The 57,671-nt window shown below is 73.1% G+C and carries 31 protein-coding genes, 3 pseudogenes and 2 riboswitches (1 of these 36 running past the window's edge); of the genes and pseudogenes, 8 read left to right on the forward strand and 26 right to left on the reverse strand.

From position 1 onward, the window contains the following. Positions 1-503, reverse strand: a pseudogene (locus FREUN1FDRAFT_RS41420) (IS5 family transposase); the annotation flags it as partial. A gap of 123 nt (positions 504-626) precedes the next feature. Continuing rightward, positions 627-845, reverse strand: a complete 219-nt coding sequence (locus FREUN1FDRAFT_RS13050) for a VOC family protein (RefSeq protein ID WP_006540523.1) — start codon at positions 843-845, stop codon at positions 627-629. Between the two features lie 523 nt (positions 846-1,368). On the opposite strand from FREUN1FDRAFT_RS13050, the gene FREUN1FDRAFT_RS13055 reads away from it, so the two are divergent. After that, a complete protein-coding gene (locus tag FREUN1FDRAFT_RS13055) occupies positions 1,369-1,797 on the forward strand; it encodes a DUF485 domain-containing protein (protein WP_006540524.1) in 429 nt (142 codons plus the stop codon). Next, complete coding sequence (locus FREUN1FDRAFT_RS13060) at positions 1,794-3,476, forward strand: cation acetate symporter (RefSeq protein WP_006540525.1); 1,683 nt, start codon at positions 1,794-1,796, stop codon at positions 3,474-3,476. The genes FREUN1FDRAFT_RS13055 and FREUN1FDRAFT_RS13060 overlap by 4 nt, the downstream gene beginning before the upstream one ends. Positions 3,477-3,602: 126 nt before the next feature. On the opposite strand, the gene FREUN1FDRAFT_RS13065 is transcribed toward FREUN1FDRAFT_RS13060, so the two are convergent. From FREUN1FDRAFT_RS13065 to FREUN1FDRAFT_RS39755, 3 genes are all read right to left on the reverse strand, one after another. Then, on the reverse strand, positions 3,603-4,976 hold the full coding sequence (locus tag FREUN1FDRAFT_RS13065; RefSeq protein ID WP_006540526.1) for a hypothetical protein: 1,374 nt from the start codon (positions 4,974-4,976) through the stop codon (positions 3,603-3,605). Between the two features lie 111 nt (positions 4,977-5,087). Further along, positions 5,088-5,930 (reverse strand): bifunctional 2-polyprenyl-6-hydroxyphenol methylase/3-demethylubiquinol 3-O-methyltransferase UbiG, encoded by an 843-nt coding sequence (locus FREUN1FDRAFT_RS13070; RefSeq protein WP_006540527.1) that lies wholly within the window; start codon positions 5,928-5,930, stop codon positions 5,088-5,090. Then, the gene (locus FREUN1FDRAFT_RS39755) at positions 5,923-6,642 is read right to left on the reverse strand and encodes a TetR/AcrR family transcriptional regulator (protein ID WP_006540528.1); all 720 of its coding nucleotides are present in this window, start codon (positions 6,640-6,642) and stop codon (positions 5,923-5,925) included. Before FREUN1FDRAFT_RS39755 ends, FREUN1FDRAFT_RS13070 begins: the two co-directional genes overlap by 8 nt. Positions 6,643-6,806: 164 nt before the next feature. On the opposite strand from FREUN1FDRAFT_RS39755, the gene FREUN1FDRAFT_RS13080 reads away from it, so the two are divergent. After that, the gene (locus tag FREUN1FDRAFT_RS13080; protein WP_006540529.1) at positions 6,807-8,153 is read left to right on the forward strand and encodes a GDSL-type esterase/lipase family protein; all 1,347 of its coding nucleotides are present in this window, start codon (positions 6,807-6,809) and stop codon (positions 8,151-8,153) included. A 47-nt stretch (positions 8,154-8,200) separates the two neighbouring features. Here FREUN1FDRAFT_RS13080 and FREUN1FDRAFT_RS13085 read toward each other — a convergent pair whose 3' ends face one another. The 4 genes from FREUN1FDRAFT_RS13085 to FREUN1FDRAFT_RS13100 all read right to left on the reverse strand — a co-directional run bounded on the left by FREUN1FDRAFT_RS13085 (position 8,201) and on the right by FREUN1FDRAFT_RS13100 (position 14,337). Continuing rightward, positions 8,201-9,361, reverse strand: coding sequence for an epoxide hydrolase family protein (locus FREUN1FDRAFT_RS13085; RefSeq protein WP_006540530.1), 1,161 nt, complete (start codon positions 9,359-9,361; stop codon positions 8,201-8,203). A 191-nt stretch (positions 9,362-9,552) separates the two neighbouring features. Continuing rightward, complete coding sequence (locus tag FREUN1FDRAFT_RS13090; protein ID WP_006540531.1) at positions 9,553-11,250, reverse strand: FAD-binding dehydrogenase; 1,698 nt, start codon at positions 11,248-11,250, stop codon at positions 9,553-9,555. 154 nt (positions 11,251-11,404) lie between these two features. Continuing rightward, a complete protein-coding gene (locus FREUN1FDRAFT_RS13095) occupies positions 11,405-12,931 on the reverse strand; it encodes a hypothetical protein (RefSeq protein WP_035951455.1) in 1,527 nt (508 codons plus the stop codon). A gap of 968 nt (positions 12,932-13,899) precedes the next feature. Then, a complete protein-coding gene (locus FREUN1FDRAFT_RS13100) occupies positions 13,900-14,337 on the reverse strand; it encodes a hypothetical protein (RefSeq protein WP_006540533.1) in 438 nt (145 codons plus the stop codon). Positions 14,338-14,571: 234 nt separating this feature from the next. Between FREUN1FDRAFT_RS13100 and FREUN1FDRAFT_RS13105 the strand changes: the two genes are divergently transcribed. From FREUN1FDRAFT_RS13105 to FREUN1FDRAFT_RS41425, 3 genes and pseudogenes are all read left to right on the forward strand, one after another. After that, complete coding sequence (locus FREUN1FDRAFT_RS13105; protein ID WP_006540534.1) at positions 14,572-16,080, forward strand: MmgE/PrpD family protein; 1,509 nt, start codon at positions 14,572-14,574, stop codon at positions 16,078-16,080. A gap of 45 nt (positions 16,081-16,125) precedes the next feature. Beyond that, the gene (gene prpB, locus FREUN1FDRAFT_RS13110; protein ID WP_006540535.1) at positions 16,126-17,019 is read left to right on the forward strand and encodes a methylisocitrate lyase; all 894 of its coding nucleotides are present in this window, start codon (positions 16,126-16,128) and stop codon (positions 17,017-17,019) included. 14 nt (positions 17,020-17,033) lie between these two features. Further along, positions 17,034-17,345 (forward strand): annotated as a pseudogene (locus tag FREUN1FDRAFT_RS41425) (ATP-binding cassette domain-containing protein); the annotation flags it as partial. Positions 17,346-17,377: 32 nt separating this feature from the next. On the opposite strand, the gene FREUN1FDRAFT_RS13115 reads toward FREUN1FDRAFT_RS41425, so the two are convergent. After that, the gene (locus tag FREUN1FDRAFT_RS13115; RefSeq protein ID WP_006540537.1) at positions 17,378-18,091 is read right to left on the reverse strand and encodes an EthD domain-containing protein; all 714 of its coding nucleotides are present in this window, start codon (positions 18,089-18,091) and stop codon (positions 17,378-17,380) included. A 442-nt stretch (positions 18,092-18,533) separates the two neighbouring features. Between FREUN1FDRAFT_RS13115 and cobF the strand changes: the two genes are divergently transcribed. Continuing rightward, positions 18,534-19,265, forward strand: coding sequence for a precorrin-6A synthase (deacetylating) (gene cobF, locus FREUN1FDRAFT_RS13120; protein ID WP_006540538.1), 732 nt, complete (start codon positions 18,534-18,536; stop codon positions 19,263-19,265). On the opposite strand, the gene cobJ is transcribed toward cobF, so the two are convergent. The 8 genes and pseudogenes from cobJ to FREUN1FDRAFT_RS13160 all read right to left on the reverse strand — a co-directional run bounded on the left by cobJ (position 19,231) and on the right by FREUN1FDRAFT_RS13160 (position 32,821). Next, positions 19,231-21,051, reverse strand: a complete 1,821-nt coding sequence (gene cobJ, locus FREUN1FDRAFT_RS13125; protein ID WP_006540539.1) for a precorrin-3B C(17)-methyltransferase — start codon at positions 21,049-21,051, stop codon at positions 19,231-19,233. The genes cobF and cobJ overlap by 35 nt on opposite strands. After that, positions 21,048-21,695, reverse strand: a complete 648-nt coding sequence (locus tag FREUN1FDRAFT_RS13130; RefSeq protein WP_006540540.1) for a precorrin-8X methylmutase — start codon at positions 21,693-21,695, stop codon at positions 21,048-21,050. Before FREUN1FDRAFT_RS13130 ends, cobJ begins: the two co-directional genes overlap by 4 nt. Next, complete coding sequence (locus tag FREUN1FDRAFT_RS13135) at positions 21,695-23,155, reverse strand: nitrite reductase (RefSeq protein WP_006540541.1); 1,461 nt, start codon at positions 23,153-23,155, stop codon at positions 21,695-21,697. Before FREUN1FDRAFT_RS13135 ends, FREUN1FDRAFT_RS13130 begins: the two co-directional genes overlap by 1 nt. Then, positions 23,156-26,920 carry a cobaltochelatase subunit CobN gene (cobN, locus tag FREUN1FDRAFT_RS13140; RefSeq protein ID WP_006540542.1) on the reverse strand — a complete coding sequence of 1,255 codons (3,765 nt, stop codon included), beginning with the start codon at positions 26,918-26,920 and terminating at the stop codon, positions 23,156-23,158. Continuing rightward, positions 26,917-28,494, reverse strand: coding sequence for a cobyric acid synthase (locus FREUN1FDRAFT_RS13145; RefSeq protein WP_006540543.1), 1,578 nt, complete (start codon positions 28,492-28,494; stop codon positions 26,917-26,919). Before FREUN1FDRAFT_RS13145 ends, cobN begins: the two co-directional genes overlap by 4 nt. After that, positions 28,491-29,978, reverse strand: a complete 1,488-nt coding sequence (locus FREUN1FDRAFT_RS13150) for a cobyrinate a,c-diamide synthase (protein WP_006540544.1) — start codon at positions 29,976-29,978, stop codon at positions 28,491-28,493. The genes FREUN1FDRAFT_RS13145 and FREUN1FDRAFT_RS13150 overlap by 4 nt, the downstream gene beginning before the upstream one ends. Positions 29,979-29,985: 7 nt before the next feature. Further along, a complete protein-coding gene (gene cobO, locus FREUN1FDRAFT_RS13155; protein ID WP_006540545.1) occupies positions 29,986-30,600 on the reverse strand; it encodes a cob(I)yrinic acid a,c-diamide adenosyltransferase in 615 nt (204 codons plus the stop codon). Further along, positions 30,600-32,821 (reverse strand): annotated as a pseudogene (locus FREUN1FDRAFT_RS13160) (VWA domain-containing protein). The gene cobO and the pseudogene FREUN1FDRAFT_RS13160 overlap by 1 nt, the downstream one beginning before the upstream one ends. Positions 32,822-32,934: 113 nt before the next feature. Beyond that, positions 32,935-33,025, reverse strand: a riboswitch (cobalamin riboswitch). A gap of 47 nt (positions 33,026-33,072) precedes the next feature. On the opposite strand from FREUN1FDRAFT_RS13160, the gene FREUN1FDRAFT_RS13165 reads away from it, so the two are divergent. Continuing rightward, positions 33,073-34,470: a bifunctional cobalt-precorrin-7 (C(5))-methyltransferase/cobalt-precorrin-6B (C(15))-methyltransferase gene (locus tag FREUN1FDRAFT_RS13165; protein WP_006540548.1), complete on the forward strand. Its 1,398-nt coding sequence runs from the start codon at positions 33,073-33,075 to the stop codon at positions 34,468-34,470. Positions 34,471-34,670: 200 nt separating this feature from the next. Here FREUN1FDRAFT_RS13165 and FREUN1FDRAFT_RS13170 read toward each other — a convergent pair whose 3' ends face one another. From FREUN1FDRAFT_RS13170 to FREUN1FDRAFT_RS13205, 8 genes are all read right to left on the reverse strand, one after another. Further along, a complete protein-coding gene (locus tag FREUN1FDRAFT_RS13170; RefSeq protein WP_006540549.1) occupies positions 34,671-35,609 on the reverse strand; it encodes a precorrin-6A/cobalt-precorrin-6A reductase in 939 nt (312 codons plus the stop codon). After that, on the reverse strand, positions 35,597-36,349 hold the full coding sequence (cobM, locus tag FREUN1FDRAFT_RS13175) for a precorrin-4 C(11)-methyltransferase (RefSeq protein ID WP_035951458.1): 753 nt from the start codon (positions 36,347-36,349) through the stop codon (positions 35,597-35,599). Before cobM ends, FREUN1FDRAFT_RS13170 begins: the two co-directional genes overlap by 13 nt. 128 nt (positions 36,350-36,477) lie before the next feature. Further along, positions 36,478-36,610: riboswitch (cobalamin riboswitch) on the reverse strand. Between the two features lie 173 nt (positions 36,611-36,783). After that, entirely contained in the window at positions 36,784-37,626 is an 843-nt protein-coding gene (locus tag FREUN1FDRAFT_RS13180; protein ID WP_006540551.1) for a class I SAM-dependent methyltransferase, read from the reverse strand. 122 nt (positions 37,627-37,748) lie between these two features. Beyond that, positions 37,749-38,186, reverse strand: coding sequence for a TIGR03618 family F420-dependent PPOX class oxidoreductase (locus FREUN1FDRAFT_RS13185; RefSeq protein WP_006540552.1), 438 nt, complete (start codon positions 38,184-38,186; stop codon positions 37,749-37,751). Positions 38,187-38,288: 102 nt separating this feature from the next. Beyond that, entirely contained in the window at positions 38,289-38,555 is a 267-nt protein-coding gene (locus FREUN1FDRAFT_RS13190) for an SDR family oxidoreductase (RefSeq protein WP_304412145.1), read from the reverse strand. Positions 38,556-38,575: 20 nt separating this feature from the next. Then, positions 38,576-39,058 (reverse strand): aspartate 1-decarboxylase, encoded by a 483-nt coding sequence (gene panD / locus FREUN1FDRAFT_RS13195; RefSeq protein WP_006540554.1) that lies wholly within the window; start codon positions 39,056-39,058, stop codon positions 38,576-38,578. A 113-nt stretch (positions 39,059-39,171) separates the two neighbouring features. Beyond that, positions 39,172-40,881 carry an amino acid adenylation domain-containing protein gene (locus FREUN1FDRAFT_RS13200; RefSeq protein ID WP_157474725.1) on the reverse strand — a complete coding sequence of 570 codons (1,710 nt, stop codon included), beginning with the start codon at positions 40,879-40,881 and terminating at the stop codon, positions 39,172-39,174. A gap of 443 nt (positions 40,882-41,324) precedes the next feature. After that, positions 41,325-57,671 carry the 3' portion of a non-ribosomal peptide synthetase gene (locus tag FREUN1FDRAFT_RS13205; RefSeq protein ID WP_006540556.1) on the reverse strand. The gene runs 3,612 nt beyond the window's last position, so 16,347 of the gene's 19,959 nt are visible here — the last part of the coding sequence; its start codon lies off the right edge, out of view — the gene reads right to left on this strand; it ends in the stop codon at positions 41,325-41,327.

The following is a 57,671-nucleotide window of genomic DNA, read 5'->3' on the forward strand; positions in this document are numbered from 1 at the left end:
GATCCCCGTGACCAGCGGGATCAGGGCGTGGCCGTCGTGAAGGTTGGCACCGGAGACGCCGACGACCAACGGAAGACCCGCCGCGTCGGTGAGGACGTGCAGTTTCGAGCCGGCTTTGCCGCGGTCGACCGGGCTCGGACCCGTCAGCGTGCCCCACTTTTTGCTCGCACGCTCGCGGAGTCCACGATCGCCGAGGTCCAGTCCACGCTTCCGGCGCCGCCGTGCCGGTCGAGCACCGCCCGATGTATCCGGGGCCATAACCCCGCCCGGGTCCAGACCTGGAACCGGCGGTGCGCCGTAGGCGCGGACACCCCGAACGACGGCGGGAGATGCCGCCACGCACAGCCCGACGTCAGCACGTACACCACCGCCGTGAACACCGCCCGCTCGTCCACCGGAGCCGTCCCCCCACCCTGCGGACGCGGGGTGAAGGAGGGCAACAGAGGTTCCACGAGCTCCCAGAGCTCGTCCGGTACCAGCCGCAGGGCAAGGCGGTCGCTCACGCCTCAGATCATGCAAGAAGATCCACTACACCCACGTGAGACACGCTCTAAGCTTTGCATCGGTTTCTCTTCTCCTTCTGCGATAGAAGCGCTTTTGTAGCGGAGAAGCCGTGAAGGCCCGGTTCAGGAAGCGCTCTCGACGACTTCGAGGGCGTTGCCGTCCGGGTCACGGAAGACCGCGAGGCGTATGCCGGGCCCGACCTCGACAGGGCCGTGCAGGAGGCGCCCGCCACCAGCCAGCACACGTTCCGTGATTTTTCCGAGGTCGTCGACGTGCAGGGTGAGGTACTGGATACCGGTCGCGCCAATGAAGAGGGCGGGCGGCTCGGTGACCGTTCTCACGACGAGGCAGACATTCTTGTTATCTGTCAGACGACAGACAAGTCAATCTTTGACAGGCGGCTGACAAGCTCGTAACTGCACGGATCACGGTGGAGGCCAGCGGGGCGAGGCGAACCCAGGCGGAACGCTCGCGGCCTCGGAGGAGGCGGTCCGCCGGACGCACCAGCGCATCGACGGGCTCTCGAAGCTTGAGGTGCTGCGGGCGAGTATCGAGACCTACCCCCAGCTCTTCACCACAGCGGACTCGCCGGAAGAACGCGCGATCGTCGTCCTGTGGGGCTGGAGGGCACACCGGGCCCGCGCCCGAGGACGCCACGTAGAGGCATCCTCTGCGCCGTTCGTCGTCGGAAAGCGACCGTTCGTCGACGGTGTGCCGACCGTCGAACGCCTCACGGGCGCCGCCTGTCGCAGCGCCCGGCGTGGTGCCTTCACGGGCAGGTGCGCGGCCGTGACAGTCGTCCGGAGGCGACGGGTAGATCACCCGTCGTCAACCGGGGGACGGACCGCACCGAGAGGAGAGACCGTGAGTACGACGCAGCTCGCGCCGGGCGATGACGGCGCGACGACCAGTGGGGCGTTAGGAGCTGGGACCGGGCCGGTATCCGCGCCCACCTACGCGGAGATCCAGCGCAGCGCCGAGTTCGCCGACCTTCGGCGCCGGTTCCGCCGGTTCGTCTTCCCGCTGACCGCGCTCTTCCTGGTGTGGTACTTCCTTTACGTTCTGCTCGCCGCGTTCGCGCCCGGGTTCATGGGTCACGAGCTGTTCGGGAACATCAACATCGGGCTGCTGTTCGGGCTCGGCCAGTTCGTCTCGACGTTCGCGATCACGATGATCTACGCCCGCTGGGCGGGGCGGACGTTCGACCCCGCCGCCGAGGCGCTGCGCGCCCGGTTCGAGGCCGGGCAGCCGACGGCGACGGGGCAGCTGGCGGAGACGGGGCAGCTGGCATGAGCGCGCTCAGTGCGGCCACGGCCGGCACCGGCGTCTCGCCGGGGTCGGCGCTGCTCGCCGCCGACACCGTCGGCAAGCCGGCCGTCAACATCACGATCTTCGCCCTGTTCGTCGTGATCACCCTGGTGATCGTCATCAGGGTGTCGCGCGGCAACCGGACCGCCGCCGACTTCTACGCCGGCGGCCGGGCCTTCTCCGGGCGGCAGAACGGCATCGCCATCTCCGGTGACTATCTTTCGGCGGCGTCGTTCCTCGGTATCGCCGGGGCCATCGCGCTGCAGGGCTACGACGGCTTCCTCTACTCGATCGGCTTCCTCGTCGCCTGGCTGGTGGCACTGCTGCTGGTCGCGGAGCTGCTTCGCAACACCGGCCGCTACACGATGGCGGACGTCCTGAGCTTCCGGCTGCGGCAGGGACCGATCCGGACGGCGGCGGCGGCCTCCACCCTGGCGGTGAGCTTCTTCTACCTGCTCGCGCAGATGGCCGGTGCCGGCGGCCTGGTCAACCTGCTGCTGGGCGTCTCGGGTGAGACCGGCCAGAACGTGACGATCGCCGTCGTCGGCGTCCTGATGATCGTGTACGTGCTCGTCGGCGGGATGAAGGGGACGACCTACGTCCAGATCATCAAGGCGGTGCTGCTGGTCGTCGGCGCCGCGGTGATGACCTTCTGGGTGCTCGGCAAGGCCGGGTTCGACCTGTCGTCGCTGCTCGGCGACGCGGTGGCGGCGAGCCCCAAGGGCGACGCGGTGCTCGACCCGGGTGTCAAGTACGGCATCTCGAACCTCACCAAGATCGACTTTGTGTCGCTCTCGCTGGCGCTGGTGCTCGGCACCGCGGGCCTGCCGCACGTGCTGATGCGCTTCTACACCGTGCCATCGTCCCTGGAGGCCCGGCGCAGCGTCGTCTGGGCGATCTGGATCATCGGCTGCTTCTACCTGTTCACCCTGGTCCTCGGCTACGGCGCGATGTACCTGGTCGGGGCGGACAAAATCAACGCCGCCCCGGGCAAGGCGAACTCGGCGGCGCCGCTGCTCGCCTTCGAGCTGGGCGGGACGTTCCTGCTCGGCATCATCGCGGCGGTCGCGTTCGCGACGATCCTCGCGGTCGTCGCCGGTCTGACGATAACCGCGAGCGCGTCGTTCGCGCACGACGTCTACAACAACGTCATCAAGAAGGGTGCCGCCAACCCGGAGTCGGAGGTGAAGGTCGCCCGGATCACCGCCGTCGTCATCGGCGTCGTCGCGATCGTCGGTGGCATCTTCGCCAAGGACCAGAACATCGCCTTCCTGGTGGCGCTGGCATTCGCGGTCGCGGCGTCGGCGAACCTGCCGACGATCCTCTACTCGCTGTTCTGGAAGGGCTTCACCACCCGCGGGGCACTGTGGAGCATTTACGGCGGCCTGACCTCGGCGATCGTGCTGATCGCGTTCTCCCCGGTCGTCTCCGGCAAGGTGGACGCGACCGGTGCCAGCGCATCCATGATCAAGGACACGTCGGTCGACTTCTCCTGGTTCCCGCTGGAGAACCCCGGCCTGGTGTCGATCCCGCTGGCGTTCCTGCTCGGCTGGCTCGGCTCGGTGACCTCCCGCGAACCACTCAACGCGGAGAAGTTCGCCGAGATGGAGGTCCGGTCGCTGACCGGCGCCGGCGCGGAGAAGGCGACGGCCGCGGCCCACTGATCCGGTCGAACCGGTCGGGCTGGCCGGCCCGACCGGTGGCCCTGGGGCCTCTGGTGCTCCACGGTGGTGACCAGACCACCAGCGGTCCCGGGTGCCCGGGTCGCCCGGGCTGGGGCCCTGCCGGACTCAGCCCAGCTTCGGCAGGTAGTGCTTCGCGAACACCTCGACGACGCCGACCCACCTGTCGAAGCTCAGGTCGTCCCACACCGGGACCTCGATGTCGGCCATGAGGTCCCGGTACTCGAAGACCGCGAGTCCCGCACCCGTCGCCTCGTCGCGATCCATCGGGAACGCGCCCATGCCGTAGTAGGCCGTCTTGTCCTCCTGCGGCTGCGGGAACCGATCGAGATACTGGCGTTCCCGGCCACGGAAACCGGGCGGCGGGGAGGCGACGTCCTTCGGAAGCCCGTCGCGTCGGGCGTCACCGAACCGTACCGAGTCCCACCACTGCGCGATCGTCGGCCCGTGCTCCAACAGCGTCCAGGTAACCGGGCGGCGAACAAGCTTCGCCGCCGGCTCCCATTCGGGGCGCTCGACCGCGTCGAGGTCCAGCCGGGCCCGCACGTCGGTGGCGGCGGGATCGGTGCGGTAGGGCAACGGGAACAGGCGTACCTGGTTGATGTCGCCCTTGTCCGCGGGCCAGATCACCTCGGTCGCGGGCCGGGCCAGAATCACGCGCTCGGGCTCCGACAGGGACAGGTACATCGAGTGGAAGTCGGTGCGATGCAGGACCCCGAACATGCTCTTCGGTGAGTCCGAGTTGACCATGACCCGGGACGTCAGCGGCCTGTCCGGCAACTTACCGACTCGCTGGTTGACGGCCCGGACTGACTCGTTGTCACTGAAGTCGAAATACGCCATGCTCTCGGTGGGGTCCGCTCTCCCCCCATGCGGATCGACGAAGAAGCCCGCCTCCTCCGTGGTCGCCCGGAGCAGGAAGAGATGGCAGGCGGTCAGAAAGCCGCGCAGACTCGGGAAGGCCTTCGCGGCCTGGTAGCCGGGCAGCTCACCGAAGGGTTTCATCCTGTCGGCTTCCCGCTTCACCTGGTCCTTCCGCCTACTCCGCGCCCAGACCGTGGACAGCAGGGCCTCGAATCCGGCGAGTGGCACACCCGCCGTCCCCTGCGCCTGTGCGTGGAAGCTGTCGTCGTAAAATCTGATCGCGCAGTCCTTCAGCCACACACCGCCCGCTGTTTCACGGCCCTGCCTGAAGATCACTGCGCCTGTCCCGCGCCGGGATTCCTCCTGCAGTGCCCGGGCGAGATCAACGGCGGCCTGTGTCGCCGTGACCGCCTCCTTGAGGGTGGCCCGCGCCGGCGTGACGAACTCCAGGTCGGCGCTGGCCCCCGGGCGACGGGACTCGTCACCTTCCAGCGTGGTCCCGGTGGTCGTGTGCTGCCAGGCCGTCTCCCGCTCCCTTATACCGGGCGCCTCGGCAATCGGCAGCCCTTTGGGAATCGCCTCGAACGCGTTCGACGTCTGAAACTCGAATCCAAACAAGAATGGCCCCCTCGACCTCGGGCCTTCGGCCCGTCCCCGAGGTCACACCATAGATGTGCAGGCAGCCAGGATTCATGACATTGCGGGACCTGGGCTTCTCAGTCGGCGTGGTTACCCGGGTGCCCAGCCCCAGGCGATGGCCGTGGCGAAGCCGACGTCGAAGAAGGACGGGTCGGCGAGCCGGTCGAGCGCCTCGTCCAGCGCCGCGTCGGAGGCGAGCCGAAGGTCACGGATGCGGGGACGCAGCCGGTTCAGTGTGAGGGTCCAGCAGCGCGCCGAGGCGTTGCCACCACCGGTCGTCGGCAGATGGACGCTCATTCCGACGTCGACGAGGCCCCGGCTGCGCAGCGGCTCCGGGAATCCACGCGCCCAGGTGGAATCGGTGCCGATGGTTTTCGCGAGCACCTGCTCGATTCCGAGCATGGCCTCGCGGAACGCCGGGTTCGGTGACGACTCGACGGGAAACCCGGCGAGCGACTCCAGTACGAGGACTCCGCCGGGCTTCAGCCAGGTGCGAAGACGGTCGAGAACCGCCTCCCGCTCGCGGAGATGCTCCAGCACGAACCTGGCGTGGACGAGATCGAACGGCCGGCCGCCCGGCAACGGATCCCGGGTGATGTCGTGCCGAAGGACGGTGAGCTGCGGTGCGGCCAGCTCCGCCAGATGCCTGGTATCGATGTCGGTCGCGACGACCTCGCCCTCGACGGTCCCATCTCCGACGACCTCGCCCGCGGCGGACAGGCCTGCGACGCGGTCGGCGAGCCACGCGGCGATCGATCCGCCGCCGGCACCCACCTCCAGGCATCGCCAGCCGGCGGCGACGCGGAGCTCGTCGAGAACGCGCGTCGTCGTCGGGTCACAGACGTCCGCCATGGCCGCGAGCCGGCTGCGTTCGGCCTCGTCCGGGCCGCCGAGCACGTCATCGGCGTAACGGAGAATCCGCTGACTATCCATTCGGTTCTGTGTTCCCCTGCGTGAACAATCCGTCAAGCATGACCGTGACCAGCTTCCGCATGGCGGCGGCATGCAGCTCATCGTCGCGCTGCTCGTCGTCACGCTGCCCGTCGTCACGCTGCCCGTCGTCACGCTGCCCGTCGTCACGGGACGCGCTGGTCGTGTCGGCTGCTCCGCCGGTGATGGCAGCGATGTGGGGGGCCTGAGCACTGGCGGTGGCCGCGAGGTCGAGCGAGATGAGAATGAGCGCGAGGTCGGCTACGGTGACGTCCGGACGGACCTCTCCGTCATGCTGTGCCCGGTGCAGGGCCGGGGTGAGGATACCGATCCACCGGTCGAAGTAGCGTCGCTGGTCGGGTTCCGGGAGCTCACGCATGAGCGCGACCAGCGGGCGCATGGATGTCATCGTGGTCGCCGCCCAGTGCAGCAGGTCCCGGAAGGAACGGCCTTCCTCCGCCGCCTCGTCGACGGCATGGCGCAATGCCTCGAAGTACTCCTCCGCCACCGCCACCGCCATCGCCCACCGGTCCGGGAAGTAGCGGTAGACAGTCGCCCGGCCGAGGCCCGCCCGCTGCGCGATCTCCTGGAGTGGCACCAGCCGCGGCGAGTTGTCGGTGAATGCCTCGTCCGCCGCCTGAAGTATGGCCGTTCGGTTCCGCCGGGCATCCGTGCGCCGCGGCGCGGATAAGGGGCGGTGGCCTCGCTGCGACATGACGGCATGGTACTCGCGGTGAGACCCAAGGTCTCTTTCTGTTCTCGACCGAGCACCCTACGATCCGAATGCCACGCACCATCCAGGGCTGCCGGAGTTTTCCGTCAGAAAAAGTGTGGCCGGCGCGAAATCCTCGCGCGGAGGATATGGAGGATGTGCGGTTCATGAGGGAACGCCGGCCGACCGCCGCGGCGCGCGGCGCGGTCGCCGCGGCGCTCGCCGGGCTCGCCGCGCTCGCGGCCACCGTTCTCACCGGTCCCGAGATGGCCGCGGTCGCCGCGGTGGGTACGGACTGCCCGGGAACCCACTGGGTGGCCAGCTGGGCCGGCAGCCCCACCGACTCGCTCGTGCCGGTCGACGCCACCGGGGCGCGTTCCCCCTCGGCGCTGACGGATCAGACAGCACGCATGGTGGTGACTCCCCACCTGGGCGGGTCCAGTCTTCGGATCCATCTGTCGAACCGTTTCAGCTCGTCACCCGTGACGTTCGGGCGGGTCACGGTCGGGGTGCAGACCAGCGGCGCGGCGGCGGCGGGCATCGTGCCGGTGACGTTCGGGACCGCGCCGTCCGTTACGGTTCCCGCCGGCCAGGATGTGACAAGCGACCCGGTCGCGCTCACCTTCTCCGCGTTCACGCCGATCGCGGTGAGCAGCTATGTCCCTGGTGTGGTGAACGGTCCCACGAAGCACTGGAACGCCAACGCGACGTCCTACTATTCGGCGGCGCGCAGCGGTGACCTCAGCGCACAGTCCGGCGGCGCCGGTTTCACCGCGACGACGGGTGCCTGGCTGTTCGTCAACGGGGTGGACGTCATGGCACCCGCGGACGTCCGTTCCGTCGTCGCGTTCGGCGACTCGATCACCGATGGTTTTGTCGGCGCGGCCGCCCTCACTGTTCCCGCGGATGCGTCCGTGGCCGACACGAACGGCCGCTACCCGGACGTGCTCCAGCGCCGCCTGAACGACGCCGGGCTCGGGCTCTCCGTCGTCAACGCCGGCATCAGCGGGAACCAGCTGCTCACCGACGGGCGGCCGTTCCACGCCGGGCCCAGCGGTCTGGCCCGTTTCGGCATCGACGCCCTGGCGCAGGCCGGCGTCGACGGCGTCCTGTTGTTGGAAGGCACCAATGATCTGGGAATGTCCAGCTCTACCCCCGAGCAGATCATCGCCGGCTTCCTCCAGCTGATCGAGCGGACCCACGCGGCCGGCGCGAAAATCTGGCTCGGCACGCTTCTACCGGCGTCCGACGCGCTCGTCGACGGCACCGCCCTCGCGCCGAACAGCGAGGACTACCGCCAGCGGGTCAACTCCTGGATCCGTGGCCAGACCCGGGCCGACGGTGTGGTCGACTTCGACGCGGCACTACGTGACCCCGCGAATCCCACGGTCCTGCGGGCGGAATACGCCTCGGTCGACAACCTCCACCCCAGCCCCGCGGGTTACCGGGCCATGGCGAACGCCGTGGACCTCGCCCTGCTCGACACCACCACCACCGGCGGCTGCCGGCAATAGCGCCCGCAGCGCCTGCGGCATTCTCGGCGTGTTCCGCCGCGCCGTACCTATCTGAGTGGCCGGAAGAACTTCCGAAGGTCGGAGACCAGCAGATCGGGCTGTTCCAACGCGGCGAAATGCCCGCCACGGTCGAACTCGCTCCACTGCCGGAGGTCGTGGTCCGCCTCGACCCACCGACGCCGGCCCAGCAGGATCTCGGCCGGGAAACTGGCTACACCCAGCGGCACCTCCCGGGTCGCAGGGGGAAGTACGGCCAGCGACGACATCGACTCGTAGTACATCCGGGCGGCGCTGCCGGCGGTGCCGGTGAACCAGTAGATGCTGACATCGGTGAGCAGCTCGTCCGGGGTGATCGCGTCCTGCCACCGACCGTCGTGGTCGCTCCAGGCCCAGAACTTCTCTGCGATCCAGGCCAGCAGCCCGACGGGCGAGTCCAGCAGGGCGTAGGCCAGGGTCTGCGGGCGGCTCGACTGGATGGCGAGATAGCCCTGGCCCGCAGCGAGATAGTCCTCGCTGCGGGCCCGCTGGCGGGTCTCGTTGGGGGTCAGATCGGCCAGGTCGTCGGGCCCGCCGGGCGGGAACGCCGGCAGCATGTTGACGTGCATGCCGACGACGCGCTTCGGGGCGAGGGCACCGAGATGCCGCGTCACCATGGATCCCCAGTCCCCGCCCTGGGCACCGTAACGGTCGTAGCCGAGGCCGACCATGAGCTCGTCGAAGGCCGCCGCCGTCCGCCGGACGTCCCAGCCGGCCTCCCGCGTCGGTCCGGAGAAGCCGTAGCCGGGCAGGGACGGAACCACCACGTGGAACGCGTCGGCCGCATCGCCGGCGGACCCTGTGCCCGTCGGGTCCACCAGCGGCTCGATGACCTTTCCGAACTCGCTCACGGAACCGGGCCAGCCGTGCGTGAGCACCAGCGGCAGGGCCTCGGCGTGCGGTGACCGAATGTGCAGGAAGTGCAGCTTCTGGCCGTCGATCACTGTGGTGAACTGGGGGAAGCGGTTGAGCTCCCGCTCGTGGCGGCGCCAGTCGTACTCGGTCGCCCAGTAGTGGGCGAGCTCCCGTACCGCACCGAGATCCGCGCCGTACGTCGAGCCGGCACCGGGAATCTCGTCCGGCCAGCGGGTCGCGAGGATGCGCCGCCGCAGCTCGTCCAGCTCGTGCTGTGGCACCTCGATCGTGAACGGCTCGACAGCGACGTTTCGCATCAAATATCCATATCAGGTGTGACGGGTCGGCGGCGAGCCGTACCGGGGCCATCGGAGCGGCATCTCGGAGCCGGCCGTGGCCCAGGAGGGGCGGCGGCGGCCGGCCGGCAGCTCGACGAGTCGGTAGGAGGCGTACGCGAAGCCGGCGCGGAAGGTCCGACCTCCACGCCCGCCGGGCCCGACCTCGCGAACTATCCGTTTCGATCTCGGTGGGACCGGCCGACTTCGCCGCGGCCGAGGGCTCGGCCGGCGGCGCGTCCGGAGAAGATGCAGCCACCGAGAAACGTGCCTTCCAGGGCGTTGTAGCCGTGCACGCCCCCGCCGCCGAAGCCGGCGACCTCACCGGCGGCGTACAGGCCGGGCACGGGGGTGCCGTCGGCGGCGAGGACCTGGGAGTCCAGGTTGGTCTGGAGGCCGCCGAGCGTCTTGCGGGACAGGATGTTCAGCCGGACGCCGATCAGCGGGCCGTGCGCGGGGTCGAGGATCCGGTGGGGTTTCGCGACGCGGAGGAACCGGTCGAGGCGGGGGCGCCGCCCGTTGTGGATCGCCATGATCTGGACGTCCTTGCTGAACGGGTTGTCGACCTCCCGGTCGCGGGCGACGATCTGCCGCTCGATCTCGGCCGGGTCCAGCCGCGGCCCGCGGGCGAGATCGTTCATGGCGGCGACGAGCTCCGGCAGGCTGTCGGCGACGACGAAGTCCTCCCCGTGTCGTTTGAACGCCTCGACCGGCCCGGGCGCGCCCTTCGCGAGGCGGGAGCGGAGCAGGAACCCGATGTCGCGGCCGGTGATGTCGGGGTTCTGCTCGGAGCCGGAGAGGGCGAACTCCTTCTCGATGATGGACTGGGTCAGGACGAACCAGGAGTAGTCGTGACCGGTGGCGAGGATCTGCCTCATCGCCCCGATCGAGTCCGCGCCCGGCACGCCGGACATCCCGGTCAGCCGCCGGCCGGCCGCGTCGAACCACATCGACGAGGGCCCGGGCAGGATGCGGATGGCGTGATCCGCCCAGATGGGATCCCAGTTGTGGATGCCCTCGGTGTAGGCCCACATCCGGTCCCGGTTGACGACCCGCCCGCCGGCGCTCTCGGCGATGGCGAGCATGCGGCCGTCGACGTGGGCGGGAACGCCGGCGATCATGTGCGCGGGAGCCGCGCCGACCCGCTCGGTCGGCCAGTAGCGGCGCATGAGCTCGTGGTTGTGCCCGATGCCGCCGGAGGTCACCACCACCGCCGACGCCCGGTGCTCGAACTCCCCGACCTCGGCCCGGGACGACGCGACCCCACGGGCGGCGTCGTCGGGCTCCAGCACGCTGCCGCGGACCCCGACCACCGCGGGGCCGTCGAGGAGCAGGCCGTTGACCTGGTGGCGGAAGGCGAACCGGACCAGCCCCTTCTTCTCCGCCGTAAGAACCGGGTTGGCGAAGACCTCCACGACCCCCGGCCCGGTTCCCCAGGTGATGTGAAAACGCGGGACGGAGTTGCCGTGCCCGGTCGCCGAGCCGTCGCCGCGCTCGGCCCAGCCGACCATCGGCAGCGTGCGCAGGCCCAGGTCATGCAGGTACTGCCGCTTCGGGCCGGCCGCCCAGTCGACGTACGCCTGCGCCCAGCGCCGGCCCCACGCGTCCTCGTCGGCGAGGCGGTCGAAGGCGGCGGAACCGAGCCAGTCCTGCCAGGCGAGCTCGCGGCTGTCGCGGATGCCGATGCGCCGCTGCTCGGGGCTGTTCACGAAGAAGAGCCCACCGAGAGACCAGAACGCCTGCCCGCCGAGATTGTTACGGTTCTCCTGCTCGACCACCAGCACCCGTCTGCCGGCGCTCGTCAGCTCGTAGGTGGCGACCAGGCCCGCCAGGCCGGCGCCGACCACGATGACGTCAGGCTCGAAGCTCACGGGCGCCTCCTGCGGCACGGCCACGGACACGGATCACACGTGAACAGTCATTCTGGCCGGTCGCCGCTGCCGGCGCCGAGCCGCGGCGGCGATCGGACGCGGTGCCACCGGTTCCCGTCACGACCCTGGCTGCGCCTGCGCCCTCCGCACCTGCTCACAGCTCCGCACCCGGCGGTGCCGCGAAAGCGCCCGCGGCGGCCAAGGCCCGTATCGGTGTCGCGTCGCCGGTGTCCATGGCCTGATCGATCAGTTCGCGTAGATCGACGGTCCGGCCGTCGGGTGTGACAAGCACAGCTGTCGTCCACCGGCTCGCCGGCCTCCAGCCGGCATCGAGCAACTCCGCGCTGATCACCTGGCCGAGACAGCCGGCGAGGACCGTCCGAGCCACCGCATCCCGACCTGGCCGCGCAACGGTGCTGACCGACGAGTCGATGCGACGGGCGACGCGGCGCCAATCCGTGTCCTCCGCCGCGGCCCCGGCTTCCCGCTCCATGGACACGGATTCCAGGGCGTCGACCGCGGCGGCCACAGCTCCCGGCACAGTGTCGCGGCGCGTCGCTCTGCGAAGCGTCGCGCGCGCCTCGTCGATGGGCATGAGCACCTCGGCGGGTTCGTCCAGCACGCGGAGGGGACGAAGCACATCGTTGGCGGAGCGGGTGAACAGCTCCCGGGACGCCCACCGGTCAAGCTCTCCGGCCTGGTGGACGCGCACCGGATCGCCTCCGGAGGCCCCGAACGCGGGGACGGAATCTCCGCCCGACAGCCCAGCGGCTTCCCCGAGCGCGGCCAGTCGAGGCGACAGAGGAGGCCGCGGGCTCGTGAGCCACGGATCCGCAGCGTCGTCCGTCGCGATCGCCGCCCGGAGCTGGCGAACAACATGCGGATCCTCCAGGGCCTCCTCGAGCGCGTCGAAGAGGTCCCCCGGGAACCGCGACCGCGGGGCGAGAGCCGCGGCCCAGCGCCCGCTGAGATGATCGAAAGCCCCCGCCACCAGCGTCGCCCTGGTCAGGGCCCCGCCGAGCGCGGCGACACCCAGGGCCTCGGCGGCCCGCGCGTCAGCCGCCGCCTCCACCGGCCAGCGGTACTCCGAGGTCGCGCGCAGCAGGGCGGCGGCAGCCGCCCTGCGTGGTGGGATGCGGCTGGTGAGAGCCCGCACGACCCGGTCGCGCGAGGCGTCCAGCAGGTCGTGGCGCCGACCGGTCACCTGGTGCCGGGCGATCTCCCGGGCGACCACCGCTGTCAGCTGGGGCTCGGTCAGGCCGCGCACCAGCGGCCAGCCGAGGAACAGTGTCGGCGACCCTCTGCCGAAGCCACGGCGTACCCACACCACGGGGACCGGCGTGAGCCGGATCGCGAGCCGGGCCTCGAAGCCCATCTGGCCGGCGGCCCGGCGCACCAGGGCGGTGAGCTCGGGCTCGTCCTCGGTGCTCACCGCCCGGCCGGGCGGCCGCAGGAACCCGACAACCGGTACCAGTACTGCGAGCAGCACGCCGGCGGCAACCGCGATACCGAGAACTACGTCACGGATGGTGAGTGCCAGGACGATGAAGAGCAGGTCCAGCAGCACTTGGGCGATCGCGGAGAACAACCACAGGATGGCTGCCCAGCCAAGCATGGCCAGGGGCGCTTCCGCGTCACCGTCAGCTCGGGCGCGGGTTACCGGCGGCGGAACAGTGCTCATGAGAGAACCGGGCGGGGCATGGAATCCTCTTTCGGAAAGGTCAGACCGAACACGCCTGCACGGCGGTTGAGTCGCCGCCGGCACGAGAGGTGGGAACGCCCGGAACTCCGATGGGAGACGGACGTGAAGTCGAGGAATTCCATATGCCCCCGGGGAAGTCGGCACAACACGCAGCGGACAGCACAGAGCGCTTCGCCGACCAGACTTCCCGGCACACCGGGGGCGACTTTAGCCGACTACCGCCGAGCCGACAAGGCCGCGTGGCCAACAATGCCTCGGCCAGACACGACGTCGAGGGCGCACCCGCACGCACCCGGAGCCTCCCCGGCTCCCCGGCTCCGGCGGGCGAGAACCTGAGGATTTCGGTCGTGCTGACGACCAGGATCCTCAGGTTTTGCTCGACAGCAGCGGCAGCCCGAAGCCGCGGCTCGAAAGATCTGAGGATTTCGGTCGTCCCCGAGCGTGTCGCAGATTGGCGTCGATCAAGATTACTCGTTCGCGGGCGAGGGCTCATGCTCCCCGAACGCCACTGGACCTCCGAGTGCCCGGCGACGGTTTGGCGAGTCGCAAAAGTGAAGGATTTTTGTCGTTCCGACGACCAGAAGCCTCACTTCTTGCGGATTGCCAGGTGAATCCAAGCCCATTTTGCCCAGCTTGAGGTGAATTACTGGTGCTGCGCGGCGGTGCGGGATCCTCGATAGGTGGCCGTGCGGGCGGGGTTCGCCTTCCATCGGCGCGGCTCCGCCAAGCCCATGCTGGTGGCCCGGATCCGCCGCGTCTGGGATTCCGGCTACGGGCTCCCCCACAGCGGTGATCCTCAGGTCTTGCGCGGCAGCGGCAGCGGCAGCGGCAGCGGCAGCGCGAAGCTAAGGCGCTGGCCCGCAGGGACCGCCCACTGGACCGACTCGAATCCAGGTAACCCGCAGCCGCCCGCGGCTCACGGCCCCGGACATATTCCGGCTACCAGCTCACGGTCCGCCACTGAGCGTGTAGGCCGCGACCCGATCGTCGTCAGTCCGCAGATAGACCCCCATCGCGCAGGGAAGTGGCGGGTAGACGGCCGTCCGGGCCTGTTCTGACTGCGGGTTCGCGTAGATGGACCAGCCGAGAGCGCCGAACCCGTAGTGGCCGACTTTCCGGATGGCCCCGTTCTCAAACGCTTCCGCCTCGGTCCATGTGACCGGATCACCCGGGCCGAGGTACGTGCGGCCGCAGTAGGTCACCCGGTCTGGCAGGCTCGACGACCACGGCCAGACGTGGAAGCTCGCGCGACACCAGACAGCGAAGATCGCGGCGCTGACGAGCAACACCGCCAGGAGCGCCGAAAACAGGCCGATGACCAGACGGAGCGGAAGACGGCCTCGCGATAGACCGGAAGCGGAACGGGCAATAGTCCGTTCGGACACGAGGCGGCTCCCAGGCGATTCCTACCGAGAGATCAAGCCTACCTTCGCTCGCGATCATCTGCGGTACTACGGGCGTTATACCGGGCCGTGCTGGCTTCACGAGCTGGTGGAGAAGGAGACCTTCCCGACGCTGGAGAAGGCCTTGACCACTCGGGCTGCGATCCTCGTCTGGACCACACCCCCAGTGTCGATCACAGGCCGGGGGCTCGACGACCCGGAAGAAGGCAGCGGCGCATGATCGACCACCAGGTCCGGGTGTACCGCAGCGCGGAGCGGCTCGCGCCGCAGAAGCAGCTCGCGTGGAAGATCGCGGCGGTCGCCGCCGACCCGGTGGCGGTCGACGGCGACGTCGCCGAGATGGTGATCAACCGGGTCATCGACAACGCGGGGGTCGCCGCCGCCTCGCTCTCGCGCCGGTCGGTGGTCGCCGCCCGGGACCAGGCGCTGCGTCACGCGCCTGCCCACGGTCGGGACGGAGCCACCGTCTTCGGCCTGTCGGCGCGGGACCGGGTCTCCCCCGAGTGGGCGGCGTGGGCGAACGGTGTCGCGGTGCGCGAGCTGGACTTCCACGACACCTACCTGGCCGCGGACTACTCCCACCCCGGCGACAACATCCCGCCCGTCCTCGCGGTGGCCCAGCATCTCGGCCTCGACGGCCGGGCGCTCGTGCGCGGGATCGCCACCGGCTACGAGATCCAGGTCGCGCTCGTCCGGGGGATCTGCCTGCACGAGCACCGGATCGACCACATCGCCCATCTGGGCCCGTCGGCCGCGGCCGGCATCGGCGCCCTGCTCGACCTGCCGGCGGAGACGATCTACCAGGCGGTCGGGCAGGCGCTGCACACCACGACGACGACCCGGCAGTCCCGCAAGGGCACGATCTCGTCGTGGAAGGCGTACGCGCCCGCGTTCGCCGGCAAGCTGGCGGTGGAGGCCGTCGACCGGGCGATGCGCGGCGAGGGCGCCCCCGCGCCCGCCTACGAGGGTGAGGACGGCTTCGTCGCCTGGCTGCTCTCCGGCCCCGAGGCCCAGTACGTCGTCGCGCTGCCGTCGGCCGGCGAAGCCAAGCGCGCCATCCTGGAGACCTATACCAAGGAGCATTCGGCCGAGTACCAGAGCCAGGCGCTCATCGACCTCGCCCGCCGCCTCGGCCCGGCCATCGGCGACTTCTCGCGGGTCAGCGCGATTGTGCTGCACACCAGCCATCACACGCACCACGTGATCGGCTCGGGCGCGAACGACCCGCAGAAGTACGACCCGACGGCCACCCGGGAGACCCTGGACCACTCGATCCCCTACATCTTCGCCGTCGCCCTGCAGGACGGCGTCTGGCACCACGAACGTTCCTACTCCCCCGACCGGGCCACCCGGCCCGACACCGTCGAGCTGTGGCGGAAGATCACCACCGTGGAGGACGAGGAGTGGACCAGGCGCTACCACTCCCCTGACCCGGCCGAGAAGGCGTTCGGCGCCCGGGTCGTCGTCGAGCTGGTCGACGGGACGACGCTCACCGACGAGATCGCCGTCGCCGACGCGCACCCGCTCGGCGCCCGCCCGTTCGGCCGGGACGAATACATCGGCAAGTTCCGCCGCCTCGCCGAAGGAGTCCTCCCGGCCGCGGAGCAGGACCGGTTCCTCGACACCGCCGTCCGGCTGCCCGAGCTGCGGCCCGACGAGCTCGCCGGCCTCACCATCACCCCGCAGCCGCCGCTGACCGCGAGCGGCACCGAGGGAATCTTCTAGCGGCGGATCGCGGCGGTCCCATCAGGCAAGGGAGATCTTCGACCGATGCTGCACGCAAGAACGCCTGCCCATGCCCGCCGGATCGCGCTGCGCGAGGGTCTGCGCTCCGGGAGGCTGCTGCGCTTCCCCGGCGCGTTCAACCCGCTGAGCGCGGTGCTCATCACCGAGCTCGGCTTCGACGGCGTCTATGTCTCCGGCGCGGTGCTCTCCGCCGATCTCGCGCTGCCCGACATCGGCCTGACCACACTGACCGAGGTCGCCAGCCGGGCCGGGCAGATCGCCCGGGTCACCGACCTGCCCACCCTCGTCGACGCCGACACCGGCTTCGGTGAGCCGATGAACGTCGCCCGCACCGTCCAGACCCTGGAGGACGCCGGTCTCGCCGGCTGCCACCTGGAGGACCAGGTCAACCCGAAACGGTGTGGGCACCTCGACGGCAAGGCGGTCGTGCCCACCGCAGAGATGGTCCGGCGCATCGGCGCGGCCGTCGCCGCCCGCCGGGACGAGAACTTCGTCCTGTGCGCGCGGACCGACGCCCGGGCGATCGAGGGTCTCGACGGCGCGATCGAACGCGCCCGTGCCTACGTCGACGCCGGAGCTGACATGATCTTTCCGGAGGCGATGGCGGACGCGGCGGAGTTCGAAGCCGTCCGGCGAGCCGTCGACGTGCCGATCCTCGCCAACATGACCGAGTTCGGCAAAAGCGAGCTCCTCACCGCCGACACCCTGCACTCGGCCGGCGTGAACCTGGTCATCTACCCCGTCACCCTGCTGCGCCTGGCGATGGGCGCCGTCGAGGACGGCCTGCGCCGCCTGCTCGCCGACGGCACCCAGGCCGGCCTCGTCGACCGCATGCAGACCCGCGCCCGGCTCTACGAGCTGCTCGACTACCCCGCTTACAACACGTTCGACGCGAACCTCTTCAACTTCCGGATCTGACCGCCCGCGGGCAGCTGACCGTGCTGCTCGGCCCGAACGGTATCGGCAAGTCCACCCTGCTGCGCACCCTCGCCGGCCTGCAGCCGGCACTGGCCGGGCGGGCCCTGCTGGACGGATCGGACCTCAACCGCCTCAGCGGCGCCAAACGGGCCCGGAAGGTCAGCACCGTGCTCACCGACCGCGTCCAGGTCGGCCTGCTCACCGCCGCTGACCTGGTCGGCCTCGGCCGCCACCCGCACACCGGCCCCACCGGCCGGCTCGACGACGCCGACCGGGCCGTCGTCGACTGGGCCCTGGCCGCCGTCGGCGCGTCCCAGCTCGCCACCCGCGACGTCGACGAGCTCCGCCTCCGGAGCCGTCAGAGAACCTCCTCACGCACCGCGACGAAGCACGATTCCCGGACGAGGTCGTCCTCATTGCGGTCGAGGTTCTCGGCGAACCAGGCCATCCGCCGGCGGATGCCGTCGAGGTCGTCGAAGTAGACCTCGTTCACCGCGTCGTACGCCCAGTCGGCCTCGGCCTCGGCGCCGGTGCCGGTGCCGGTGCCGGCGGTCAGCAGGGGATGGTTCTGGATGTAGGCGAGCCCGCGGACCTCGGCCGGAATCGGCACCGTGCCGACGACGCCGGCGCGGCTGCGCCACCGGTCGAAGAACTGCGCCAGGGTCAGGTCCGCGGCGCGGCGGGCGAGCGCCATCTGCTTGAGACCGATGCCGCCGTCGCGGAGCTGGCGCCGGAGCCATTCGTCGCCGCGCATCACATGCTCGTGTGCCACCACGACGCCGGCGGACTCCAGCTCCACCGCCTCGCCCAGAAGATCGTGCGCAGCCGTGCCGTCGGGCGAGGCCGACCAGGCCTCGAACCGCCGCAGGTGCTCCTCGTCGGTGAACCACTGCAGCCCGATGCCGTCATGCGGTGCCTCGGGGCTGACCTCGGGCAGCACGGTGCCTGCCGCCAGGCGCAGCGGCCGGGCGGGCGGCGGGGCAGTCGCCGCGGCGCCGACGGCGGCACGCCAGGCGGTGGCGAACCGGTCCGGCGCGCACGCCCGGGTGACCAACAGGATCCGTTTGATCACGTGTTCTCCCTGTCTTCCCGCATGGTCGCGCCTACCCGTCGCCGGTATCTTCAGCCAGGCAGTGGCGGGACGTCCGCCGAAACCGCGAACCGGCGGCCCGAGCCGCTGAGGATCGTGGGCGCCAGAACGACGAACGGCCTCAACTCCTGAGGCTCGTCCCGTCGGAGTCTGGGATCCATCCGCGTTGGTGTAGCGCGAGCTTCACCTCGGCGGCCGCGTGCTGGGGATCCTGGCTGAGCATCTGAGGGCCTTCGTCGCTCCAACGACCGAAATCCTCACATCTTGCTCAGCAGCAACAGTAGCGGCGGCAGCGTGGCCGCGGGGGCGGCCGCAGGTGCGCCCTCGGCGCTATCGTCGCCAGGTGTCGATTGGTTCTGGCCCAGGTGGGCGCGCTCCCGATGTCCCGGCCGCGGTGCCCCGGCGGTCGGTGCTGCTGATCGGAATGGGCGTCGGCGACCCGGAGTCGCTCACCTACGAGGCCGGCCGGGCGCTGGCCGGCGTTGACGTCCTGTTCACGGTCGACAAGGGTGCCGCGAAGGCCGATCTCAACGCGCTGCGGGGCGAGATCTGCGCCCGGTATGCGCGTCCGGGCCTGCGTCTCGTCGAGCTGACCGAGCCGGAACGCGACCGGGCGCCCGCCGACTACGCGGCGGAGGTGCGCCGCTGGCATGCCGCCCGCGCCGACGTGTGGGCGCGGGCGCTGCTGGCGGAGCTCGCCGACGGCGACCGGGGCGCGTTCCTGGTGTGGGGCGACCCGGCGCTCTACGACAGCTCGCTGCGGATCCTCGAGGACGTCCGCTCACGCGGGCTGGTGGACGTCGACGTGACGGTGATCCCCGGCATCTCCAGTGTGCAGGCGCTGGCCGCCCGGCACCGGATCGCACTGAACAGCATCGGCGGGGCGATCCACCTCACCACCGGCCGGCGGCTCACCGCGGACGTGGTGGGCCAGGACTCGGTCGTCGTGCTGCTCGACGGCGCGGCGGCCTGGCGGGACGTCCCCGACGCCGACCAGTGGGACATCTACTGGGGTGCCTACCTGGGCGGGCCCGACGAGATCGCGATCGCCGGCCCGCTCGCCGAGGTCGGCGAGGAGATCGCGGCGGTGAAGCAGGCCGCCCGGGCCCGCAAGGGCTGGATCATGGACGTCTATCTGCTCCGACGACGGCCTTGACCGGGGCCGGCCCCGGGGCTGGGGCAGGGGCCGGCTCCACGGCCGGAGCGGGCTCTGCCGCCGGAGCGGGCTCTGCGACAGCTGCCGTAGCTGCGGCTGGAGCGGGCTCCGGGGCTGGAGCCGGGGCTGCGGCTGGAGCCGGTGCCGGCAGGTGGCCGTCGTGGTGGCGTGGGGTGAAGATCAGGCCGGTGTCGGCGTCCCGGCGGGTCCGTGACGAGCCGATGATGAGCAGGGTGCGCATGTCGACGTGGTCGGCGCTCAGATCCGCGAGCCGGATCACCTCGACGCTCTCGCCGGCGTCCCCGACCGCCCGGCCGACGACGACGGGAGTGTCGGCGTCCCGGCACTGCGACAGGGTGGCGCGGACCTCGTCGATGTGCGCCCGGCGGGTCTGCGACCCGGGGTTGTAGAGCGCGAGCACCAGGTCGGCCGCGGCGGCGGCGCGCAGCCGGCGCAGCACCAGCGGCCAGGGCTTGAGCTGGTCGGACAGGGACAGCACGCAGTAGTCGTGGCCGAGCGGCGCGCCGGCCCGGGCGGCGACGGCGTTCGCCGCCGTCACGCCGGGCAGCACGCGCACGGGCACGTCCCGGTAGCCGTCGGCCCGGGCCTCCAGAACGGCCGACGCCATGGCGAACACCCCCGGATCGCCGGAGGAGACGACCACGACGCGCGCCCCGCGCCGCGCGAGGTCGAGGGCGAAGACCGCGCGTTCCGCCTCGACCCGGTTGTCGCTCGGGTGGCGGCGCTGGCCCGGTCGGACGGCGACGCGCCGCAGGTAGGTCTGGTAGCCGACGAGGTCGTCGGCCTCCGCCAGGGCGCGGGCCGTCTCGGGGGTGAGCCAGTCCGCGCCGGCGGGGCCGAGCCCGACGACGGTGACACCGCCGGGCTCGGCGACCCTGACGAGCCTCGGCTCGTCAGGGTCAGCGCTCGCCTCGGTGCGAGCACCATCCGGCCCGGTGCGGGCAGCGCCGGGCGGGGCCTGCGCGGCCTCGGCGGGGCCAGGCTGCCCGGCCCGGTTCGCCGGTACGAGAACCATCGACATGTACGGGACGTCCTCGGCGGCGGCCAGATCACGCAGCGCGACGACGCGCTCGCCGTCCCGGCTGGCGCGGCTGACGAGCAGCGCGCCGTCGAGCCGACCGGCCTCGGTGAGGCTCCGGCGCACGCCGTCGAGGTCGGCTCGGACCTTCATCAGGGCGAGGCCGTCCCCGGCGGCGGCCAGGTCACGCAGCCGGTCGGCGGGCATCGTCGCGGGCACGACGGTGAGGGTCTCGTCGCCTGTGGCCAGCGCGACGCCCGCGGCCGCGGCGGTGGCGGACACCGACGTCACCCCGGGGACGACCACGCACGGGAACCGCGGGGTGAGCCGGCGCTGCATGTGGGTGAAGGAGCTGTAGAGCGTCGGGTCGCCCTCGGCGAGCAGCACGACGTCCCGGCCCGCGGCCAGGTGCCGGGCGAGCCGGGTGGCGGACTGCTCGTAGAACTCGTCGATCGCGCCCTGGTAGCCGCCGGGATGGACGGTGCCTCCGCGGGTGACCGGGTAGACGAGCTCCTCCTCGACGGCGCCGGCCGGCAGGTAGGGGGCCGCGCTCGCGCGGGCCAGCGACCGGCCGGGCCGGGCCGCGTGGAACGCCACGACCTGCGCCTGACCGATCAGGCGGGCCGCTTTGACCGTGACGAGCTCCGGGTCTCCCGGGCCGACGCCGACACCGTAGAGGGTGCCGGCGCGCAGGGCGGGGGTGGCGGTCGCGGGGCTGACGGTCGCGGGGCCGCTGGGTGGGTTCACAGTTCCTCCGAGGCGATCGCGTTGACGGCGGCCACCGTCATCGCGCTGCCGCCGCGGCGACCGTGGACGACGAGGTAGGCGAGTCCGAACGGGTTGTCCGCGAGCGCCTGCTTGGACTCGGCGGCGCCGACGAAGCCGACGGGCAGGCCCAGGACGGCCGCCGGCCGGGGCGCGCCGGCGCCGATCATCTCGAGCAGGTGAAACAGCGCCGTCGGGGCGTTCCCCACGGCGACGACGGCGCCGGCGAGCCGATCGCGCCACAGCTCGAGCGCGGCGGCGGACCGGGTGGTGCCGAGCCGGGCGGCCAGGTCCGGGACCCGCTCGTCACCGAGCGCGCAGACGATCTCGTTGGCGGCGGGAAGCCGCCGGCGGGTGATCCCGCTGGCGACCATCTGCGCGTCGCACAGCACCGGCGCGCCGGCGCGCAGTGCCGCCCGGGCCGCACCGACGACATCCGGGCTGGCCTCGACGTCGGCGGGCAGGTCGACCATGCCACAGGCGTGGATCATGCGGACGACGACGTGCTCCAGGTCGGCCGCCAGATGTGCGAGGTCGGCCTCGGCGCGGATGGTGGCGAACGACTGCCGGTAGATGGCCGCCCCGTCGCGCTCGTAGTGGTACCGGGAATCGGTGCCGGTCTGCATCACGGGCATTCCTTCGGTTCGGTGCCGGTGTCGTCCACGCGGTAGCCGGCGGGGCCGGCGACGACGGCCAGGTGCCGGGAGGCGGGCTGGCCACAGCGTCGCGCGCAGCCGCTCCAGTGCGCCCGCGGTCCAGCAGCTGTGGGCAGCCCGGGCGGCGCCGCGGCGCCGAGGGGGATGAGCCGGCCCGCGTCGACCGCGCGGGCGGCGTCGGAGCGTACGTCCGCGAGCGCGCTCGCGCAGCCGGGGCGGCCGGCGCAGGTGGTGACCCGCGTCCACGGTGAGCCGGGGTCGGTGACGAGGCCGACGCGCCCCGCGGCGCCGGTGAAGCGGTCCGGGCCGGCGCCGCTCAGGCGGGGCAGGACGACCGACCGCCACGGCGTGACACGCAGCGCCTCACCGGTCGCCGCGGCCTCGGCCGCGAGGACGTCGGCCCGCGGACGGGTCAGCTGGCCGAGCGGCACGTGGACCGCGGCGGCGTGGAGGCCGTCAGGGCGCTGCCAGACACCGCCGTGCCAGGATCGACCAGGCCAGGCACCGACAGGCCAGGCGCCGACGGGCCAAGCGCCCACGGGCCAGGCCCCACTGGGCGAGGTTTCGCCGTGTCGAGTTGTCCGGGCAGGGGCGGGGCCAGGAGTCGGCCGCGGGGCCTGCGGGCGGCCGGCCCGCAGGGCGGCGGCGAGTTCCCGGCCGCCGTCGGGCAGGTCCCGGACCCGCCAGACCGGGGGGCAGTCGCCGGCGGCGTGCGCCGCGGTGCGCAGGAACGCCCGCGCGGCCCCGAGCAGCTCCGGGACCACGGCGCAGCGCTCGACCTCCACCCCGGCCGGCCCGATCCACCAGCCTCCTCGGGCGGTGGGGGCCGCCCACGCGTCCGGGGCGAGGGCCGCGATGTCGCCGGACGCGTCGTCCAGTCCGAACAGGAACCGGCCCGACAGGCCGGCGAGCTCCGGGTCCGCGCACAGCGCCTGGTCGAGCGCGTGCACGAGCTCCTGGAGCCCCGGGTCCTCGAGCCCAGGGTTCTGGCCGGTCAGGCCGGTCAGTCCGGTCAGGCCGGCGAAGGGCGCGGCGACGATGTTGCGGACCCGCTCGTGGGTGGCCGAGGGCAGCAGCCCCAGCTCGGCGACCCGCTCCGCGAGCTCTGCCCGGCGGCCGGCGGGAACGCCGCGCAGCTGGACGTTGCCCCGTGAGGTCAGCTCGACGGCGCCGTGCTCGCCGAACGACCCGGCGAGCACGGTGAGCGCGAGCAGCACCTCGCCGTCGACGAAGCCGCCGGGCAGCCGGATCCGGGCGAGACCGCCGTCCGCGGCCTCGTGCAGGATCAGCGCGCCCGGGCAGCGGTCGGCCCTGCCCGGCCGAGCCGGTCGCGCCGCAGGAGCCGGAAGGGCCGGAGCGGCCGGCCGGTCTTGATGATCCGGGCGGGCGGGTCGCGCCTCCAGGCCCTGGCGAGCGCATGCGGCGGGCATCTACGCCCGTCCTTCGAGGTCGCCCTCGGCGCGCAGGTAGACCTCGCGCAGCGCGTCCAGGGTCGCCGGCTGCGGCTCGGACCACAGCCCGCGGTCGACGGCCTCCAGGAGCCGTTCGGCGATGCCGTGCAGCGCCCAGGGGTTGGCGTCGGCGAGGAACTTCTGGTTCTCGTCGTCCAGGACGTAGGCCGCGGTCACGGCCTCGTACATCCAGTCGGCCACCACACCGGCCGTCGCGTCGTAGCCGAACAGGTAGTCGACGGTGGCGGCGAGCTCGAAGGCGCCCTTGTAGCCGTGGCGGCGCATCGCGGCGATCCAGCGCGGGTTGACGACCCGGGCGCGGACGACCCGGGCCATCTCCTCGCCGAGGGTGCGGGTGCGCACGTCGTCGGGTCTGGTGGAGTCCCCGATGTAGGCGCGCGGGCTGCGGCCGGTCAGCGCCCGGACCGCCGCGATCATCCCGCCGTGGTACTGGAAGTAGTCGTCGGAGTCGGCGATGTCGTGTTCGAGGCTGTCGGTGTTCTTGACCGCGACGCTGATCCGCCGGTATGCCGCCTCCAGGTCGTCGCGGGCCGGGCGGCCGTCGAGGCCGCGGCCGTAGGCGTAGCCGCCCCAGGCGGCGTAGACCTCGGCGAGGTCGGCGTCGTCGTGCCAGGTGCCGGCGTCGACGAGCGGCAGCAGCCCGGCTCCGTAGGCACCCGGCTTCGAGCCGAAGACCCTGGTGGTGGCCCGGCGCCGGTCGCCGTGGGCGGCCAGGTCGGCGTCGGTGTGGGCCCGCACGTAGTTGTGCTCCGGGTCCTCGTCGAGGTCGGCCACCAGCCGGACGGCGTCGTCGAGCAGGTCGACGACGTGCGGGAACGCGTCGCGGAAGAACCCGGAGATCCGCACGGTGACGTCGATGCGGGGGCGGCCGAGCTCGGCGAGCGGGATCGGTTCCAGGCCGCGCACCCGCCGCGAGGCCTCGTCCCACAGCGGGGCGACGCCGAGCAGGGCGAGGATCTCGGCGATGTCGTCGCCGGAGGTTCGCATCGCCGAGGTCCCCCAGGCCGACAGGCCGACCGAGCGGGGATATTCGCCGGTGTCGGCCAGGTGGCGTTCGAGCAGCGAGTCGGCCATCGCCCGCCCGGTCTCCCAGGCCAGCGGGCTGGGCACGGCCCGCGGGTCGACGGCGTAGAAGTTTCGCCCGGTCGGCAGGACGTTGACCAGGCCGCGCAGCGGCGAGCCACTCGGGCCGGCGGGGATGTAGCCGCCGGCGAGCGCGTGCAGCGTCCGGTCGAGCTCGTCGGTCGTCCGGGCGAGCCTGGGCACGATCTCGGTGGCGGCGAACGTGAGCACCTCCACCACCGCGGCACGGTCGACGTCCCGGGCCGCGGTCGGCGCGTCGAGCGCGGCCGGCACGGCCGACTCGGCCGGCGCGTCGAGCACCGCGCCGACGACCTCGGTCACGGCCGCCGGGTCCCAGGCACGCTCCTCCAGGGCGCTGACCAGCGCACGGGCGACCGCCTCCACCGTGTCGGTCCGCGCCGTCCCGTCGTCGGTGCCGAGGCCGAGGGCCTGGCGCAGCCCGGGCAGGGCGACGGCGCCGCCCCACAGCTGGCGGGCGCGCAGCATCGAGAGCACCAGGTTGACCCGGGCCTCACCGGTCGGCGCCGCACCGAGAACGTGCAGGCCGTCACGGATCTGCGCGTCCTTGATCTCGCAGAGCCAGCCGTCGACGTGCAGCAGGAACTCGTCGAACTCGGCGTCGTGCGGCCGGTCGGCCAGGCCCAGGTCGTGGTCGAGCTTCGCCGCCTCGATCAGCGTCCAGATCTGGGCGCGGATCGCGGGGAGCTTCGCCGGGTCCATCGCGGCGATCTGCGCGTGCTCGTCAAGCAGCCGCTCGAGGCGGGCGATGTCGCCGTAGCTGTCTGCGCGGGCCATCGGGGGGACGAGATGGTCGATGATCGTGGCGTGGGCCCGCCGCTTGGCCTGGGTGCCCTCGCCGGGGTCGTTGACGAGGAACGGGTAGACCAGCGGCAGGTCTCCGAGGGCTGCGTCCGGCGCGCAGCCCGCGGACAGCGCGGCGGCCTTGCCCGGCAGCCACTCGAGGTTGCCGTGCTTGCCGACGTGGACCACGGCGTGCGCGCCGAACCCGGCACCACCAGTGCCACCAGCGTCGCCAGTGCCGTCGGCGCCGTTGGAGCTGCCGGCGCCGACGGAGCTGCCGGGGCTGCCGGGGCCGCTGCGCAGCCAGTGGTAGGCCGCCAGGTAGTGGTGGCTCGGCGGCAGGCCCGGGTCATGGTAGATCGCGATGGGGTTCTGGCCGAACCCGCGCGGTGGCTGGATGAGGATGACGATGTTGCCGGCGGTCAGGGTGGCGAGGACGATCTCGCCGTCCGGGTCGGCCGAGCGGTCGACGAACAGGTCGCCCGGTGCCGGGCCCCAGTTCTCCTCGACCTCGGCGCGCAGGTCGGCGGGCAGCGTGGCGAACCAGGCACGGTAGGTCGCGGCGGCGATGCGGACCGGGTTGCCGGCAAGCTGCTCGGCGGTCAGCCAGTCCTCGTCCTGCCCGCCCGCGGCGATCAGCCCGTGGATGAGGGCGTCCCCGTCCCCGGCCGCGAGTCCGGGCAGCGCGCCGGGCCCGTCGGCCGGGCCGACGTCGTAGCCGGCGTCGCGCAGCGCGCCCAGCAGCGCGAGCACGCTGGCCGGGGTGTCCAGGCCGACGGCGTTGCCGATCCGGGCGTGTTTCGTCGGGTAGGCCGACAGCACCAGCGCGATCCGCTTCTGCGCGTTTGGGATGTGGCGCAGCCGGGCGTGGCGCACCGCGAGCCCGGCGACCCGCGCCGCCCGCTCCGCGTCCGGGACGTAGTGGGTCAGGCCGTCGGCGTCGATCTCCTTGAAGGAGAACGGGACGGTGATGATCCGGCCGTCGAACTCGGGGATCGCCACCTGGGTCGCCGTATCCAGCGGTGACAGGCCGTCGTCGCTGCCCTCCCACTGGGCCCGCGGCGACGTGACGGCCAGCGCCTGCAGGATCGGCACATCGAGCGCGGCCAGCGCCCCGATGTCCCAGTCCTCGTCGCGCCCGCCCGCGCCGACCTCGGCCGGGTTCGCGCCGGAGGCCGCCCCACCGGCCGCCAGCACGGTCGTCACCAGCACGTCCGCCTGGCCGAGCACGTCCAGCAGCGCCGGGTCGGCGGCGCGCAGGGAGGCGCAGAACACCGGCACCGCCCGTCCGCCCGCGGCCTCGACGGCGTCGGCGAGCGCGTCCACGAAGGCGGTGTTCCCGGCCAGCTCGTGCGCCCGGTAGTAGAGGATCGCCACCGTCGGCCGCTCGGCGGTGGGCTCGGCGGCCTGGCCGGGCCGCGGTCGCACCCCCCACGGCGGGGTCGGCAGCGGCGGGTCGAACCCGTGGCCGGTCAGCAGGATCGTGTCGGAGAGGAAGCGGGCGAGCTGGCGCAGGTTGTGCTGGCCGCCGTGGGCGAGGTAGGCGTGTGCCTGCGCCGCGGCCCCCGCGGGCACCGACGACAGCTCCATCAGCTCCGCGTCGGGCACCTGCTCGCCGCTGAGGACCACGACCGGCAGGCCACTGGCGAGGACGGCGTCGAGCCCCTCGGGCCAGGCCCGACGGCCGCCGAGCAGGCGCAGCACCACGAGGTCGGCGCCGTCGAGCAGCGCCGGCAGCTCGGTGTCGTCGAGGCGGGTCGGGTTCGCCAGCCGATAGTCCTCCCCGCTGGCGCGCGCGCACGACAGGTCCGTGTCGGACGTCGAGAGCAACAGGATCACGGACGGCTCCCCAGGGTTGGCAGGGACGACGACGACAGATGTTCGGCGGAGCCGGCGGCCGGCGGCGCACCGGGCGGGACGAACGGAAGGCCCGCCGGCGGACCGTCGGCGAGCAGTGCCCGCAGCGCGCCGGTGTCGAGATGGTCGGCGACGAGATCACCGAGGACGTCCAGGCGGCGCTCCCGGACCGCGGCGAACGAGATCTCACCGCGGGGCTGCCACGGCGAGCCGGTCCGGGCGGCGACGTCGGTGAGGAACGCCCGGCGGAACCCGTCGTTCTCGAACGCGCCGTGCCAGGTGGTGCCCCAGACCGCACCGGCCCGGCAGCCGTCGAGGAACGGCTCGCCGCCGTGCACCGTCGCCACCCCGTGGTGGATCTCGTAGCCGCGCACCGGCTGGCCGTAGGCCACCCCGACGGGCCGGCCGAGGGTCTTGTCCGCCGCGAACCGGACCGTGACCGGCAGCAGCCCGAGGCCGTCAATGGCCCCCACTCGGCTCTCCACCTCGTCGACGATCGTCGCGGCGAGCATCTGGTAGCCGCCGCAGACGCCGAGCACTGGCCGCCCGGACGCCGCCCGGCGGGCCAGCGCGCCGTGCAGCCCGCGCCGGCGCAGCCAGCCCAGGTCGGCCACCGTCGACCGGGTTCCAGGCAGCACCACGAGGTCGGCGGCGTCGAGGTCCTCGGGCCGGTCCGCGTAGCGCACCGCGACACCGGGCTCGGCGGCGAGTGCGTCCAGATCGGTGAAGTTGCTCAGGAACGGCAGCCGCACCGCTGCCACCCGCAGCGGCCCGGCCGGGTCTCCCCTGGTCTCGCCCGGCGCGGGCAGGCCGAGTGAGTCCTCGACGTCCAGGTCGAGCCCGTCCTGCCAGGGCAGCACGCCGAGCACGGGCCGGCCGGTGAGCCCCCGCAGCATGTCCAGCCCCGGTTCGAGCAGCGCCCGCTCGCCACGGAACTTGTTCACGACGAAGCCGGCGACCAGCGCCTGGTCCGCGGGCTCCAGCAGGGCGAGGGTGCCGTACATAGCGGCGAACACGCCGCCGCGGTCGATGTCGCCGACGACGATCGCCGGCAGGCCGGCCGCCCGGGCCAGGCCCATGTTCGCGATGTCGTTCGCCCTCAGGTTGATCTCCGCCGGGCTGCCGGCGCCCTCGCACACCACCACGTCGAAGCGGGACCGCAGGTCGGCCAGGCTGGCGAGCACCTCGGTGAACAAGCGGCCCTTGAGCTCCCGGTAGTCGAGCGCGCCGGTCTCGGCGACCGGCCGTCCCCGCAGCACGACCTGGCTGCGGTGCCGGGCACCCGGCTTGAGCAGCACCGGGTTCATCGCCGCCTCCGGTTCGATGCCGGCGGCGGCGGCCTGCATGACCTGGGCGCGGCCGATCTCCGCGCCGTCGGCGGTCACCCACGAGTTCAGCGACATGTTCTGGGCCTTGAACGGCGCCACGCGCACGCCCTGGCGGGCGAGGAACCGGCAGATGCCGGCGGTCACCACCGACTTGCCGGCGTCCGAGGTGGTCCCGGCGACCAGCAGCGCGTTGCCCATCCTGCCCACCCGCCCCGTGCCGCCGGTCATGCCGCGACCGCCCGGGCCTGCCGGGCGGCGGCGACGAACCGGGTCGCGGCGCCGGGCATCCCAGCCCAGTGGGTGTGCAGGTAGGAGGCGTGGACGCCGCCGCGGACGAAGCCCTCCACGATCTCGGCGCCCGCCGCGTCGCGCCAGCGCCAGGCCGGGGCCGAGTCCCGTACCGTGCCGCCACCGGCCGGTGGGATGGCGGCCGTGCGGTGGAACTCGTGCCCGCGCACGACCGTGCCCCGCGGCGCGAGCACCGAATCGGTGGCCGCGGCCGCCTCCCGGTAGCCCAGGGTGAGGCGGGGGGTCATCGCCGCCGCCACCTCGCCGAGCACCCCGCACATCGGCGCCCCGTCGAGGGCGCTGCTGAGATAGAGGAGCCCGGCGCACTCGGCGGCGACCGGCGCGCCGGTCGCCGCGAACGCCCGCACCGCGGTTCGCAGGACGGCGTTCGCGGTGAGCGCACCGGCGTGGACCTGCGGGAACCCGCCGCCGATGACCAGCGCCGACGTCCCGCCCGGCAGCGCCTCGTCCACGGTGGGATCGAAGGGGGCGACGTCGGCGCCGGCGGCGGTGAGCAGCTCGGGTAGTTCGGTGTAGCCGAACGTGAAGGCCGGACCACCGGCGACCGCGACCACCGGACGCGGACCGTCGGCAATCGCGCCAGCGCCGCCGATCGCGCCGTCGTCGGCGCCTTCGCCAGCCCCAGTGCCGTCGCCAGCCCCAGTGCCGTCGCCGGCGCCGGCGAGGGCGGCCCGCGGATCCCAGGGCTCGGCGGGGAGGTCGGGTGCCGTCGCCGCGAGCGCGAGCAGCGCGTCGAGGTCGAGGTCCGCGGCGGCGACCGCACCGAGCTCGGTCACGACATCCCGGGCGGCCCCGGCTCGCTCGGCGGCCGGTACGAGGCCCAGATGACGCGACGGGGTGGCCAAGCTGGCCCGCCGGCGGACCACACCGAGCACCGGCATGGCGATCTCGGCCATCGCCGCGCGCAGGATCTCGGCGTGCCGTGCGGAGCCGACCTGGTTGAGCACGACACCGCCGATCCGTACCCGGGGGTCGAAGGCGCGGAACCCGTGCACGGTCGCGGCGACGGACCGGCCGGCCGCCCGTGCGTCGACGACCAGCACGACGGGCGCCGCGAGCAGCGTGGCGACGTGCGCCGTCGAACCGAACCCGGGACGGGTCGCGTGCCCGTCGAACAGGCCCATGACGCCCTCGATGACGGCGATGTCGGCTCGTCGCGGGGTCAGTGCGGCGTGCAGGAAAAGCGGGCCGATCCGTTCCTCGCCGACGAGCCAGGGGTCCAGGTTGCGCCCCGGCCGGCCGGCGGCCAGCGCGTGGTAGCCCGGATCGATGTAGTCCGGGCCGACCTTGTGCGGCGAGACGGCGAGCCCGCGCGCCCGCAGCGCGGCGAGCAGGCCGGTGGCGATCGACGTCTTGCCGGCGCCGCTGGCCGGCGCGGCCAGCACGATCCGCGGAATTCTCATGGCCCGCTCACCATTCGATCCCCCGCTGGCCCTTCTGCCCGGCGTCCATCGGATGCTTCACCTTGGTCATCTCGACGACGAGGTCCGCGGCGGCCACCAGCCGCGGGTGCGCGCGGCGGCCGGTGATGACGACGTGCTGGAACCCGGGGCGGGCGGCGAGGGCCGCCACGACGTCCTCGACGTCGACCCAGCCCCACTCGATCACGTAGGTGAACTCGTCGAGCACCAGCAGCCCGTAGGTCTGCGCGGCCAGATCGGCCTTGATCCGCTCCCAGCCCTCGGCGGCGGCCGCCGCGTGGTCGTCGAGCGGCCCACGCTGGGTCCACGACCAGCCGGAGCCCATCTTGAACCAGTCGACCGGCGCGCCCTGGCCGGTCCGCTCGTGGACCTCGCCGAGCGCCCGCAGCGCGTTCTCCTCCCCCACCTTCCACCGGGCGCTCTTGACGAACTGGAACACGCCGATCGGCCAGCCCTGGTTCCAGCCGCGCAGCGCCAGCCCGAAGGCGGCCGTCGACTTCCCCTTCATCTCACCCGTGTGGACGATCACCAGCGGTCGGTTGCGCCGCTGCCGGGTCGTCAGACCGTCATCGGGGACGCTCGTCACCTGCCCCTGCGGCGCCATCAGGCGACGTCCCTCAGCGCACGGACGGTGGCCGCGAGCCCGGCACCGACCGCGGCGCTGTCCAGGCCTGGACTGTCTCCATGACGTCGTCGCCCGTCCGCTCGTGCGGGCCGGGAGCCAGCCGTGGCCCGGGATGCGGCCCCGGGAGCGAGGCCCGGCGCGGAGCCGGGGGCAGCAAGCTCGGCGAGGCCGAGTAGCGGGGCGCCCAGCATGCCGGCGAGAGCGCCCGCGAGTCCGAGCCGGACCCGGCCCGTCTCACAGTCGACGACCACCGCCGCGACCCTGCCGCGGACGAGCAGCTCGGCCGCCGGGCCCGGCGCGGGCCCCGCGGTGTGCCGGCCGTCGGTCAGCACGACGAGCAGCGGCCGGCGGCTCGGATCGCGCAGCTGCTCCCGGGCGAGGGTGCGGTGCGCGAGCAGCAGGCCGTCGGCGAGCGGGGTGCGCCCACCCGACGGCAGGTCCGCGAGCCGCGCCGCCGCGACGTCGACCGACGACGTGGGCGGCAGCGCCAGCGCGGCGGCCTCCCCACGGAAGGTGATCAGGCCGATCTTGTCGCGGCGCTGGTAGGCGTCGAGGAGCAGCGAGAGCACCGCCGCCTTGACCGCACCCATCCGCGCCCGTGCCGCCATCGAACCGGAGGCGTCGACGACGAACAGGACGAGGTTTCCCTCCCGGCCCTCGCGGCGCGCCTGCCTCAGGTCGGCCGCCCGCAGCACCAGCCCGGGGCCACCCCGCCCCGGGCCGCCTGATGCGGCGCCGCGGCCAGCATCGTCGCGACGATGTGCAGGTCCCGCGGCCGGCCGGCGGGCACGTCGGCGCCGACGACCGCGCCCGCGCCGGTGACCGCGCGGGATCGCCGGCCGGGGACGCCCCGGCCGACGCCGGGCACCTCGAGGCGCCGGGCGCGGAACGTCTCCGCCGGGGCGACCACCCGGGAGGGTGCCGCGCCCCTGTTCGCGCCCGCGGGCGCGGCGGTGGCCGGCGGGGCGTCGCGGGTTGGCCGGTCGGACGCGTCGTCGCCGACCGGTGTGTCGTGCTCCGCCGCGCCGGCGGAAGCGCCGCCACCGGATCCGTCCGGCCCATCCGGCCCATCAGACCCGTCCGGCCCGGGGGGCGACACATCCCGCTCGCCGGCCGGACCGGCCGGACCACCGGCGGCGGCGTCCGGATTCGCGTCACGGGCCGGGTCGTCGGCGCGGTGCTCGCCGCCCGGCTCCTCGGCGGTGTGCTCCCGGGCGGCGTCCAGCGCGGCGTCAAGCTGGTCGGGGTCGAGACCGGGCTCGTCGAACGGGTTGCGGCGGCGGCGGTGCGGCAGCGCGAGCGCCGCCGCGATCCGGACGTCCGCCTCGGTGACCTCGGTGCGTCCCTCCCAGGCCGCGTGCGCCACAGCGGCCCGGGCGGTCACCAGGTCGGCCCGCAGCCCGTCCACCTCGAACGCCGCGCAGACGGCGGCGATCCGGACCAGTTCCCGATCGGGCAGCCGCACGGCGGGCAACGCCGCCCGGGCCGCCGCGATCCGCGCCGACAGCGCCCGCTGTGCCTCGGCGTAGCCGGCCGCGAACGCGTCCGGGGCGGCGTCGAAGGCCAGCCGGCGGCGGACCACCTCCGCCCGCGCCGCGGCCTCCCGTGGGGCCGCGACCTGCACGGTCAGACCGAACCGGTCGAGCAGCTGGGGGCGCAGCTCGCCCTCCTCCGGGTTCATCGTCCCGACCAGGAGGAACCGGGCCGCGTGCCGGACCGACACCGCGTCCCGCTCGACATGGGCTACACCGAGCGCCGCCGCGTCGAGCAGCAGGTCGACGAGATGGTCGTGCAGCAGGTTGACCTCGTCGACGTAGAGCACGCCGCGGTGCGCGGCGGCGAGCAGCCCCGGCTCGAACGCGACGACACCCGCGGTCAGCGCCCGCCCGAGGTCGAGCGAGCCGACCAGGCGGTCCTCGGTCGCCCCGACGGGAAGCTCACACAGCCGGGTCGGTCGACGTTGCACCGGATGGTCCCGCCGCGCCGTGCTGGCGGGATGCGGGCCGTCCGGGCAGTCCTCGGCCGGGCTGCCCGGATCGCAGGAGAACCGGCAGTCGGCCACCACGTCGACCGGTGGAAGCACCGCGGCGAGAGCACGCACCGCCGTCGACTTGGCCGTGCCCTTCCCCCCGCGGACGAGCACGCCACCCACCTGGGGCGAGACCGCGTTGAGGATCAGCGCGAGACGCAGATCGTCCATACCGACGATCGCGGTGAAGGGAAAAGGGGGCACGGCCACCACCTCGCACCGGCAGATGTCCACGCCTGCCGCTAGCACGGGCCCAGGAACTGCTGTTCACGGGCGGGCGGCCGAGGTGTTCTGGCTCACCGCGCCAACTGGTCGCGGCTCACAGTGGCGGGACCGCCCCGGCCTTGGCGCCTCGCGCCGCACCGAAGTTCCCCTCGTTTCGCCTGGCAGGAATCGTGCCATGGGAGGGTGCCCCGCGAACAGTGACTAACAACACCCGCCATCCGGCCGCCGCCATCCACGTGACGCCCCGGCCCCGGCGCCGGCACAATCACCCCGTGCCAGGCAGCCCCTCATCGCCCGAAGCGGAACACGCGACCGCCCAGGCCGGTGCCTTCGGCGTGACCGTCGTCGGGATCGGCGAGGACGGCTGGGACGGCCTCGCCGACGCGGCTCGCGAAGCCCTGGCCGGAGCGGATGTCGTTCTCGGCGGTGCCCGCCAGCTCGCCCTCGTCGCCGGCTGGGTGCGCGCGACCGAGGCATGGCCCCGCGACCTCGCCGCCGCGGCCGCGGCCCTGCCCGACACCCACGCCGGGCGCCGCCTCGTCGTGCTCGCCAGCGGCGACCCGATGCACTACGGCGTCGGCGGCACCCTCACCCGGGTGCTCGGCCCAGGCCGGGTGAGGGTGCTGCCCGCGCCGTCGTCGATCTCCCTGGCCTGCGCCCGGCTCGGTTGGCCGGTCGAGGGGGTCACCGTCGTCAGCACCCTCGGCCGGCCCTACGCCGCGATCGGCCCCGAGCTGCGGGCCGATGCCAGGGTGCTGGTCCTCACCGGCGACGAGGACGGAGCCGACCGGGTGCGCCGGCTGGTCACCGAACGCGGCCTCGGGGCCGATCTCACCGTGCTGGAGCGCCTCGGCGGTCCGCACGAACGGGTCCGCGTCCATCCGGCCGGGCCGGCCGCTCTGCCACGGCACGACCGGCTCGCCATCGTCGCGGTCCGCTGCGCGCCCGGCGAGCATCGGGCCGTCGCCAGCCAGGTGCCGGGCCTGCCCGACGAGACGTTCGCCACCGACGGCGTGCTCACCAAGCAGGAGGTGCGGGCGATCACGCTGGCCGCGCTCGCCCCGGCGCCCGGTGAGCTGCTCTGGGACGTCGGCGCCGGCAGCGGCGGAATCACCACCGAATGGCTGCGTGCCGACCTCCGCTGCCGGGTCGTCGCCATCGAGCCGCGGGCGGATCGCGCCGCCCACGTCCGGGCGAACGCCGAACGCCTCGCCGGCGTCGTCGCGTCGCCCGCCGGGGCCGCAGCCGGGGCCGCGGCCGGACGGCTGCGTATCGTCGAAGGTCGCGCACCGGACGTGCTCGCCGGTCTGCCGACGCCGGACGCCGTGTTCGTCGGCGGCGGCGCGAGCATCCCCGGAGTCATCGACGCCTGCCTGGCCGTGTTGCCGCCGGGCGGGCGCCTCGTCGTCAACGCGGTCACGATCGAGACGGAGGCCGTGCTCGTCGACTGGCATCGCCGGGCCGGCGGCCGGCTGCGCCGGATCGCGATCTCCCATGCCGAGCCGGTCGGCTCCTTCACCGCCTTCCGCGCGGCGCTCCCGGTCACCCAGTGGGTCCACACGACCCGATCTGAACCCGTGATCCCGACAGGATGAGTCCGAAGAGCTGAGAGTCTTCGTCCGCTCCCAGTCCCAGAGCCCGTCACAGAATCCCGAGCTTCGGGCTTCCACTGCCGCCACTGCTTCCGATCAAGAAGTGCGGATTTCGGCTGCGCGAACAACCGAAATCCTCATTTCTTGCGGATTACCAAGCTACTCTGAGCCCCATTTGCACCTATTGGCATGAATTGCTCGCGCTACGCGCTCGGCGCCGGCTCCGAATACCCTTGGGACCCTTGGTGCCAGCGGGATGCTGGCACGTCGGCGGTATGGCCGGCGGAGAGTGCCCGCAGAGCGGTCAGGATGCCGGCGACGTCCGGCCAGGTCGGTGGGACGAGGCCGGCGCCAGCCGGGCGGTCGACCATGACGACCGGCACGCCGAGCAGCCGGGCCGCGTCCAGCTTGGCGACGGTCAGCGTCCCGCCGCTGTCCTTCGTCACCAGCACCCGTATGCCGTGCTCGCGCAGCAGCCGGGTCTCCCCGGCGACGGTGTAGGGACCACGGTCGAGCAGCACGGTGTGCCGCGGCGGCAGCGTGTCCGTCGGCGGATCCACCGCTCTGATCAGATAGTGCCGCTCGGCGTCCGCGGCGAACGGCGCGAGCTGGCGACGGCCGGTGGTCACGAACACGGCGCCGCCCGGCGGGCAGAGCTCCCGGGTCCGGTCGGCGGCCGCCGCCAGGTCGCCGACGCGATGCCAGTCATCACCGGGCCTGGCCTGCCAGCCGGGCCGTGCCAGGCGAAGCAGCGGCACCGCGGAACCGGCGCCGCCCGCATACGCACCGCCCGAGTGCGCGCCGCCCGAGTGCGCGCCGCCCGAGTGCGCGCCGCCCGAGTGCGCGCCGCCCGCCTCGTCCGGTGCGGGCGACGGGCCCGCGCAGGCGGCGACGGCGTGCGCGGACATCGTCGCCGCGAACGGATGCGTGGCGTCGACGACGGCGTCGACCGCCCGGTCACGCAGGAACGCGCGCAGGCCGGTGACTCCGCCGAAACCGCCGATCACGGTCTCCCCCGCCGGCAGCGCCGGGTCACGCACCCGGCCCGCCAGCGAGGTGACGACGTCCACGCCCGGTTCGGCGACGAGCGCGGCGGCGAGGTCACGGGCCTCGCGGGTGCCACCGAGGATCAGGACACGCACGCGCGGTCCCGTTCGACCGAATACAGGTGGCTGTCGCGGAAGCCTGTCGCGGCGAGTGCGTCGCCGACGACGATGACCGCCGCCCGGCCGATCCCGGCGGCACGCACGGCGGCGGCGATCGTGTCGAGCCGGCCGCGCAGCACGACCTGGTCCGGGCGTGACGCCCAGGCCACCACCGCCACCGGGGTGGCGGCGCCGTAAACCGGCAGCAGCTCCTCGACGACCGCCTCGATCCGCTGGATGGACAGGTGGATGACCATCGTCGCCCGGGCGGCACCCAGGGCCGCCAGCGTCTCCCCGGCCGGCATCGCGGAGGCGTTCTCGCTGGTCCTGGTCAGGACGACGCTCTGCGCCACACCCGGCACGGTCAGCTCCCGGCCCAGCTCCGCGGCAGCCGCGGCGTACGCGGGCACCCCGGGGCACACGTCGTAGCGGACGCCCGCGGCCTCCAGCCGGCGCATCTGCTCGGCGACGGCGCTGAACACCGACGGGTCACCGCTGCAGAGCCGGGCGACGTCCTGCCCGGCGGTGTCGGCCTCGACGAGATGGCCGACGATCTCGTCGAGGGTCAGTGGAGCGGTGTCGACGAGCCGGGCGCCCGGCGGGCAGTGCGCCAGCACGGCCGGGTCGACCAGGCTGCCCGCGTAGAGGCAGACCGGGGAGGCCGCGATCAGGTCCCGGCCGCGCAGGGTGAGCAGGTCCGCGGCACCGGGGCCGGCGCCGATGAAATGAACGGTGATCGCGTCGCTCCCTAGAACGGCATGGAGGGCCGTGCCACGGCCAGCCGGTGAGGCATCACGGCGGGCTCAGGAAAGTGGCGCAACGGTGGTCACTGGAGCCTCCTTGGAGGATTGTGCGTCCCCGCGAACGGATGGGCGTCATGACGGCGAAGTATCTGACTCACCCGCGGCGTCTCGCGGGCTCACAGTGGCGCAACCGCGCCGGACTTCCACCGGCTTCCTTGCGCCGTCACGAGGCCCCACCGTAGGTCCGTACCGGATCGAGCGTCAACACCCGCTCCGGCGACCGACGTCTCCCGCCGCCCAGGCCGGGCTCAGAAGCTGCCGACGGCTTCCTTCTCGTCGTCGTAGATCTCGAACCTGCGGCCTTCCGCGGCCGCCTTCGCGTCGCGGCCGCCCGAAACGAGCCGGGGCAGGTGACCCGACCGGAGCTGTCAGCCAGCCGGGTTCGTCGCGGTGACCAGCCAGGTCGCGGCGGGGAAACGGACAGCTCCCCGCACGAGATGCCGACGCAGCTCCGCCCGCACCTCGTCGAGCAGCGCCGACCAGCCCTGCGGGCCCAGGGCTGGCTGCAGTTGCTGCCGGGCCGACCGGCCGGTGGAGGTGCTCAGGATAGTCGCAAGCCGTTCCTCGACCCCGTCGGTGCCATCGGCCCCGTAGTCACATTCGAAGTCGAGGGCGTTGATCGCGATGTCGGACCAGCCCGCCGCACCCAGGACGCCCGCCAGCCGGTCGGCGTCGGCGAAGGCGGTCGGGCCGGGCTCGCCGGGCGCCGGATCCGCCGGCGGCGGGACCAGCCGCCCGGCGAGCACGCTGGAGCCGAGCGAGAACATCGGGTTCTCCTCCCGGCCACGCCAGCAGGCGAAGACCAGCCGGCCCTCCGGCGCCACAACCCGGCGGATGTTCGCGAACGCCGCCGTCGGGTCCTCGAAGAACATCACACCGAAGCGGGAAACGACCAGGTCGAACGGCGGGCCGGGTGCTTCCCCGCCCAGGTCGAGAACCTGCGCGTCCCCGACGACGACGGTGGCGCCGGGTACCCTGCTCCGCGCCGCGTCGACCATGACCGGCGAGATGTCGACACCGACCACGCTCGCTCCCGCGCCGGCCCCGGCTGCGAGCAACGTGCCGGAGCCGCAGCCGACGTCCAGTAGCCGCTGCCCGGGCCGGACCGCCGCCGCGCGGCTGATCGCCGCGGTCACCGGCGCGAACAGGGCGTCGAAGAGCGCCTCGTTCGCGACCCAGCCGGAGGCGTTGTCGCTCCAGGTCAGCCGCATCTGCTCGTTCTGCACGCCCTCGACGGTAGTGCGTCGGCGTTATCCCGCGGCAGGCGTGAGCGCGGCCGACCGGCGGCCTGGACACCGAGCCCGGATTCCCCTGATCGCCGGGCGCGGAGGTTCTAGTTGCTGTAGAGCCGCCGGGGCGCGAGGAAAACGGCGGTTCGCCGTTGCTCGGCCATCACCCGGTCATACGTGGCCCAGTCGTCGTGCGTGCCGCCCGCGGCGACGAAGACCTCCCGCAGCAGCAGCCGAAGCCGCTCGGCGTCGATGTCGGGACGCGGGTCGTCCGGGCCGATGAGCTGCGCCTCGCCCTCGGCGGTCACCCATCGCCACCCCGACCTGACCGTGACGGTCAGCGCGGGTCTGGCACGCAGGTTCGCGAGCTTGACCCGGCCATAGGTGACGAAACCGACGACAGGGGTCGCGTTCAACGGATGCAGCAGGACACCGACATTGACCACGGACGACTGAATGCTCTGGTCGGCCCGCAACGTCGAGACGACCGCCAGCCCACTCTCCTCCCGGCCCAGCGCCGCCAGGTCGTCAATCGTCGCCACAGCCATGCCTCCCCGTTTGTCATCGCGTCCGCTCGCCCGCCCAGCATCGTTTCACGGCTCTGAGCGACCGTGGCCACCGTCCGGGGCCCCGGGTGCCGGGTTTCAGAACGCCGGGCCGAGCAGGAAGCCGCCGGTCGCGTCGATGGTCTGCCCGGTGATCCACCGCGAGTCCGGCGAGGCGAGGAATGCCACGACATCGGCGATGTCGGCCGGCCGCCCGATCCGGTTGAACGCCGACCACGACGCCGCCAGCTCACTCATCCGGGGATCGGCGAGGAAAAACGCGATGTCGGTCTCGACGATGCCCGGCTCGACAGCGTTGACCGTGATGCCGCGTGGCCCGAGTTCCAGCGCGAGAGTGCGTGTCATGGCGTTGAGCGCTCCTTTGGTCATCGCGTAGGCGATGACCATCGGTGTCGCCGCGCCTCGCCCTCGGCCACCTGGCCCCCGGACCGGATCGCGGTCCCGTTTCCGGGAATCTGGTCGACCGCCCCGGGAACCGGCGCGGACAGATCGTCACCCAACGTGACGATCTGATTCAGTTCGTCGATGTGAACGACTCGCGGGACGTGCGTGCTGACCTCGCTTTCATCCACCTGCCGGAACGACATGATGATGATCAGGTCGCCAGGGTGAACCAGGCGGGCGGCGGCACCGTTCATGCCGATGATCCCGGAGTCCCGGGGCCCCTCGATCGCATAGGTGACCAGCCGGGCGCCGTTGGTGATATCCACCACCTGCACCTGCTCACCCTCGACGATGTCGGCGGAATCCATGAGCGTCCGATCAATCGTGATCGATCCGACATAATGCAGATCCGCCTGGGTCACGGTGGCCCGATGAATCTTCCCGCCAAGCAGAGTGCGCTGCACGCGATTTCCTTCAGAATTCGGTCGAGATCATGAGTGGGAATTCCGGGTCAGCGAACGGTCACAGACATCCCGCCATCCGCGTCCCGGCGGGACAGGCCGCCGGCACACTTGCGTCACGTCCTCCCCACGGGCTGTTCCCGTGGCGGGTGAGCTGCGGTCAGGGCACGTCGGTCGATCTTTCCGCCAGCTGTGACGGGAAGCGTGCCCAGCACCGTCACGGCGCTCGGCACCATGTAATGAGGAAGAAGATCCGCGCACCAGGTGAGCACCTCGTCCGCGAATGCGCCGTCCGCTGCCGGTCCCGAAAGCGCCGAGCCGCCGTCGACCTGATCGACGCCACGATCGGCATCAGGAACGACGAAGGCGAGCAGCCGGGGCGCCGCGGTGTCCCGGGACACCACGACCGCCGCCCGCCGCACCCGGGGGTGGGTGGACATGGCGGCTTCCACCTCCTCCAGCTCGAGCCGCATTCCCCGGATCTTCACCTGGTTGTCAGCCCGGCCGACGAACTCCAGCCAGCCGGCACTGTCCCATCGCGCGAGGTCCCCGGTCCGGTACATTCGGGCGCCATCGCCGGAAAACGGGTTGGCGACAAAACGCGACGCGGTCAGCACCCCGCTGTTCACATAGCCGCGGCCGAGCAGGAATCCGGCGACATACAGCTCGCCGATCACGCCGTCCGGCACCGGCTCCAGCCGGTCGTCAAGGAGGTGAATCTGGGTATGCGGATTGGGCCGACCAATGGATGTGGCGAGACGCTCAGCGCTATCCCGGTAGATCACATGAGAAACGCCGATCGTCGTCTCGGCCGGGCCGTACCCATGGTAAAGATCGGTGTCGACCTGAGCTCGGAAGCGTGCGAAGAGGGCCGGTGTGAGTACCTCGCCTCCGCACCAGACATGCCGCAGGGAGGCCAACGCGGGCGTGCCTTCCGCCGCTTCCAGCACGACGTCCAGCATCGACGACACCAGATAGACGAAAGTGACCCGCTCGGCCTCGATCAGGTCGACCAGATACCCCGGGTCGAGCTCACCCTCCGGCTCCGCCACGACCACCCGGCCCCCGCAGACGAGTGGCAGCAGGATCTCGTTGATCGAGATGTCGAACGACAGCGGAGCCTTGAACAGCGAAGCGTCGCCCGCGCCGAAGGTGAACAGGTCCGTCACCTGCCACCGTAGTCGCTCGGCGATCGCCTCATGGCGGATCATCGCCCCTTTCGGGGTGCCGGTCGAGCCGGACGTGAACATCACATAGGCCAGACCGGCCAAGGGGATCGAAAGATCCAGCGGTTCCGGCGACTCGTGGCCCCAGGCCCACGCGCGCAGATCGACCGGCACGGCTCGCACCCCGTCGACCAGCCCGTCGGGCTCATCCGGCTCCCTCGGCACCTCGGACGTCTCCGGACCCGTCACGATCAACTGCGCGCCCGAGTCCGCCAGTACCCGCCGACGCCGCTGGTCAGGCCAGGACGGCTCCACCGGGACGAAGGCGCCACCGGCGACCATGGCCGCGAGGACCGCGACGATCATCTCCGCGGATCGCCCCAGCCGGACACCCACGACACCCTCCGGCTCGAGGCCGTGGCGGCGCATGGCCCGGGCGAGCTGGAACACCCGGTCTCCGAGCTCCCGATAGGTGAACCGCCCTTCTGGCGCCACGACAGCAGGCGCATCCGGCGTTCTCCGCACCTGGGCGACGAACAGATCGACCACGGTCGTCACGACCGCCGGCGCGCTGGTGTCGTTACAGCATTCGAGAGCGACAGCCCCGTCCGCCGCCGGCACCGGCGACACGCCACCCCTGAAAAGCGCACTCACAAGCATGCCCCATCTGTCGATGGCGAAACGGAACCCGTCGCCGCCCCCACCGGATCCGACCACCGGCGCGTCCAGGATTTACCGCGGAACCGGAGCACACAACCGACCGGGCGGCGACCAACATAAACTTTAGCAAGTACAGGTGTCTCGTTCAAGGACAATCCCATCCACACGACTCGGCCAGTTGAGTCTTTTCTATCGCCGACCCCGGACTCGCAGCATTCCTGTCAGTTGGCTGTGAGACGGAAATAACTCAGTAGTAATCCGATGCCCTGCGGTCATCGAATCCGTGGATTCACCGGCAGCCGACCGGACTCCTCCCGACATAGCCCGAGGCCTTTGCCGGAACCACTGCCACCGGAATCCGAGAATCGCGGCGCCGGCCGGTCCGGAAGGTTGCGCGAGAAGGCGGCCACGGCCGTGGTGAACCCCGCGGCCGTGGCGCGCAGTCAGCTGGAGTCGTCTGTTCCGCGCCCTGATGCCAGGGCAGCGAGGGCGTCCAGCGCCCGGACCCACGACGTCGCGAGGTCGCTGACGACCTCCATGGCGGGGCCGTCCGGTCCACGGGACCATCGCGCCGTGAGCTCGGGACCGCCCGGACCGTCGAGAACCCTCACGATCAGGCTCACCGGGAAGGGATCGGGCTGCTCGGCGTTCCAGTCCGCGAAGAGCTCCTCGTCCTCCGCGGCGACCGCCCAGTCGGCCGTCTCGCCCCGTGTCAACCGGCCGACGTAGTTCAGGTAGACCGTGGGCAGCGGTGCGGCGGAGAGCTCGGGCGCGGTCCGCGGGTTGAGGAAGCGCAACATGCTGTAGTCGGTTCCGCCGTCGGGAACGGATGCCATGAGTGCGTGCACCCGGGCCGCCGCGGCGTCCACGGAACGCTCGCCGAACACGGCGCCGTCGGTGGCGTCCCGTTCGAGGAGGAACGGGAAGATCTCCGCCATCCAGCCGACCGTTCGGGACAGGTCGACATCCCCCACGATCTGCTCCTGCCGGCCGTGCGCCTGGACTGCGACGATCATCCCCGATGTCCCGCTCTCGCCTGGGCGGGTCCGGTCGGCGACGGCCAGGGACAGCGCGGCGAGCAGCAGCTCGTCCACACCGATGCCGAAACCGGCGGGCACCGTCGACAGAAGCGGCGCCGCCCGTTCCGCAGGCACGCTCACCGTCACCGCCTGGGCCGCGGCCGCACTCACCTGCCCGGCCGCACCCACCTGCCCGGCCGAGCCCTCCTGCCCGGCCGCCGAGCCGGTCTGCCCGGCGGATTCGGCAAGCCCGCCGGCCTCCACCGGATCCACGGGCCGGGCGACCCATTCCACGGGCGTGGCCCGGCCCAGCAGGTCCGACCAGAACGGCAGCCGTGACGCCGTCTCCGGGGCCCGCGCACGGTCGTCGAGGCGGCGCGCCCAGTCGGCGTACGAGACGGGAACCGGCGCGAGCCGGGGCGGTTCGCCTGCCGCGAGCGCCTGCCAGGCGGCCGCGAGATCCTCCAGCACGATCGACCAGGAGACACCGTCGATCAGGGCGTGATGGATGATCAACAGGAGTCGGCCCGGACGCGCGCCGCCCGCGTCCAGCCAGACGGCCCGGATGGCCTGCCCGGCGTCCGGATCGAGCTCGCGGTTGGTCGACGCCGCCAGCTCCGCGATCAGCGACCGACCGGCCTCGCTGTCGAAGCCGTCGCCCGAGGCGAGGTCAGTGGCGTCGACCCGCCGGATCCAGCCGCCGACGTCGACGCCGCCAGGCGGCGCGATCACCAGCGACCAGGCCGGACCGCCGTCCGCACCCACCGTCGCCGCGCCCGGGGGAAGCGCCAGCCCGCCGGGCAGGTCCGAGCGGACAAGCCTGGCCCGCAGGACGTCGTGCTGGTCGACGACGGCTGTGAGCACCCTGGTCAGCGTCGCGTGGTCCAGCCCGCAAGGCGTGCGCAGCAGCACCGGCGAGGAGAAGGACGCGAAAGCGTCCGTGCCGTCGCTCGTACGCCCGCGCCCGCGCGCCGACTGCAGCGCCGGGGTCGGTGGGACGACCACCGCCGCCGCGGCCTGGCCGGGCTGCGGGGCCTCCGGGCGCGGCGCGCGGCGCCGCACGACCGTCGCGAGCGCGCCAGGCGTGCGATGGCCGAACAGCAGCCGCGGAGTCACCACGAGACCGGCGGCGCGGATCCGGTTCACCAGCCGCATCGCGACGATGCTGTCGCCGCCGAGCGCGAAGAAGTCATCGTCGACGCCGACCTGGTCAACCCCCAGTACCTGCAGGAAGGTGTTGACCAGGATCTCCTCGATGTCGTTCGCGGGCGCGCGGCCGGCGGTGGCCGTCGCGGCACTCCCGTCACCGCGATCGTCGCCACCGGAGCCACCGGAGGTGCCAGAGCCACCGGAGCTGCCGGCGGCCACGAGGGCGGCGCGAGACGCGGTTGCCGCGGGGATCGCCGCCCAGCTCAGCCGCAGTGCGCTGAGCGGTACGGACGGATCCGCGGCCACCGCGGCGAGGACGTCCCGCAGGCGCTCGGCGATCCGGTCCACGCCGGCGCGGTCGAACAGGTCGTCACTGTAGGCGACGCCGATGGTCATACCGCCCTCGGCCCCGCCCCGTTCGATGAAGTCGAAGGACATGTCGAATTTGGCGTCCGCCCGCAGCACCGGTTCGGGACGTGCGCTGATGCCGTCGAACGCCAGCTCGTCGACGACATCGGACGCCGCGAGATACACGATCATGACCTGGAACAGGGGATGGCGGGCCAGCTGCCGCGGTGGGTTCACCGCCTCCACCACCCGGTCGAACGGCAGCTCCTGGTGGTCGAGCGCGGCGAGGTCACCCGCGCGGACCCGTCCGAGCAGCTCGCCGAACGACGGGTCGCCCGCCAGGTCGGTGCGCAGGACCACGGTGTTGAGGAAGAAGCCGACGAGGTCGTCGAGCGTGTCATCGGTCCGGCCGGCGACCGGGCTGCCGATGGGGATGTCCTCCCCCGCCCCCAGCCGGTGCAGCAGCGTCGCGACGGCTGCCCGCAGCACCATGAACATGCTCGCGTTGTGGGCCCGACCGACCGCGCGCAGCGCGCCGACGACGTCGTCGTCCAGGGAGATCTCGACGATTCCGCCGGTGTGGCTCGGCTCCGCCGGCCGCGGCCGGTCGGTGGGCAACGCCACCTCGTCAGGCAGGCCGGCCAGCGCGCCGCGCCAGAACTCCCTCGAGCGCGCGGCGGGGCTGGTGACATCGGACTCGTCGCCAAGCAGCCGCTGCTGCCACAGCGTGTAGTCGACGTACTGGACGGGCAGCGGCGCCCAAACCGGTGCGGCACCCGCCGCTCGCGCCCGATAGGCCACCGACAGGTCACGGGCCAGCGGACGGTCCGAACCCTCGTCCGCCGCGATGTGATGCACGAGGAACTGTGCGATGTGCAGCCGGGACGAGCAGCGGACGACGGTCACCCGCATCGGCGGCTCGTGCTCGAGATCGAAGGAATACGCCGCCGCCCGGGCGAGGATGTCCGCCAGGCCCGCCTCACCCGGCTCCGGCTCCAGTTCCAGCTCCGGTTCGGCGTGGTCCGCGCTCGTCGGCGGGATCCAGTCGACCACCTCGAACGAGATCCGTGCCCGGGAGGGATCGAGGACGCGCTGGAACGGCTCGCCGTCGGCGCTCGGGAAGACGGTGCGCAGCGACTCGTGCCGGGCCACCACGTCGTCCACCGCGGCGCGTAGGGCGGCCACGTCCAGCGGGCCGGTCAGCCGCCAGGTGATCGGGATGTTGTAGGTCGGGCTGGGGCCCTCCAGCTGCGCCAGGACCCACAGGCGCCGCTGCGCGGCCGACAGTGGTGGGTGTTCCGGCCGCTGGTGGCGGCCGACCGGCGGGCGGGCGGTGCCCGCCGCCTCCATCCGCCGTGCGAGCCCGGCCACCGTCGGCTCCTCGAAGACCGTGCGGGGTGTGATCTCCACCCCGAAGGTCGAGCGGATCGCCGCGCACAGCCGCATGACGAGCAGCGAATGGCCGCCGAGGGCGAAGAAGTCGTCGTCCCGGCCCACCCGCTCGACGCCGAGCACCGCGGCGAACCGCTCCGCGAGCAGCTCCTCGCGGGCGTCCCGGGGCCGCCGGCCGCCCGCCAGGGTCGGCGCGGCCGGTTCGGGCAGCGCCGCCCGGTCGAGCTTGCCGTTGACCGTGCGGGGCAGCCGCCCCAGCACGACGAATGCCTGCGGAACCATGTGCACCGGCAGCACCCGGGCCAGGTGGGCACGAGCGTTCTCGGTCAGCTCGTGCTCGGTCAGCTCGCGCTCGGTCAGCTCGCGCGCCGCCAGCTCGTGCGCCGCCAGCTCGTGCTCGGCCGGATCGCCCGCCGCCGGTTCCCGCTCCGCCGGCACGGCTGGGCCTGCCACCAGGTAGGCCACGAGCTGGAGGGCGGGCGGTGCGTCCGGGCGGAAGACGACCGCGGCCGCGTTGACACCGGCGACCGTCTCCACGGCACGCTCGATCTCCCCGAGCTCGATCCGGAAGCCCCGCAGCTTGATCTGGTCGTCGGTACGCCCGAGGAAGGCGAGTGCGCCGTCGGGCCGCCGCCGGGCCCGGTCACCGGTGCGGTACATCCGCTGGCCCGCCGGGCCGAACGGGTCGGCGACGAAACGGCCCGCGGTCAGGTCGGGGCGGCCCAGGTAACCCCGGGCCAGCCCGGGGCCGGCCAGGTACAGCTCGCCCGCCACCCCGTCCGGGACCGGCGAGAGCGCCGCGTCGAGAAGGTAGGCATACGTGTTGGCGATCGGCCCCGCCCAACCAGGCACATCCCGACCCTGGCCCTGGCCCGATGCGTCCTGGGCCGGTGCGTCCTGGGCCGGTGCGTCCTGGCCCGGTGCGTCCTGGGTGGGGTGGTCCGGATCGCCGGCCGGCTCGGGCCGCGGGTCGGTGCCGGCGCTGTGCCAGCCGTAGGCGTCGACCGAGTACTCGGTCGGCCCGTACAGGTCGTGGCTCACCATTCCCGGCGTCGACCGCAGCCGCTCCCACAGCGCCGGCGCGGTGGCCTCGCCGCCGACCATCAGCACCCCTGGCCGGTGGCCCTCGGCGCGGAGGAAGCCGTGGTCCAGCAGCTCCTGGAGGTAGGTCGGCGTCAGGTCGAGCACATCGATCCGCGCCCGCTCGATGTGGTCGACGAGCGCGGCCGCGTCCCGCGCGGTCGCTTCGCCGACCACATGGACCTCATGTCCGGCCAGCAGCCACAGCAGAGGCTCCCAGGAGCCGTCGAAGCTGAACGAGGCGGCGTGTACGACACGCTGGGCGCCGCGGTCCGGTCCGGCTGCCTCCTCGGCCGGCGCCATGAGGTCGACCGCGTGGGACGCGAAGAGGTTGGCCAGGCCACGGTGGGTGCCGACGACCGCCTTGGGGCGCCCGGTCGAGCCGGAGGTGTAGATGACGCTGGCGGCGCTGTCCGGCAGGGGTCGGGTGTACCCGGCGAACGCCCGGCCGGAGCCCTCGCCGTCCGCGGCTGTGCCGTCAGACAGCAGCACGACCTCGGCGGCGGCGGGCGGGAGGCGGTCGGCCAGCACCGCCGTGGTGAGCACGGCCACCGGGGCCGCGTCGGCCAGCACGAACGAGAGCCGTTCGGGGGGATGCTCGACGTCCAGTGGCAGGTAGCTCGCGCCGGCCGCCAGCACGCCGAAGATCGCCGGGACCATCAGCGCACGTGGCAGCGCAAGGGCGATCACCGTCTCCGGGCCGCCGCCGATCCCGTGCACGAGCCCGGCGATCCGGTCGACCTGCGCCGCGAGGTCGGTGAACGTGGCCCGGCCCGTGTCGGTGACCAGCGCGACCCGGTGGGGGAACGCGGCCACGGCCCGTTCGAGCAGGTCCACCACCGTGTCACCGCCCGGGGGCAGTTCTCGCCGGGGGCCGGCCGCCGCGCGCAGCGCCGCCGCGCGCTCGCGGTCGTCCACGATCTCCAGCTGGCTGACCGGCCGGTCCGGCTCGGCGACGAGCCCGGCCAGCAGGCGGGTCAGCCGGTCGGCCAGCCGGGCGCCGCCGGCCGGTTCGATCACGTCGGTGGCGAACTCGACCAGAATCGTGATCTCGTTGCGCGCGGCACGGTCGACGAAGGTCACGTCCAGGTCGAACTTGGCTGTCCCGACCTCCGGGTTGATCCAGGTGACCGGCCCGCCGAGCAGGTCCCGGTCGTCCTCGGCGAGGTGGTGGTAGCCCGCCATCACCTGGAACAGCGGGTTCACCCCGGGCACGCGGCGCGGGTTGACCGCGGCGACCACGTCCTCGAAGGGGAGGTCCTGGTGGTCGAAGGCGGCCAGGTCGGTGCTGCGGGTCCGCGCCAGCAGCTCCCGGAAGGTCGGATCGCCGCCCAGGTCGGACCTGATCACCAGGGTGTTGACGAAGAAGCCGACGAGCCGTTCGAGCGCCGTGTCGGTCCGCCCGGCGATGGGAACGCCGATCGGGATGTCGTCACCCGACCCGAGCCGGTGCAGCAGGACGGCGATGGCCGCGTGGGTGAGCATCGACATGCTCGTCCCGGTCCGGGAGCACAGCTCACGCAGGCCGGTCGCGACCGCGCCCGGCAGGACGCGGACCACCCGTCCGGACGCCCCGTCGCGCACCGCTGGCCGTGGCCGGTCCAGCGGCAGCCCGATCTCCTCCGGCAGGCCGCGCAGGGCCTCCAGCCAGAACGCGCGCTGCCGGGTGGCCAGGCTGTCCTTGGCGGCCGGATCGCCGAGCAGAGCGGTCTGCCAGAGGGTGTAGTCGGCGTACTGGACCGGCAGCGGAGCCCATTCCGGCGCCGCACCGGCCCGCCGCGCGGTGTAGGCGGCGTCCAGATCCAGCAGGAACGGCCGGTCCGACCATTCGTCGGTCGCGATGTGGTGCAGGATCACGACCAGTGTGTCGCCGGTGTCGCCGCGCAGCACCATCAGCCGCAGCGGGATCTGCGCGGTCAGGTCGAACGGCTCCGCCGCCGCCTGGGAGATGCGGGCGGTCACCTCGTCCCGCGCACAGTTCTCGACGGTGAGACGGGGCCGGGCGGTGGTCGGGTCGAGGATCCGCTGGTAGGGCTCGCCGTCGACGACGTCGACGACGGTGCGCAGCGCCTCGTGCCGCTCCAGCAGGTCACCGACGGCCGCGTGCAGCGCCTCGACGTCGACCCGCCCGGCGATCTGGAACGCGATCGGGTAGTTGTAGGCGGTCGAGCCGTCGCCGGCCGAGGACGTCAGCTGGTCGACCAGCCACAGCCGGCGCTGCGCCGCGGAAAGCGGGATCCGGTCGGGGCGCTCACCGGCGACCAGCGGCGGGCGGGTGGTCGCGGGTGCCTGGCCGGCCACCTTCGCCGCCAGGGTCTCGACCGTGGGGGCGTCGAACAGGTCGCGGATGGCCAGGTCGATCTCCAGCGTGGCCCGCGCCCGGCTGACCACCCGGGTCGCGAGCAGCGAGTGGCCGCCCAGGGCGAAGAAGTTGTCGTCGGCCCCGACCTCGGGCAGACCGAGGACGTCGGCGAACAGGTCGGCCAGGGCCTGCTCCAGCGCGGTGGCCGGTGCCCTCCCGGAGCTTGTCGCCACCGGCTCGGCCGGCGGCAGCGCCGCCACGTCGAGCTTGCCGTTGGCGTTGCGGGGAATCGCCGGCAGCGGCACGAAGGCCGACGGGACGAGGTAGTCGGGCAGCAGGGCGGCGAGGTCGGTACGCAGGCGACCGACGATCGCGGCGGCGGCGCGGGCCGCCGTCGGGTCGTTCGTCACCGCCACGCCCGGCGCGGGCCGGGAAGCGGGATCGTCGGCTGGTCGGACCACCGGCAGCGCCCGCGGGCCGGAACCCCGCACGAACAGGGCGTCGAGCCGCCCGGGGTCGTCCGGGCACGGGGTGAGAGCGGCCTCGTAGCCGAGGCTGTCGGCCAGCTCGTACAGGTCCTGCGGCTCGACCGTGGCCGCGGCGGACGCCGTCGGGCCTTCCGCCGCGACGACCTCGGCGGCGGCGAGCTCGGCCGCGATCCGGGCGTCGGGAATACCGGCGAGTCGCACCCGTGCCGGTGCTTCGGCGCCCAGCAGCGCGCCGAGGCTCTCAAGGTCACCGGTGTCGACGCCCCAGGCCAGCGAGCGCGGCTCGGACGACGCGGTACCGGCATCGGTCCCGGCATCGTCCGACGCGGTCCCGGCGTCGCCGTCGAACACACCGGACCGCAGCACCACGTCGTACCGGTGCCTGGTCAGCTCGTTGCCGAAGCGTCCCCGCCGGACGCGCACCGACACCTCCAGGCCCTCCTCGGCGGCGATCCCGAGGAAGAACGCCGGTGCCACCACCAGCTCCTTCTCCAGCAGCATGCGCCGGTCCACCGCGGCGGTGAGCCCGGTCGAGGCGACGGGCCTGCCGCCGGAGCGGGCGAGCTCGATCGCGGTGTGGAAGATCCGCAGTCGACCCAGGTCGCGGACGTCGCCGACGAACAGCGAGCCGCCCGGGGCCAGCAGGGCGAGCGCGGAGCGCAGCACCGAGGCCAGGTAGCCGGCGCTCGGGAAGTACTGGATCACCGAGTTGATGATGATCGTGTCGAAGTAGCCCGCGGGCAGCCCGTCGGTGACATGCGCCGGCTGGTTGCGCAGCTCCACCCGGCCGAAGCGATCCGGGTCGGTGGCCAGCTCGGCGCGCAGTTTCGCGATGACCGGCGCGGCGAGGTCGGTGCCCCAGTAGGCCTCGACCTCGGGTGCGAGCCCGCCGAGCAGGAGGCCGGTGCCGACACCGATCTCCAGGACGCGCCGGGGTTCCAGCGCCCGGATCCGGTCGAGGGTGGCCGCCCGCCATTCCCGCATGTGCTCGAACGGGATCGGTTGGCCGTCGTAGCTGGAGTCCCAGCCGGCGAAGTCCTCGGTGAGCGCGGCGGTCGGGATTCGCTCGTACTCGTCGCTGTAGATCTGGCGCCACTCGCCGACCTGGTCGTCCTCGCTCGCGGCGGTCTCGGCGGCCGACCGCTCCGCCGGCACGACGTAGGCGACGAGCCGCTTGGAGCCCGGCAGGGCCGGGTCGTCCGTGGCGATCACCGCCGACTGGCTGACCGCCGGGTGGCTGTCGAGAGCGAAGGTCACCTCCCCGAGCTCGATCCGATGGCCGCGGATCTTCACCTGGTCGTCGGTCCGCCCGAGGAAGTCGATGTTGCCGTCGACGCGGCGGATGGCCAGGTCACCGGTGCGGTACATCCGGTCACCGGCCCGGAACGGGTCGGCGACGAACCGGGTGGCGGTCAGGCCGAAGCGGTCGAGGTAGCCGCGGGCCAGGCCGTCGCCGGCGATGTACAGCTCGCCGGGGGCGCCGTCGGGCACCGGGCGCAGCCACCGGTCGAGCACGTAGATGCTGGTGTTGCGGATCGGCCGGCCGACGGTCGGCGTCGGGCTGTCCGCCGTCGGGGCACCGAGCGTGTTGATCGTGTACTCGGTCGGCCCGTACAGGTTGTAGCCGGTCGTGTCAGCCGTGTCGCGCAGCCGGTTCCAGACCGAGTCCGGGACGGCTTCGCCGCCCAGCATGACCAGGGGCGGCCGATGGCGCCCCCCGGCCGGTTCCGCGCCGGCGGGATCCTCGTCGCGGTCGAGCAGGCCGGACTCGAACAGATGGGCCGCGTAGGTCGGCGTCACGTTGACGACGTCGATCCGGTGCCGGTCGCAGTAGGCGACGAGGCCTTCGGCGTCCCGGCGCAGGTTCTCGTCGCAGATGTGCACCTCGTGGCCCTCGACGAGCCAGAGCAGCTCCTCCCAGGACATGTCGAAGGCGAACGACACGGTGTGCGCGATCCGCAGCCGGCGCCCGCCGGCCGCCGCCACCGTCGGAGTGAAGATCTCCTCCTGGTGGTTGAGCCACATGTTGGTCAGGCCCCGGTACGGCGTCACGACGCCCTTGGGCCGGCCGGTCGAACCCGACGTGTAGATCACATATGCCGGGTGCTCGAGCCGGTCCGCCCGGTCACGGGCGAAGGCGCCGAGCTCGGCGTCCGACAGCGCGCCTGACCCGGCCGCGGCCAGCTCGGCGGCCACCGCGCCCTGGTCGAGGACCAGCCAGGTCGCGCTCCCAGCGCCCGGTGTGTCCGCGGTGGCCGGCACGTCCGCGTCGGCTGGCACAGCCGCGTCCGCTGGCGCACCCGCCAGGTAGCGGGCGGTCGCCCTGGTGGTGACGAGGATCGCCGCCCGCGCGTCGACCACCATCTCCAGCAGGCGTGCCGGCGGGTGGTCCAGCTCAAGTGGCAGATAGGCGGCGCCGGTGCGCAGGACGGCGAACAGCGCGACGACCATGTCGACCGTCCGGCCGAGCCCGAGCGCCACCACCGTCTCCGGCCCGGCGCCCCGCGCGATCAGCAGCCTCGCCAGCTGGTTGACCCGGTCGTCGAGCTCCCGGTAGGTCAGCCGCTGCTCATCCAGGACCAGCGCCACCTGCCCGTCGAGGCGCTCGGCCGAAACGGCGAGCAGGTCGGCGATGGTCTCGGTGCCCGTCGGCCGCGTCGGCACCGCCAGGGCCTCCTCCAGCCGGGCCCGCTCCGCGGGCAGCAGGGCGTCCAGGGATCCGACCGGGGTGTCAGGGTGGTCGGACAACGCGCCGACCAGCGCCAGGAGGCGGTCGAACAGGGCCTGCGCCGTCTCGGGCGCGACCACGTCCGCGCGGTACTCCAGCCGCGCGGTGATGCGCGCGCCCGGGAACAGCACGAAGGTCAGCGGGAAGTGGGTGTGGTCGAGGCTGGTCCCGCCGGTGATCCCGTGCCGGGCGCTGGTCTCGTCGTTCGCCACCTCGTCGATGAAGTTCTGCAGGACGTACAGCGTGTCGAACAGCACGGGATGACCGCTGGCCTGCTGGATCTCCCCGAGCCCGAGGTACTCGTGGTCGAGCAGGTCCAGTCGCTGCCCGGTGATGCGGCGCAGCAGGTCGCCGACCGACTCGCGGGGATCGAGCCGGACCCGGACCGGCACCGTGTTCAGGAACAGCCCGACGACCTCTTCGATGCCCTCGACCTCGGTCGGCCGGCCGGCGACGGTCGTGCCGAACACGATGTCGTCCGACCCGGTCGCCGACGCCAGGACCAGCGCGAGCGCGGCGTTGAAGAGCGTGTTCAGGGTCACGCCCTGAGCGCGGGCGGCTGCCCGCGCCGCGGTCGCGGTCGCCTCCGGCAGCTCGGCGGTGATCCGGCCCGGGGCGACCGGTGGCAGGCCACGCGCGGCCGGCACCACCAGCGTCGGCTCCTCCAGGCCGGCCAGCGCCGACCGCCAGGCACGTCCGGTGGCCTCGGTGTCCTGCTCCCGCAGCCAGGCCAGGTAGTCCCGGAAGGAACCCCGCGGAGCGGGGGGCGCCGCCGCACCGCCCTCGGCCGCGTACAGCCCGAGCAGGCCCTCGACGACGAGGGCGCCCGACCAGCCGTCCCACAGCAGCACCTGGCGGTTCACGATCAGCCGGTCGTGCCGCTCCCCGAGGTGGAGGACGGTCAGCCGGAACAGCGGCGGCCGGGCGACGTCGAACGGGCGGGCCCGGTCGGCCGCGGCGATCCGCTCGGCCTCGGCCGCCCGTTCGGGCTCGGCCAGCCCGGACAGGTCGACTTCGGTGACCGGCGCGGGCAGCTCAGCCGCGATGACCTGCACCGGCTGGGGCAGACCGTCGCTGAGGAAGCCCGCGCGCAGCGTCGGGGTCCGGGCCATGAGCGCCGCGCAGGCCCGGCGCATCCGCTCGGCGTCGAGACGGTGGTCGAAGTCGAGGGAGAACTGGGCGGTGTACGCGTCACTCGTCTGGTCCAGGGACCATTGGAAGTACAGGCCCTCCTGCAACGGTGAGAGCGGCCAGACGTCCTCGACCGCCGCCGGGAAGTCGCGGGAGATCCGTTCCCGGTCCTCATCCGAGAGCGCGACGAGCGCGGCGGACGTCTCGGGCGGCGGGTCCGGGAGCCGCTCGGACGCGGATTCGGGCCGCGGGGGCGCGAGCGTGGCCAGCTCCAGCAGGGCGTCCCGGAAACCGGTGGCGAGGCGTGCTGTCTGCGGTTGCGACAGAACGGTCGTCAGGTAGGTGAAGGTCGCCCGAAGCACCGGGCCCTCGGCCGTCTCCACGCCGACCACGTCGACGGTCAGCGGGTAGCCGACACCCAGACCGGGGTCGGGCGCGGCGGCGAGCGCGTCGAACTCCTGCGCGGGCCCCCAGTCGGCGCGTTGGTCGGCACCGAAGCGGCCCAGGTAGTTGAACAGGATCTGGGGCCGACCGGCGCGGGCCAGAACCGGCCCGGCCAGCGGGTTGGCGTAGCGCAGCGGGCCGAAACCAGCACCGCTGTCCGGGGCAGCCCGCAGGCTCGCCGCCACCTCTGCGAGCGTCGCGCGCGCGTCCTCCCGCACCGGTCCCAGCCGGACCGGCGCGATGCTGGTGAACCAGCCGACCGTGCGGGACAGGTCCAGGCCGGGGACGATCTCCTCGCGCCCGTGCCGCTCGAGATCGACGAGCAGCTCGCCGTCGGCGTCCTCCCGGCCGGCGCCACGGTCGTCATCGGTCGGGCGGACCGGGACCGCCAGCCGCAGGCCGGCGAGCAGCACCGCGGTGACCTCGGTACCGGTCGCCGCGGGAACACCGGTGAGCAGGGCCGAGGAGGCCTGCGTGGGCAGCTCGACGACGAGGCGTTCGGTGTCGGCGGCCGTCCCGACCGCGGCGGGTCCCAGCGCGGCCGCGGCCGAGGTACCCGCGGCGGTGAGCGCGGGCGCGGATTGGCCGAACGGGCGTCCGCCCGGCGCGAGCGTCGCCAGCCAGTGGGTCAGCTCGGCGAGCCGGTCCGGTGCGGTCGCGTACCCGGCGATCACCTCGCTGAACGCCTTCAACGACGTGCCGACCGCGCCGAGCCGCGCCGGCCGGCCGGCGCTGGCCGCCGCATACGCGGCCTCGAGGTCGGCGAGCAGGATCCGCCACGACACCCCGTCCACGACGAGGTGGTGGGCGACGATCACCAGCCGGCCGGGTTCGGCCGGACCGGCGTCGAGCCAGACCGCGCGGACCATCACGCCGGCGTCCGGGTCCAGGCCACCGGCGGCCGATTCGGAGGCGGCCGCGATGGCCCCGCGCAGCCCGGCCGGCGCGAGCCCGGCGACGTCGACGCGGGTCAGCAGATCGGCGTCGGCCGTGCTTCCCGGCGCGCCGGTGCCCGTGGCGGGTGGATCGATCTGGAACAGCCAGATGCCCGGCGCGGGCCGCAGCAGCCGGGTCCGCAGGGCGTCGTGGTGCACGAGGATCGCGCCGAGCGCGGCCCGCAACGACACCTCGTCGGCACCGGCCGGCGTCCGGATGAGAAATGCCTGGTTGTAGCGCTGGATCTCGCCGCCCCAGTCGGCGAGCTGGGCCACGATCGGCGGTGGGGTCAGCAGGCCGGTCGAGGTCGGCGTCCCCGGGAGTCCCGGGACCACGGCTGTCTCGGACGGCGTGGCTGTCCCGGATGGCGCGCCTGCCTCGGCCGCGGTGGACGTCCCGGCTGGTGCGGCCGGGGTGCGCCCTGCCACGAGCGACGCGAGCGCGGCCGGAGTCCGCTGGACGAAGACCTCGCGCGGGGTGAGCGCAACGCCTTCGCGGCGCGCCCGGTTGACCAGCTGGATCGCGATGATGCTGTCACCACCGAGCGCCACGAACTCGTCGTCGGCGCCGACCCGGTCCAGTCCCAGAACGTCGGCGAACACCGCGCACAGGGCACGTTCCAGATCGGTGGCGCCCGACCGGGCCGAGGTGGCCGCGGTCGGGTCCGGCGCCGGCAGCGCGGCCCGGTCGAGCTTCCCGTTGCTGGTCAGCGGCAGCGCGTCGAGGACGACGACCGCCGACGGGACCATGAAGTCCGGCAGCGCCGCCGCGGCCCGCGCCCGCAGTGCCGGGCCGTCGACCTGGTGGCCCGCCCGCGGCACGGCGTACGCGACCAGCCGGTGCCGGCCGGCGTCGTCCGCACGCGCGATGACGACCGCCCGTTCCACCGCCGGATCGGCGGCCAGGACCGCCTCGATCTCACCCGGCTCGATGCGGAAGCCGCGGATCTTGACCTGGTCGTCGGCGCGGCCGAGGTATTCCAGCGCGCCGTCCGGACCCAGCCGGGCCAGGTCGCCGGTGCGGTACATCCGCTCGCCGGGGTTGCCGTACGGATCGGCCACGAACCGGGTGGCGGTGAGGCCGAACCGGCCCAGGTACCCGCGCGCGAGCTGGGCGCCGCTGACGTAGACCTCCCCCGGCACGCCCGGCGGGACCGGGGTGAGGTGGCGGTCGAGGATCCGAGCCCGCAGGCCCGGCAGCGGCTCGCCGATCAGGCCTCGCCGGGCGGCGGCACCGGCGGCGCTGTCCCGGTCCAGCGGCAGGTACGTGACGTGCACCGTGGTCTCGGTGATCCCGTACATGTTGACCAGGGTCGGCGCGTCGTCCGGATGCCGCTCGTACCACGGTGCCAGCCGGCTGGTGTCCAGCGCCTCACCGCCGAAGATCACCAGCCGGAGGCTCAGCTCGTGGGGCCCGCCGGCGCCCGGATCGTCGCGATCGGCGTCCATCAGCGTGGCGAAGGCCGAAGGGGTCTGGTTGAGGACGGTGACGGACTCCCGCCGCAACAGGTCGAGGAACTGTCCCGGTGAGCGGGAGACCTCGTGGTCGACCACCACGAGCCGGCCGCCGTACAGCAGCGGGCCCCACAGCTCCCACACGGAGAAGTCGAACGAGACCGAGTGGAAGAGCGTCCAGACGTCGGAGGAGCCGAAGTGGAAGTGCCGCTGGCTGTCGGCGAACAGCCGCACCACGTTGCGGTGCGGCACCTGCGCGCCCTTCGGCCGGCCGGTCGACCCGGACGTGTAGATCACGTAGGCGAGATTGTCGGGCCGGGCCCGGCCGGCCGGGTCGAGCGGACCGGACTGCTGCTGCCCGGACTGCTGCTGCCCGGTCAGGGCCGCGTCGACCAGCGGATCGTCCAGCACGACCATCGGCACGCCGATGCGGGGCGGTAGCGTCGTCCGGGTGGCCGCCGTCGTCACCGCGCACACCGGTGCCGCGTCACGCAGCATGAACGTGATCCGGTCCGCGGGGTAGGCCGGGTCGACCGGCAGGTAGGCGCCGCCGGCCTTGAGCACGGCGAGCAGGCTCACGACCAGGTCGAGTGACCGGGGCAGCGCCACGGCCACGATCGACTCCGGCCCGACGCCGCGCTGGCGCAGCAGCCGGGCCAGCCGGTCCGCCCGCGCGTCGAGCTCGGCGTAGGTCAGCTCCGTCTCGCGCCAGCGCAGCGCGACCGCGTCCGGGGTCCGGCGGGCCTGGGCCTCGAAGAGGTCGGGCAGGGTGGCCGCCGTCGCGTCGCCAGCCGGCAGGACACCGGCTGGCAGGACACCGGCCGCCGCGGGCGCCGGAGCGAGGGCGGCGAGACCGCGCTCGGCGGCGGGAACGGCCGTCACGGCCCCGATCGGGCGGTCCGGGTCGGCCGCGATCTCCGCCAACAGCAGGAGCAGGCGGTCGGCCAGCCCGGCGACGGTCACGTCGTCGAGGACACCGTCGGAGTAGCTGAAGGTCAGCCGCAGCCGGTCCCCGGGAATCACCCGGATGGTCAGCGCGTAGTGGGTCCCGTCATGGCCGTCGACGGCTTCGAGCCGCGGGCCGCCCGGTGGGATCAGCGTCGCCGTGTCGAACGGGTAGGACTCGAGGACGAGCAGGCTGTCGAACAGCTCACCCCGCCCGATCGACGTCTGGATGTCGGCCAGGCCGACGTGCTGGTGGGCGAACATCCGGGCCTGGGTGACCCGTGGGTCCGCCAGCAGCGCGGCGAACGTCATCCGCGCGCTCACCGTGACCCGCACCGGGACGGTGGTGACGAACAGCCCGATCATGGACTCGACCCCGGGCAGCTCCGGTGGTCGGCCCGCGGTCGCCGCGCCGAAGACGACATCGTCACGCCCGACCGCGCGGACGAGCGCGACGCCGTACGCCGCGCGCAGGATGGTGCTCAGCGTGACGCCTCGCTCGCGGGCGAGCGAGCCCAGCCGGGCGGTCAGCTCGGGGCCGACCTCCCGCTCGAGGGCGGCCGCCGAGCCGCCGGCCCTCGTCCCGCCGGCGGCGGTCAGGCCGGCAAGCAGGGTCGGTTCTTCGAGATCGGCCAGCTCGTCGCGCCAGGCATCGTGGGCGGCGCCGGAGTCCTGAGCCCGCAGCCAGCGCAGGTAGTCCGCGTACGGGCGTGGCGCCGGCAGCCGTGCGGCGACGGCCGCCGGGCCGGCCGGGTCCGCGGCCAGGGTGAACAGCTCACGTAGCAGCAACGGCAGCGACCAGCCGTCGACGATGAGGTGGTGGGCGCAGACAGCCAGCCGCGCGCTGTCCGGCCCGGTGCGGATCCACAGGAAACGCAGGAGCGGCGGCTGCGCCAGGTCGAACCGGGCCACCCTGTCGGCCGAGACGAGCCGCTCCATCTCGGCCACCTGCTCGGCGGCCGGCCAGGCGGAGAGGTCGACGACCGTCCATTCCGGTTCCGCCTCGGCGACGATGACCTGGGCCGGCGCACGGCCGTCGGACAGGACCGCGGCGCGCAGCAGGGGGTGCCGCTCCAGCAGGACCCGGGAAGCGGCCCGCAGGCGACCGGGGTCGGGATCGCCCCGCAGGTCGAGGACGAACTGGACGACGTAGACGTCAGGCGTGTCCTCACCGTCGACGAGGCGCTGGAACAGCATGCCCGCCTGCGACGGCGACAGCGGCCACACGTCGGTCAGGCCGGGCAGCCGGGCCCGCCAGCGCTCGACGTCGTCCGGATCGACCGAAGGCAGCTCCGGGAGCGCGGACGTCGAACCGACCGCCGCCGTGCCCGCCGTGTCCGCGGCGCCCGCGCCGCCCGCCGCACCCGCGCCGCC

Origin of the sequence: Parafrankia sp. EUN1f (assembly GCF_000177675.1) — a bacterium.
GTDB lineage: Bacteria > Actinomycetota > Actinomycetes > Frankiales > Frankiaceae > Parafrankia.

Coding starts and splice junctions, on each gene's coding strand:
- FREUN1FDRAFT_RS13190 (WP_304412145.1), bottom strand. CDS start 38,555: ATGACACGCACTCTCGCGCTGGAACTCGGGCCACGCGGCATCACGGTC.
- FREUN1FDRAFT_RS13060 (WP_006540525.1), top strand. CDS start 1,794: ATGAGCGCGCTCAGTGCGGCCACGGCCGGCACCGGCGTCTCGCCGGGG.
- FREUN1FDRAFT_RS39755 (WP_006540528.1), bottom strand. CDS start 6,642: ATGTCGCAGCGAGGCCACCGCCCCTTATCCGCGCCGCGGCGCACGGAT.
- FREUN1FDRAFT_RS13070 (WP_006540527.1), bottom strand. CDS start 5,930: ATGGATAGTCAGCGGATTCTCCGTTACGCCGATGACGTGCTCGGCGGC.
- FREUN1FDRAFT_RS13135 (WP_006540541.1), bottom strand. CDS start 23,155: ATGCCCGCCGCATGCGCTCGCCAGGGCCTGGAGGCGCGACCCGCCCGC.
- prpB (WP_006540535.1), top strand. CDS start 16,126: ATGCTGCACGCAAGAACGCCTGCCCATGCCCGCCGGATCGCGCTGCGC.
- FREUN1FDRAFT_RS13095 (WP_035951455.1), bottom strand. CDS start 12,931: ATGAGCACTGTTCCGCCGCCGGTAACCCGCGCCCGAGCTGACGGTGAC.
- FREUN1FDRAFT_RS13150 (WP_006540544.1), bottom strand. CDS start 29,978: ATGAGAATTCCGCGGATCGTGCTGGCCGCGCCGGCCAGCGGCGCCGGC.
- FREUN1FDRAFT_RS13145 (WP_006540543.1), bottom strand. CDS start 28,494: ATGACCGGCGGCACGGGGCGGGTGGGCAGGATGGGCAACGCGCTGCTG.
- FREUN1FDRAFT_RS13130 (WP_006540540.1), bottom strand. CDS start 21,695: ATGCAGACCGGCACCGATTCCCGGTACCACTACGAGCGCGACGGGGCG.
- FREUN1FDRAFT_RS13200 (WP_157474725.1), bottom strand. CDS start 40,881: ATGCTTGTGAGTGCGCTTTTCAGGGGTGGCGTGTCGCCGGTGCCGGCG.
- cobO (WP_006540545.1), bottom strand. CDS start 30,600: ATGGCGCCGCAGGGGCAGGTGACGAGCGTCCCCGATGACGGTCTGACG.
- FREUN1FDRAFT_RS13085 (WP_006540530.1), bottom strand. CDS start 9,361: ATGCGAAACGTCGCTGTCGAGCCGTTCACGATCGAGGTGCCACAGCAC.
- cobF (WP_006540538.1), top strand. CDS start 18,534: ATGGGCGTCGGCGACCCGGAGTCGCTCACCTACGAGGCCGGCCGGGCG.
- FREUN1FDRAFT_RS13105 (WP_006540534.1), top strand. CDS start 14,572: ATGATCGACCACCAGGTCCGGGTGTACCGCAGCGCGGAGCGGCTCGCG.
- FREUN1FDRAFT_RS13080 (WP_006540529.1), top strand. CDS start 6,807: ATGAGGGAACGCCGGCCGACCGCCGCGGCGCGCGGCGCGGTCGCCGCG.
- FREUN1FDRAFT_RS13180 (WP_006540551.1), bottom strand. CDS start 37,626: ATGCGGCTGACCTGGAGCGACAACGCCTCCGGCTGGGTCGCGAACGAG.